The organism is Nitrospirillum guanabarense (assembly GCF_034653355.1).
Lineage (GTDB): Bacteria > Pseudomonadota > Alphaproteobacteria > Azospirillales > Azospirillaceae > Nitrospirillum.
Genome location: NZ_JAYEER010000001.1, coordinates 1,001,052 through 1,058,722 on the forward strand (window position 1 = coordinate 1,001,052; position 57,671 = coordinate 1,058,722).

The window sequence follows — 57,671 nt, forward strand, 5'->3', positions numbered from 1 at the left end:
ATGGAACTGCCACTTCGTGGGATAAAGTTATCCAATCGCGCCCGAATGATGGGACAGTTTGGGATTTTTCTCAAGGCCGCCCGGGTTATGCTGGTGGCACCGGCACGGGATGACAGGAGAGGCCAGGGATCATGTTGGGCAAGCTGTTTATCGACCACCCGCGGGCGGTCCAGGAAAGCTACGGCGAGCATGCCGTGGTGGCGGCGTCCTTCGGCGGCCGCATGGTGCTGGCGGGCCTGGCCTGCCTGGTGCACGCCGTCGTGCCCGGCCTGTTCGTGCGCACCGGCAGCCGCACCATCGCCGTGCTGTATGACGAGATGGTGGTGAACCGCAACCGCAAGGCGGCGGCCCAGCCGGAAAGCCCTGTCGGCGCCCCGGTGGGCGGCCCGGTGGGCGCTCCCGTGGGTGCCGGCTACCGCTCGATATCCGGATAACGCGTCCGGCTTTCCATAAGCGCCGGTGCCAGGGCGATGATGGCGTCCACCACGGACGGGTCGAAATGGCGGCCCCGCTCCCTGGCCATGTACTCCAGGATGCTTTCCAGGGGCCAGGGCTCCTTGTAGGGCCGGTGGCTGCCCAAGGCGTCGAACACGTCGGCGGCGGCGACGATGCGGGCCAGGGGATCGATCTCGTCCCCGCGCAGCCCCCTGGGGTACCCCGTCCCATCCCATTTCTCGTGATGCTGAAGAGAGATGATGGCGCCAGCGCGGAGGATGTCCTGGCGCGCGTCCTTCAGCATGCGCCAGCCGATGTCGGCATGCGTCTGCATGACCTTCCATTCCTCCGGATCCAACTGGCCGCGCTTGTTCAGGATGTGGTCGGGAATGCCGATCTTGCCGATGTCGTGCAGGGGGGCGGCGTAGCGCACCCGCGCCACCATGGTTTCGTCATAGCCCAGATAGGCCGCGATCATGCCCGCCGCCTCCGACACCCGCTTCAGGTGGTTGCCGGTTTCCTGGTTGCGGGTTTCCACCGCCTCGCCCAGGCGGAAAACGATTTCGCGCTGGGTCTCCTCGATCTCTTCCTTCAGGCGCAGGTTGTCGAAGGCGACGGCCAGGTTGCGCACGAACAGGGCCAGCAGGTCGCGGCCCAGAGGCGTGGTCGCGGCGACGCCGTCCAGGTACAGCATGCGCCGCCCGCCGCCACCGGTGGGCAACCATTCGCTCCAGCGATCGTGTTCCCGCATGTTGCCGTCCAGCCCGAGGGCGGCCTGCACCTCCGTGGGCAGCGGCCCGTCCCCGTCGAGGATTTCGAACCGGCCGCAGGCGGCCAGGGCGTGGGCTGGGCCGTCGGGCTGCTCCTGCTCCAGCACCAGGCCGTTCAGCCCCACCCCGCCCGTGAGGCCCGCCAGTTGGTCCAGGGATGTGCGGGCCAGGCGATCGGCGGCGGTCAGGTGGAAAATGCGGGGCAGGGCGTCGATCAGCCGGCGCAGGCCCTGGCGGCTCTGCTCCACCGCCGCGATGTCGCGGTATCCGCGCAGGCAGGAATACATCAGGGTGAACAGCTGCCGCTCCGTCAGCTCCCCCTTTTCGCGGTAATTGTCGATGTCGTAGCGGGCGATGATATCGGCTTCGGGCGCGGATCCCGGCTGGCTGGTGTTCAGCACGATGCGCACCTGGCGGTTGCCCAGCCGCTCCCGCACCGCCTTGGCCGCGTCCAGGCCGGCGCTGTCGCTTTCCATCACCACGTCCAGCAGCAGCACGGCCACGTCCGGATGTTCCGCCATGCGCTGCAGGGTCTCCGCCCCGGAATGGGCGTGCAGGAAGGCCAGCGGCCGGCCGTCCATGCGAAAGCCCTCCAGCGCCAGTTCGGTCACGGCGTGGATGGCCGCGTCATCGTCGGCGATCAGCACCTTCCATGGCGCGACCGGGGACGCCGACGCCGGTGGAACCGGGTCGGCGGGCGGCCGGGCGAACAGGTCGTCGAAGGTCGTCATGGCGATGTCCGGGTGAGGGCTTCAGGCCCCGTCCCCGTCGCGGTGACGGAAGGCAGGACCAGGGGCATCTCGATGCGGAAGGTGGTGCCGGCGCCAAGGGCGCTGTCCACGGTGATGCGGCCGTTCAGGCCATTGGTGACCAGGGTATGGGTGATGGACAGCCCCAGGCCGCTGCCGCCCCGTCCCCGCTTGGTGGTGTAGAAGGGCTCGAAACAGCGGTGGCGCACCTCTTCAGTCATGCCGATGCCGTCGTCGCGCACCTCCAGGATGGCGCGGGGGCCCGACCGGGTCAGGGTGATGCGCACTGTGCCGCCCTCCTGGTCGGGGAACGCGTGGATGATGGCGTTCAGCACCAGGTTGCTGGCCACCTGCCACAGCTGGGCCGGCACGGCGCGCACGATGATCTCGCCGTCCCCCTCGATGGCCAGGGTGTGCCGGCCGCGCTTCAGCTCGGGCCGCAGGTTGACCAGCGCGTCCTCCAGGTACTGCTTCAGCCGCACGTCGTGTTCGGCGTCGCCGTTCTGGTCGATGGCCACCTGCTTGAAGCTGCGCACCAGCCGGGTGGCGCGGTCCAGGTTTTCCTGGATCAGGGACGTCAGGGTCGCCGCCCGGTCCAGATAGTCATCCAGCATCTCCTTGGTCATGGTGCGTTCCGCGAAGGCACCGGCCAGCAGGCGGGTGCGCTCCGCCAGGGTGCTGGCAGCCGTCACCCCCACCCCAATAGGCGTGTTCACCTCATGCGCGACGCCGGCCACCAGGCCGCCCAACGCGGCCATCTTTTCGCTTTCCACCAGTTGGCCCTGCGCCTCCTCCAGCTGGGTCAGGGCCTTCACCGCGCGCTCCTTGGCGGCGACGAGCGCCAACTCGTCGCGTTTGCGGGCGGTGATGTCGGTGGCCAGGCCCACGATCATGTCGCCGCCCGGGACCAGGCGGAAACGGGCCTCATACCAGCGCCGAGCGCCGGGCAAGGGCGCGTCGAAGCTGTACTGCCCGCCGCCATCCGCCAGGCGGGCCAGCAGGGTGGGCATGGTCAGCAGGCGCATGCCGGGGGGATAGAGGCCGGCCAAGTGGGTATTGACTTCGGCCAGGGTGGCACCGGGCCGGGTCAGGTGCTCCGGCAAATCCAGCACGACGGCCAAGTGGGCGTTGGCCGCCTTCACCCGGCCCTCGCGGTCCAGCAGGCACAAGCCTTCCGTCATGTTGTCGAAGGTCAGGCGCAACTCGCCCACCGCCTGGTGCAGGCGCTGTTCCAGCAGGATGGCCGGGGCCAGCAACCGGCGCGACGCCGCGCCATAGGCCAGCCAGATGCCGGCCAGCAGCAGCGTGGCGCCGGCCAGCGGCCAGACGGCGCCCCAAAGCAGCCAGGACAGGAATTCCGGCCAGGGTACGCGCACCACAAGCGACCAGCCCAGGTTGGTCAAGGGCAGGGCGGCCGTCAGCCAGCCGCCGTCGCGCACCGGCTGGCCGGCGCCGGCCAGTGCCCGCCGCACGTCGGCGGGGGGCAGGCTGGGGCGGTCGCCGGTGCGGGCGTCTGGCAGCGCGGCGTCCGATGGGGCGCCGCCGCGCAACACCACGGTGCCCTTGGCATCCACGATCAGCAATTCATTGTCGGGCAAACCCGGCAGGGCGTCCATCTCCCGCCACAGTCCATCCAGCGACAGGCTGACGGTCACGGCCAGGAAGTCGGGGCGGTCACTGGACCGGGTGAGATAGGCGGCGGTGATGCCCCGGCCCGCCACCATGCTGCGGTAGGGCGCGCTCATCATGCCCTGGCCGGTCTTCAGGGCGCGTTCGGACAGGCCACGGATACTGGCGATCAGCCGTTCGCCGGTCATGTTGTCGCGCAAGCCCCGGGGCATGTCGGGGTAGGTCAGCGCCCAGTCCGCCCCGATCACGGTGACCGAACTGATGGGTGTGCCGCTGGCCAGCAGGCTGACACTCTCCAGCAAGGACAGAAGGCAGGCTGTGGGCCCGGAGGGCGGGCGATGGTCGGGTGTGGCCAGGATCAGGTGGGCCGCCAGCGCCACGGGGTCGGCGGTCAAGCGCTCGTCACAGCGCACGGCGTCGTTGGCGGGAAGACCCTGGATGCCGCCCGGCACCGTTCGCGTGCCCGACAGGCGCATGGCGACGCCGTCGCCGATGGTGCGCGCCTGCTCCATCACCGGGGTGATGCTCAGGGCCCGCGCCAGCAGCTGGCGTTGCAGGTCCGCATTCAGCGCGTCGGCGTCGTGACGTAATTGCGCGCCCGCCACCGCCAGCACGACCAGCGTCAGCAGCACGGCCGTGGCCAGCAGGCCCCGGCGACCGAATTGGCCCAGGCGCGGGGGGTGCGCCGGCCATCCCGGGGATGATTCGCCTGATGTGGCGCCCTCAGGCTCCAACGCCCCGTCGCGCCGCGCCGTCGTCGGCGCCGGGGTGGAGGAAGAGGTGGGGAAGAAGGTCATCAGGGTCCGTGTGCCGCCTGCCCCGGTCCAGGAGGGGAAGGGGACCGGTACCCGCCGGTCATATGTGCCAGTGCGCGGCCCCGCTCATCATATGCTAAGGCATAGCTTGGCCAGTTCAGAGGCCGCCGTCCGACCCAGTCGCCGCCGGCGGGTCGCCGTTGAAGCGGTCGATGCCGGTCATGACCCGGGTGATCATTTCGCGCTCGGCGGCGCTCAGGTGCGGGTGCCAGATGTCGAACAGCAGGATGACGCGGGTCTGGTCACTGTCGTTCCAGGCCTCATGCTCGATGGTGTCGTCGAACACCCAGGCCTCGCCCACCTTCCACTCCCGCGTCTCGTTGCCGACACGGAAACCGCAGCCCGGCGGCACCACCAGGGGCAGGTGCACCACCAGCCGGGTGTTGGACACACCGGTGTGGGCGGGGATGCGGGTGCGGGGCTTCAGGACCGAATACATGGCGGCGGGCGACTTGCCCGGGACCTGTGGCTGCGGCATGGCGTCCAGCAGGGCGGCGGTGTTCGGGCAGCGGGCGCGGTTCTCCAGGTGCGGCCGGCCGTAATGCATGAAGTGGAAGGCGCTCCACCGCGGGGAATGGTTCAGTTCCGCCCACTGGTCCAGGGGCAAGCCCTCCGGATAGGCGATATAGGGCACGAACCGCTGCGGATCGTCCTCGTCCCGCAACACGGCCGCCAGTTCCGCCCGCACGGCGTCGGTGCCGGCCTCCAGCTCCGCCAGCCAGGGGAATTCCTCGCGCTCGAAGAACTCGATGGCCGGCAGGCCCGGATAGAAGAACTGCGCCGGCTGTTGGTGGTAGGGCTTGGTCCGGCCCAGCGCCATGTCGACGAAGCGGGCCATGCGCCGCGCTTCCCCACTGGCGCAGCGACGCAGGTCGCCGTCGATTTCTTCCTTCAGGAAGCGGTCCAGGTCGGCCAGGTAGCCGGCGTACCGTTCCCGCGCGCGGGCCACCGCCCGGGCGGTGGCGGCGTCCAGCACCGTGTCGGGTGGGGCCAACTGCAGGGCGACGCCGTAGGCGGCACCGGCTTGGCGCGCCTGTCCCATGCCGTCCAGCAGCGAGGCGCGCATCAGCAGGGCCATGAAATTGCGGGCGTCCAGCGCCAGCGCCCGGTCCAGGGCCGACAGGGCGGTGCCGGGCTGACCCAGCGCGCGATGCGCGCCGGCCAGGTTCAGCCACAGGGGCACCTGGCTCGGGGTGAAGGACAGCGCTTCCTCCAGCAGGGCCACCGCCCGCGCCGGCTGGCCGGCCACCATGGCGCGGACCGCCGCCGCGTTCAGGCCACGCGCCTGCTCCTCCGCCTCCGGCCGGGTACCCCCGGCCTCCGACCAATCACTCATAACGCCCCCGCGTTTCCCGGATGGCGCCGACATGATGGGAATGCTCCGGAACCTTGCGCCCCGCGTTTCCCGCCAGCACCCTCCCGGTTCCGTTATAGACGCCGCCGTACGCGTTCCGCCTTTATGCCTAATACTATAGGCGGGGCGAAAGAGGACCCACAAGGGGGCGCAACAGGATTTGTTACGTCGCTTAAAATTTAGGCATCTTGCAAAAAATTAAGTCCCGGCGAGGGCGCCCCGCCGGGACTTCACTCACCGCGACCTGGATCGGACGGTACTATTTCTCACCCACCACGCCACAGGCGATGCGTCCGCCGCCACCGCCCAGCGGTTCCGGCGTATCGGAGAAGTTGTCGCCGCCGGCATGGATGACGAAGGCGTGGCCGGCCAGGTCGGCCAGCTTCAGATGCGGCGCCGTCAGCGGCTCGGATGAACTGCTGCCATCAGCCGTGACCGTCAGCGGCGGCAGGTCGCCCTTATGGCCGTCGGCCGTGGGGCCCAGGTGCTTGCCCGTGCTGGCGGGGTCGAAATGCCCGCCGGCGCCCAGGCCCGCGCCGGGCTTGCCGTCCTTCTCCCCCGGCTGGCACGAGGCGTTGGCGTGCAGGTGGAAGCCGTGCACCCCGGGTGGCAGGCCGGTCAGCTTGGGTGTCAGCACCAAGCCGTCGCCGCCCTCGGTGGCGGTGATGGTGCCGATGGCGGCACCCACGCCGGTGGCGGTGATCAGGTGCACGGTGGTGACGACCGGGGTGGCGGCCAGGGCCAGGCCCGGCGCGGCGATCACCATCGCGCCCCACAGCAACGCGGCGCGCGGAATGGACTTCGTCATGGTTTCCCTCCAGATGGGCCGGCATTCCCTTGGTCTGGGCGCGGGCTTATGGGCAGGTTGGTTAACGCGGCGAATGATAGGGGAGAAGACGGGGGGCTGCCAGCAGGCAGGCTGTGTAGGCCGGAAGTCGCGACTATGTCGCGGCCCCGGTGTTTCACGCTATCGTCGCGCGTGCACACCCCTGCCCCAAGGTTTCCCTTCGCATGACCCCGCCCCCGCCCGATGGTGCCCGCATCCTGCTGGTGGAAGACGACGACCGGCTGGCGCCCCTGGTGGTGCGCCATCTGGCCGAAAGCGGCTTCCAGGTCGACTGGGCGGCGGACGCGGCGGCGGCGGACGCGCACTTGCGGACGCACGCCGTCGACCTGGCGGTGCTGGACATCATGCTGCCGGGGGAGGATGGGCTGTCCCTCTGCCGCCGCATCCGCCGCGACCACGACATCGGCATCATCATGGTCACCGCCCGGGGGCAGGAGGCTGACCGCATCCGGGGCCTGGACCTGGGTGCCGACGACTACCTGCCCAAGCCCTACAGCCTGTGGGAGCTGGAGGCGCGGGCCAAGGCGGTGCTGCGCCGCTGCATCCGCGCCACCCCGGCGGCGGCGCCGGCCGTGCAGCGGGCCGGCCCGTTCCGCATCGACGCCGGCAGCCGCGCCGCCAGCCTGCATGGGCAGCCCTTGGACCTTACGCGCACGGAATTCGACCTGCTGGCCCGGCTGGCGGGCGACCCCGGCCGGGTGTTCAGCCGCGACATGCTGCTGGAATGCGTGCGGGGCGGGGAGACGGACGCTTTCGACCGCGCCGTCGACACCCATATCAGCAACCTGCGTCGCAAGATCGGCGACGACCCTAAGACCCCCACCTTCATCCGCACGGTGTGGGGCGTGGGTTACCGGTTCCACCTGTCATGAAGACGCCGGGCCTGTTCCGCCTGATGTTCTGGCGGGCGCTGCTGCTGGTGGCCGTCTGCCTGGGCATCCTGGTGACGCTGTCCTTCCATTTCCAGGCGCGCTTCCTCTATGGCGACTGGCAGCATGACCTGCGGGATGAGGCGCGCTGGCAGGCCAGCCGCTGGCCGGCGGACCAGGACCCGGCGGCGCTCGCCCAGGCCTGGCGGGCGGCGCATGACCGGGTGCGCCTGACCGTGCTGGCGGCGGACGGCCGGGTGATGGCGGACAGCCGGCCGGACAAGCCGCCCCTGGACCCCCGTCTGATCGGCCCAGCGCATCAGGATCTGGAGGTGCTGGTGGGTGCCGCCCCGCTGCCTGACGGCGGCACTCTGGTGCTCAGCCGCGGGGGGCAGCCGGCGGTGCCCCTGCATGTGGAATTCGTGCCGGTGGTGCTGGTCTTCGTCGGCTTGGCCGCGCTCTTGATCTGGCCGCCGGTGCGCGACCTGACGGCGGCCTTCCGCCGCCTGTCCACCCTGGCCGCCCGCGTGGCCGGCGGCCATTTCGGAGAGACGCTGGACCCGCCGCGCCAGCGCGAATTGGCGGGCCTGGTACGGTCCTTTAACGACATGTCGCGGGCGCTGCGCGATGCCGAGGCCCGGCAGCGCCGGCTGCTGGCCGACGTGTCACACGACCTGCGTTCCCCTCTTGGTCGCCTGCGGGCGCTGGGGGAGACCATCGCCCGCAGGCCGGAACAGGCGGCTCCCCACTTGGCGCAGATGGATGCGGAGATCGCGCTGATGGACCGCCTGATCGGCGACATCCTGGAAGCGGCGAGGGTGGAGGAGGGGGCCGTCCCCCTGGTGCGGCAACCGGTGGCGCTGGCCGAATGGGCGCGCGACGCCTTCGCCCGGCTTTCGCCCCGCATCGGGCAGGTGGGCATCGCCGTGGATATGAGCGTGGCGGGGGACCGGACGGTCCGCATCGATGCCGGGCGGCTGTTCCAGGCCCTGGGCAATCTGGTGGACAACGCCGTGACCGCGACGCTGGGCCGGGCGGAGGCACGCATCACCCTCGGCCTGCGGGTTGACGACGCCGGCTGGCGGGTGACGGTGGCGGACAACGGCCGGGGCATCCCGGCGGCCGACCTGCCCCACGTCTTCGACCGCTTTTACCGTGTCGACCGGCACCGGGGGGCGGGGGCGCCGGCCTGGGCCTCAGTATCGCCCGGGCGCTGGTGGCGGCGCAGGGCGGTCGGCTGACGCTGGACAGCGCGGTGGACGCCGGCACCACGGCCATGATGGACTTCCCCACACTTTCCTGACACGCGCGCCAACAGCGCCCGACACAGCCCCTCCATCCTGGCCGCTCTTTAACCGGGGAAGGGGGTGCTGGTGTCGCCTGTCATTCAATTGCTGGCCGCCGGGCGGACGTTCCGCCAGGGCGGGCCAAGGGGCGCGGGGGCGGAACATGCCGCCCTGCGGCCCGTCACCGTGACAATAGGCCGGGGGCAGTACGTGGCGGTGACGGGGGCGTCCGGTTCCGGCAAGTCCACGCTGCTGAACCTCGTCACCGGTGTGGACCGGGCCAGCCAGGGCTCCGTCCGCGTCAACGGCACGGCGCTGGAAACATTGGGGGAGGGGGCGCTGGCCCGCTTCCGGGGAACCCACATCGGCATCGTCTTCCAGTTCTTCGAGCTGATCCCCACCCTGACCGCGCTGGACAACGTCGTGCTGGCGATGGACCTGGTGGGCGTCGTGCCGGCCAAGGCGCGACGCGCCCGGGCCCTGTCCCTGCTGGGGGATGTGGGCCTCGCCGACCAGGCCTTCCGCCCACCGGGGCGCCTGTCGGGCGGCGAGCAGCAGCGTGTCGCCATCGCCCGCGCCCTGGCCAACGATCCGCCCATCCTGGTGGCGGATGAGCCCACCGGCAACCTGGACCGCGCCAACGGGGAACGTGTGGCCGCGTTGTTCGACCGTTGCGTGGCCGACGGGCTGGACCGTCATCGTCGCCACCCACGAGCGGGGTGGCCTGGACCGCTATCACCGCGTGCTGCGGGTCGAGGACGGCCAAGTGACAGAGGGCGGGATGGCGGAGGGGGCGCCATGATCCCCGTTCGCCTGAAGAAGGTGGCACGCGATTTCGGCGTGCGCTGGGGCCGCACGTTGATGGCCTTCGCGGGCCTGACCATCGGCTTGTTCGTCGCCGGCGCGGTGGTGGCCGCCTATTCCCTGCTGCGCATCGACCTGGACGCCGGCTACCGCCGCACCAATCCGCCCAACCTGGTGCTGCGCACGGACGCCGTGGCGCCGGGCGTGTTGCGCCGGCTGGCGGCGTTGCCGGGCGTGGCGGCGATGGAGGAACGGCCCCTGGTGCCGGCGCGGATCGAAACCCAACCCGGCCGCTGGTGGCCCCTGGAACTGGCGGTGGTGGATGACTTCCGCGATGTGCGCGTGGCCACCTTCACGCCTGACGCCGGCCTGCCCCGAGACGCCTGGCCGCCCGCCACCGGCGGGCTGCTGCTGGAACGTGACGGGCGATATTTCATGGAAGGCGCGCCGGGCGGCGCCCTACCGCTACGCTTCGCCGACGGCGGGACGGCCAGCGCCGCCTTCACCGGCTATGTGTTCGACCCCGGCCAGCATCCGTCCCGCATGGAAAGGGTCCTCTACGGCTACATCACCCGCGCCACCCTGGCCGCCTGGGGGCAGTCCCTGGACGGCACCCGCCTGCTGCTGACCGCGCGCGCGTCCAGCGGCCCCGACAGCGCCGGCGCCCTGGCCCCGGTGGTGGAGGCGACGTTGGCGGCGGCCGGGGTGGCCGTGCGGCGCATGGACATCCAGGACGTGCCGGTCTACGGCCACCAGAACCAGCTGGACGCGCTGCTGGTGCTGATGGCCGGTCTGGCGGTCACCACCCTGGTCATGGGCATGGTGCTGGTGGTCAACCTGGTCGACGGGATGATGACGCGGGAGCGGCGGGTGGTGGGGGTGATGCGGGCCCTGGGCGCCCGGCCGGGACAGGTGCTGCGCGACTATCTGCTGGCCACCGGTCTCCTGGGCCTGGGGGCCGCCCTGGCCAGCCTGTGGCCGGCGCTGTCGCTGGGCACGGTCATGGCCCGCTTCCTGGCCGCCGGCAACAATTTCGACCTGGTGACTCCCCGCCCCCCCTATGGGTGGCTGCCCTCATCCTGGTCTTCGGCGTGGCCATCCCCTTGGCCGTCGCCGGCTGGCGGGTGGGGCGGACGGTGGGTGTGCCGGTGCGCCTGGCCCTGATGAGGGCCAGCGGGCAAGGTGGCGGTGCCATGGCGGGACCGCTGGGCCGTACGGCCTTCCTGCCCCTGCTGCCCCGCCTGGCGCTGGGGGCGGTGATGCGCCGGCCCCGTCCCGCCGTGCTCAGCGCCCTGGTCCTGGCCATCGGCCTGGCCTTTTTCCTGACGGCCTTGAACGTCCGCGCCTCCATGCGGGGCACGGCGGCGGCGGTGGCGCGGACAAAGCCGTACGACGTGCAGTTGGCCCTGCGCCAGGCTTATCCGGTGGACCGCCTGCGCGGCCCACTGGCCGGCCGGGCCGAGGTCCGCGTCGCGGAATACTGGCGGACGGCGACGGCCGTGCCGATGGGGATGGATGGAAGGCGCCTGGGCAACGCCGTGCCCGTGGTGGCGCCGCCAGCGGACACCCGCCTGCTGCGTCCCGACCTGTTGGCCGGACGGTGGCTGGATGGGTCCCAGCCCCACGGTGTCGTCGTGACGCAGAAGCTGCTGGCCGACGTGCCCATGATCCGGTTGGGTGGCACCTATCAGTTGCGGTCGGGCGACCGCGTCGCGCGGGTCACCATCATCGGCGTGGCGCGGGAGTTCGGGCCCGGCCGCGTCTATGCCGCCACGGCGGTGATGGACGCCCTGCGCCCCGCCGTGGAGGACGCCGACCTGGTCTATCTGGCCCTGGCCCCGGGCGCGGACCAGCGCCGGGCCGCCCAGGCCCTCCAGGACGATCTCGCGTCCGCCGGCATCCAGGTGGGGAGCGCGGAAACGGCGGGGATGCTGACGGCCGTCATCGACGGCCATCTTGACTTCATCACCCTCATCCTGATGGCGATATCCGTCCTGGCCTTGGCGACCGGCACGCTGGGCCTGGCGGCCTGCATCGGCGTCAGCGTGGCGGAACGGACGCGCGAGGTCGGGGTGATGAAGGCCATGGGCGGCGGCGGGGCCGCGCTGGTGCGTCTGTTCATCTATGAGGCGGTGGTGATCGCCCTGGTGGGCTGGGCCGTCGCCTCGGCGTTGGCGCCCGTCATCAGCCGTCCGGTGGTGGCCCGCTTCGGCCAGAGCATCATCCGCTATCCCTTCGACTATCAGGCCAGCTCCTGGGGGACCGTGGCCGGCCTTGGGGTCGCCGCCGTGGTGGCGGCACTGTCGGCCCTGGCCCCCGCCCTGGCGGCCGCGCGCACGCCGGTCGCATCGGCCTTGCGCACGGAATAACGGCACAGCGTGTTTCGTTGCGGCTTTGTAACTCGATGGCCGGATCCGCAAGGGTCCGGCCATTTCATTGTGCACTTGCAACATTGAATACTGTGGCAACCAAGCAGAATTGGTTAACGGATGCCGCTCTGTCTGAATACGTATGTGATTGTTACTGGACCGTTGCACATACGTATGCGGACTATGTTACAAAAATCCGCCCCACACTATGATCGTCACAAATTCGGGAGGATACGGGGCCGGGGTGCCCAAGCACCCAGATCCAGGTTGATGCGCGATCAGGTTGAAATGCCAGTGCCGGGCACCGCGAAGCGCCTGGTACAATCGTACCTGCGCCTTCTCTGATCCATACCGTGACATTCATGACGTCGTGCAGAGGTGCCCCATCGACCGGGGCGGCCACGGCCTTCGCTCACGCCGGGGAAGCCCGGGGGGTATCCGCGCGTTCGGGCGGACGCTTTGAAGAACAGCAGCAACTGGGCCGGGTAACGGCCCGCGTAAGGCGAGACTTAAGGGGAGGGTGCCATGAGGAACATGAAGATCAGTTTGGCCGCCAGGTTGGCCCTGGGTGTCAGCGCCACCGTGCTGATGATGCACGGCTCCGCCCTGGCGCAGAGCGCGCCGGCCGATGCCGCCGCCGCCAATGATGACATGCAGGAAATCGTCGTCAGCGGCTTCCGCCACTCGCTGGAGACGGCGATCGAGGCGAAGCGCGACGCCAGCCAGATCGTGGAAGCGATCTCGGCCGAAGACATCGGCAAGCTGCCGGACAACTCCATCGCTGAATCGCTGGCCCGCCTGCCCGGCCTGGCCGCCCAGCGTGTCGACGGCCGCGCCCAGGTCATCAGCCTGCGCGGTCTGGGCCCGGACTTCACCCTGACCACCCTGAACGGGCGTGAGCAGGTGTCGACCGGCAACAACCGCAGCGTCGAATACGACCTCTACCCCTCGGAAATCATCAGCAGCGCCGTGGTCTACAAGACCCCGCAGGCCGGCTTCACCGCGCAGGGCCTGGCCGGCACCGTGGACCTGCAAACCGTGCGCCCGCTGGATTACGGCAAGCAGGTGCTGTCGGCCTCCGCGCGGTATGAGCAGACCTCCATCGGTAAGCTGAACTCAGACAGCGAAGACAAGGGCTACCGCGCCAGCGCCACCTACATCGACCAGTTCGCCCACAACACCCTGGGCGTGTCGCTGTCCATCGCGCACCTGAATTCCCCCACGCAGCAGGAAACCTCGCGTGTCTGGGGTTATCCGCAGCTGTCCAACGGTAGCTACGTCATCGGCGGTGACGAGGTGCGCGCCAACTCCGAGGAGTTCAACCGCACCGGCATCATGAGCACGGTGCAGTACAAGCCCACCGACAACTTCACCACCTCTCTGGATTTCTTCTACACCCACTATCAGGACTACCAGTGGCAGCGCGGCATCGAGATGCCGCTGCAGTGGGGCAATGGCTCGGCCATCGGCGCCCAGCCGGCCGTGGCGCTGCTGCCCGGCTACACCACCGTCGGCAACATGATCACCAGCGGCGCGTTCAGCGGCGTGAAGGGCGTGGGCCGCAGCGACGTGGGCAGCACCCAGTCCGACCTGTACTCCATCGGCTGGAACGGCCAGTATACCAAGGGCGACTGGACCGGCACCCTGGACGCCGGCTACAGCCTGGCCGATCGGACCACCACCCGCTTCGAATCCTACTTCGGCACCGGCTCCAGCGGGTCGTCGGGCGCCACCGACACCATCGGCTTCACCAATGTCGGCACCAATGAGGCGGGGTACCAGTACACCCACAACCTGAATTATGCCGACCCCAACCTGATCAAGCTGACCGATCCCAATAACTGGAACGGCGGTACCACCCCCTACGCCCAGAACGGCTACCTGAACAAGCCGCGGGTGCACGACGACCTGCTCTCGCTGAGGGGGGACCTGAAGAAGGACTTCCACGAAGTCGCCTTCCTCAAGGACATCGACATCGGCGTGAACTACACCGAGCGCAACAAGGAATACTACCAGCCGGAATGGTACGTCACCCTGACGTCCAACCTGACCGCGGCGGTCGATCCGCTGACCGGTGTCAAGGGCGCCAGCGCCGCCATTCCGTCCTGGGCCATGGTGGGCACCGCCGACCTCAGCTGGATCGGCCTGGGTAACACCGTCGCCTACAACCCGGTGGAACTGCTGTCCCGCGGCGTCTACAGCCTGGTGCCCTGCGCCCAGTACCGCGCCAACTGCACCAGCGACAGCCATTACACGGTGACTGAGAAGGTCACGACCGGCTTCGTCAAGGCGGACGTGGACGGGAACCTGGGCGCGGTGAGGGTCACCGGCAATGTCGGCCTGCAACTGGTCCATACCGACCAGTCGTCCACCGGCGTCGCCATCGTCGCCGCCAACAAGTACCAGGACCGGACCCAGGGTGTCGGCTACACCGACCTGCTGCCCAGTCTGAACCTGGCCTTCGTCCTGCCCAACCCGGACCATCAGATCCGCCTGGGCGCCGCCCGTGAGATGATGCGCGCCCGCATGGACCAGATGCAGGCCAACCTGTCCTACGGCTTCGACGCTTCCAAGGCCGGGATTTCCAATCCCAACAATGGCCCGTGGAGCGGCACCGGCGGCAACCCCTACCTGAAGCCCTGGTACGCCGACGCGGTCGACCTGTCCTACGAATATTATTTCAACAAGGCCGGCTACCTGTCTGTGGCGGCGTTCTACAAGAACCTGGAAAACAACATCTACAACAAGAGCACGCTGACCGACTTCACCGGCATCAACACCAACTCCGCCGCCACGCCGGCCACCAACCTGGGCTATGTCACCGTACCCGTGAACGGCACCGGCGGCATGATCGAGGGCGTGGAAGCCGCGTTCGCCGTGCCGCTGGACATGGTGTGGTCCAAGCTGGAAGGCTTCGGCATCAACGGCGCCGCCGGCTGGACGGAGACCGACCTGCAGGCGGGTTCCCAGGGTGTGGGCAGCGGCAACAGCACGCTGCCGGTGGCCGGCTACTCCAAGTGGACGGAGCAGGGCACGCTCTACTACGAGAACGGCGGCTTCGGCGCCCGCGTCTCGGTCACCCACCGCTCCGGCTACCTGTCGGAACAGACGGGCTTCGGCCAGGGCCGCGAGTTCGACATGGCGGTGCCGGAGACCCTGGTCGACGCCCAGGTCAGCTACGACTTCGGTGAAGGCGCCCTGAAGGGCCTGTCCATCGTCCTGCAGGCCCAGAACCTGACCGACGAGCCGGTCATCACCTACTACAACGGCGATACCACGCAGAATTGGCGGTACGAAAAGTACGGCGTCCGTTATCTGCTCGGCGCTTCCTACAAGTACTGAGCCGATAGGGTGGGGTCTCCCGCCGGCATCCCGGCCGGCGGGCGCCTCTCGCCTTTCTCCCCGAGCCCTCGTGAGGCGGGCCCAGACCCAAGTGAACCCGGGCCCGCCTCACCCTTTTCCCCGCTCCGGTGGGGACGTACCGGCAACAGCGACCTGGAAGACAGGCCATGACGTTCGCCCCCCTCCGCGACATCGTCATCGTTGGCGGCGGCACCGCCGGATGGATGACGGCCGCCCTCTTCAGCCACATCCTCGGTCCCGGCGGCCACCGCATCCATCTGGTGGAATCCGAAGAGATCGGCACCGTGGGCGTGGGCGAGGCGACCATTCCCCCCATCGCCATCTTCAACCGCGCCTTGGGCCTGGACGAAAACGATTTCCTGCGTCAGACCCAGGGCACCATCAAGCTGGCCATCGAATTCGTGGACTGGCTGCGGCCGGGACACCGTTACCTGCACAGCTTCGGCGCTTTCAGCCGGTCGCTGGGGCTGGGCCATTTCCAGGATTTCTGGCTGCGAGCCTACCGCCTGGGCCTGACGGATGATTGGGAACCTTACATCCTGAACAGTGTGGCAGCCCGGCGCGGACGCTTCATCCGGCCCGACCCGCGCCGGCAAAGCCCGCTTGAGCCGCTGGCCCACGCCTTCCACATCGATGCCGGGCTTTACGCCCGCTATCTGCGGCGGTTCGCGGAACAGCGGGGCGTGCGCCGGACGGAGGGCAAGATCGTCCGCACCGTGCTGCGCGCCCACGACGGCTTCGTCGATGCGGTGGAGATGGCGGACGGCACGCGCGTCGCCGGGGACCTGTTCATCGACTGCTCCGGCTTTCGCGGCCTGTTGATCGAGCAGGCGCTGAACACCGGGTTCGAGGACTGGACGCACTGGCTGCCCTGCGACCGGGCCTGGGCCGTGCCCAGCGCGCATGACGGGTCGGCCGCCGCCCTGACGCCCTACACCCGCTCCACCGCGCGGCCCGCCGGCTGGCAGTGGCGCATCCCGCTGCAGCACCGTACGGGCAACGGCTACGTCTATTCCAGCCGCCATGTCAGCGATGACGAGGCGGCCGCCACGCTCATGGCCAATCTGGACGGCGAAGCCTTGGCCGAGCCGCGGCAGCTGCGTTTCACCGCCGGCCGGCGCCGCCGTTTCTGGAACCGCAACGTCGTGGCCGTGGGCCTGGCCGGCGGGTTCATGGAGCCCTTGGAATCCACCAGCATCCACCTGGTCCAGTCCGCGATTTCCCGTCTGATCACGCTGCTGCCCAACCATTCGTTGGCCAACGGGGGGGTCGATCCCGCCGTGGCGGACGAGTTCAACCGCGCGTCGGCCATCGAGTATGAGCGCATCCGCGACTTCATCATCCTGCACTACGCCGCGACGGAACGCGCCGACAGCCCTTTTTGGCGGGAATGCCGGGAGCGGCCCGTGCCTGAGGAATTGGCCCGCCGCATGCGCGTCTTCCGGGCGCTGGGCCGTGTGGCCCGCGACCATGACGAACTGTTCAGCGAGGTCAGCTGGCTGCATGTCTTCCTGGGGCAGGGCGTCTGGCCACGCGATTATCATCCCTTGGCCGATCAGCTCTCGGTTGAGGACCTGCGCCGTTTCCTTGATGACATCAAGGCGGCCGTGGCGCGCGAGGTGGACGCCATGCCCACCCATGCCGACTTCATCGCCCGCCACTGCGAGGCCGACAGCCACACGAGGACCGCATGACGCCCTTCAGCCGCCGCCTGGCGCTGCTTGCCACCACCATGATGATCGCCGCCGGGACCCTGTCGCTGGTTGGCTTCCCGCCGGCGCGGGCGGCGGACTATCGCGACCGGCTGGCGGAGGATGAGGTCGTCTATTTCCTGCTGCCCGACCGCTTCGACAACGCCGACACCGCCAACGACACGGGCGGGCTGGGTGGCGACCGCTCGGTCACGGGGTACGACCCGACGGACAGCGGCTATTATCACGGCGGCGACCTCAAGGGCCTGATCCGGCGGCTGGATTACATCCAGGGCCTGGGCGCGACCGCCCTGTGGGTGGGCCCGGTGTTCAAGAACAAGGCGGTGCAGGGCGCGCCCGGCCACCAGTCCGCCGGTTATCATGGCTATTGGATCACCGACTTCACCCACGTCGATCCGCATCTGGGCACCGACGACGACTTCAAGGCCCTGGTGGACGCGGCGCACGCGCGCGGCATGAAGGTCTACCTGGACATCGTCATCAATCACACCGCGGACGTCATCCAATACAAGGAATGTGTGGGCAAGCCGTGTCCCTACCGCTCCAAGGCCGACTATCCCTACACCCGCAAGGGCGGCCCGGCCGGTCCGGCCATCAACGCCGGCTTCCAGGGCGATGATGTCCGGACGGAAGAGAACTTCGCGCGGCTGACGGACCCCGCCTACGCCTACACGCCTTTCGTGCCCGAGGCGGAACGGCATGTTAAGGCGCCGGAGTGGCTGAACGACCCCCGCTACTACCACAACCGCGGTAAATCCACCTTCAAGGGCGAAAGCTCCCTCTACGGCGACTTCGGCGGCCTGGACGACGTGATGACCGAGCATCCGGCCGTGGTGCGGGGTTTCATCGACATCTACGGCGCCTGGATCGACCGCTATGGCATCGACGGCTACCGCATCGATACCACCCGCCACGTGAACCCGGAGTTCTGGCAGGCCTTCGTGCCCGCCATGCTGGAGCGCGCCAAGGCCAAGGGTATCGCCCACTTCCATGTCTTCGGCGAGGTGGCGGACACTGACGGCCGGGTGGCCATCCTGGCCCGACACACGCGGGTGGACAAGCTGCCGGCCGTGCTGGATTTCGCCTTCCGCCGCGCCGTGGTCGACACGGTGGCCGGCACCAAGGGCACCGACAGGCTGGCCTTGATGCTGGACGGCGACGCCCTGTACGAGGGCGGTGAGGACGCGGCGCGGCAGCTGCCCACCTTCGTCAGCAACCACGACCACGGCCGCTTCGCCTACTTCGCCCGCAAGGCCTTCCCTCATGCCGGCGAGGACGAGATCCTGAAGCGCGTCATCCTGGCCAACGCCCTGATGTTCACCCAGCGTGGCGTTCCCGTCGTCTATTCGGGGGATGAGCAGGGCTTCAGCGGCGGGGAGGACCGGGCGGGCCGCGAGGACATGTTCGGCAGCCGCGTCGCGGCCTACAACGCCGAACGCCTGGTGGGCACGACCGCCACCACGGCCGCGCCCAGCTTCAACCCCGACCATCCGCTGTACAAGGCCCTGGCCGAAATGGCGCGCCTGCGGGAGGCGGAGCCGGCGTTGCGCCATGGTCGCAGCGTCCTGCGCTATGCCGGTGAGAAGCCGGGTTTGTTCGCGGTGTCCCGTATCGATCCGGCCAGCGGGCGAGAGGTGCTGGTGGCCGTCAACACCGGGACCCAACCGGTGAACGCCCAAGTTGAGGTGGGCAGCCAGTGGACCACTTTCACCGCCTTGCACGGCTCATGCGGCCCTGCCCCTACCGCCCCCGGCAGCTATGCTGTCCGGGTGGCCCCCCTTGATTACGTTGTCTGCGCATCTGGAGAGGCTTCATGACCATGGAACACCCCACCCATACCGGACCGGGCGGCGCCCGACCCTGGTGGCGCGGGGCGGCGATCTACCAGATCTATCCGCGCAGTTTCGCCGACGCCAACAACGACGGGGTGGGCGACCTGCCCGGCATCACCCGGCATCTGGACCATGTCGCCAGCCTGGGCGTGGACGCCATCTGGCTGTCGCCCTTCTTCACCTCCCCCATGCGCGACTTCGGCTATGACGTGTCCGATTTCCGTGATGTCGACCCGCTGTTCGGCACCCTGGCCGACTTCGACGCCCTGGTGGCCCGGGCGCATGCGCTGAACCTCAAGGTCATCATTGACCAGGTCTATTCCCACACCTCGGACCAGCACGCGTGGTTCCAGGAAAGCCGCCAGGACCGCACCAACCCCAAGGCCGACTGGTACGTCTGGGCCGATGCCAAGCCCGACGGCAGCCCGCCCTGCAACTGGCAGTCCGTTTTCGGCGGCCCGGCCTGGACCTGGGATGCGCGGCGGCGCCAGTACTACCTGCACAACTTCCTGACCGAACAGCCGGACCTGAACGTGCACAATCCGGTGGTGCAGGACGCCCTGCTGGACGTGGCGCGCTTCTGGCTGGACCGGGGGGTGGACGGCTTCCGCCTGGACGCCATCAACTTCTCCATGCACGACCCGGCCTTCACCGACAATCCGGTGAATCCGGACACCCGCGCCGTGCGCACGCGGCCCTTCGATTTCCAGCTGCATTCCAAGAACATGTCCCACCCGGACATCCCGAAGTTCCTGGAGCGCATCCGCGGCGTGCTGGACAGCTACGGCGGCGACCGCTTCACGGTGGCCGAGGTGGGCGGCCCCGATGCCGATCGCGAGATGAAGGCCTTCACCGCCGGCAACACGCGGCTGAACAGCGCCTACGACTTCAGCTTCCTCTACGCCGACACCCTGACCCCGGCCCTGGTGCGCAAGGCGCTGGAGCTATGGCCGGATGAGCCTGGCCTGGGCTGGCCCAGCTGGGCCTTCTCCAACCACGACGCGCCGCGCTGCGTCTCGCGCTGGGCCAAGCCGCAGGATCGGGCGGCCTTCGCCCGCATGGCGGCGCTGCTGCTGGTCACCCTGCGCGGCAACATCTTCCTCTACCAGGGGGAGGAACTGGCGCTGACCCAGGTGTCCATCCCGTTCGAGCAGCTGCAAGACCCCGAGGCCATCGCCAACTGGCCCCTGACCCTGGGCCGCGACGGCGCCCGCACGCCCATGCCGTGGACGTCCGGCGCCCCCAACGCCGGCTTCAGCACGGTCCAGCCCTGGCTGCCCGTGGGCGCCGACCATGACGCGATGGCGGTGGACCGGCAGCAGGCCGACCCCCACTCGCACTTGGCGCTGACCCGCCGGGTGCTGGGCCTGCGCAAGGCCCATGAGGCGCTGGCCGTGGGCGGGATGCGCTTTGTCGAGGCCGGCGAGCACGTGCTGGCCTTCGAACGCAGCCATGGCGACGAGACGCTGCTGTGCCTGTTCAACTTCGGGCCCGGGGCCTGGACGACGCCCGAGGGGGCGAACTGGCCGGTGGTGGACAGCGTGGGTGAACCCCAGTCCGGTACCCAGGGCTGGACCTTGCCGCCCTTCGGCGGGCTGGTGCTGTCGCGGCCGTAAGGCTGTGGTCCAAAAAGAATAAAATGGGAGGGCGGTGGTGATGGTTTCCCTGACAAGGCGCCTGGGGGCGCTGGTGGTTTTGGCGGTGGTCCTTGTGGCGTTGCCGGCCCTGGCGGAAACACCGGCCAAGGTCGTGGCCACCGTCGCTTCCCCCGCCGGTACCCTCGCCGTGCGGGTGGAGCTGGATGGGGAGGGGCGTCCCGCCTATGCGGTCACCCGCAAGGGAGCGGAAGTTATCGCCTCGTCCCGCCTGGGCTTCCTGTTCACCGACGCGCCCAAGATGGAGCGCGGCTTCACTCTGGCCGGCCAGTCCACCCGCACGGTGGATGAAACCTGGGAACAGCCCTGGGGCGAATGGCGCACCATTGCCAATCATTTCAACGAACTGCGGGTGCGGCTGAAGGAAAAGGCGGGCGCCGCGCGCGAGCTGGACGTGGTGTTCCGCGCCTACGACGATGGCGTCGGCTTCCGCTACGAATTCCCCGACCAGCCGCAGCTGAAGACCGTGCGCATCGCCGACGAGCTGACCGAGTTCGCCGTCGTACGCAAGGGGGAGGCGTGGTGGACCCCGGCCGGGGAGTGGGACAGCTACGAATACATCTACAACCACACGGCCTTGGCGGAGTTGGGCCAGGCCCACACGCCCCTGACCATCCGCACCGACGACGGCACCCACATCGCCCTGCATGAGGCGGCGCTGGTGGACTATGCCGGCATGTGGGTGCGGCGGGTGGATGGTCAGCGGCTGAAGGCCACGCTGTCGCCCAGCCCCTTGGGTGCCCGCGTGGTGCGCCAGGCGCCCTTCACCACGCCGTGGCGCACCCTGATCTTCGCCGACAGCGCCGGCGGCCTTTACCAGTCGCACCTGGAGCTGAACCTGAACGAGCCCAACGCCCTGGGCGACGTCAGCTGGGTGAAGCCGGAGAAGTTCGTGGGCGTGTGGTGGGAAATGCACCTGGGGTCCGCCAGCTGGGCCACCGGCCGCAAGCACGGCGCCACCACCGCCAACGTGCGCAGGCATATCGACTTCGCGGCCGCCAACGGCATCGGCGGCGTGCTGGTGGAGGGCTGGAACGTGGGCTGGGACGGCCAGTGGTTCGGCAACGGCAACGACTTCGACTTCAAAAAGCCGACGCCGGACCTGGACTGGGCCGGCATGGCCGCCTATGCCAAGTCCAAGGGCGTGAACCTGATCGGCCATCATGAGACCGGCGGTTCCGTCAGCCATTATGAAAGCCAGCTGGACGCCGCCCTGGATTACGCCCAGGGCCTGGGTATCCCCGCCATCAAGACCGGCTACGTCACCGATGACGGTGATATCGAGCGGGTGGAACCCGACGGCACGACCCTGCGCGAATGGCACGACGGCCAGTGGATGTCCCGCCATTACCTGCGCGTGGTGACGGAGGCGGCCAAGCGCCACATCGCCATCGACAGCCATGAGCCCATCAAGGACACGGGCCTGCGCCGCACCTATCCCAGCTGGGTGGCGCGGGAAGGGGCGCGGGGCATGGAATACAACGCCTGGGGCGACCCGAAGAACCCGCCCAACCATGAGGCGACGCTGGCCTTCACCCGCATGCTGTCCGGCCCCTTCGACTTCACCCCCGGTGTGGTCAGCCTGACGGGCAAGGACAACACCCGCATCCCCTCCACACTCGCCAAGCAGCTGGCGCTGTACGTGGTGCTGTACAGCCCGGTGCAGATGCTGGCCGACCTGCCGGAGAACTACGCCAAGTACCCGGACGCCCTGGCCTTCATCAAGGCGGTGCCGGTCGACTGGTCCGACACCCGCGTGCTGAATGGCGAGGTCGGGCAGTACGCCACCTTCGCCCGCAAGGACCGGAAGGGGGACGACTGGTATGTGGGCAGCGTGGGCGACGACCAGCCCCGCACCCTGACCGTGACCCTGGACTTCCTGGACGCCGGCCGCGACTACACCGCCCACATCTACCGCGACGGCCCCAACGCCGACTGGCACACCGACGGCCATCCCATGATTGTGGAAACCCGCGCCGTGCACCAGGGCGACACGCTGAGCCTGCCGCTGGCGCGCGGCGGCGGGGCGGCCGTGCAGCTGGTGGCGGGCAAGGGAAGGTGAGAAGGGTACCGGTGTTTCGCCGCATACGTATTTCCCCCTTCCACCGCGGTCAACCCATACGTATTCAAACCCCTGGGGATTCCCGGTCGGCGGACAGTAGGCGGCAATGGTTTCAAAGCCTGGTGATGGAATGACGAACAATAAGACGATGGGACGGAAACGGGCGGCCGCGCTGATGGCGATGCTGCTGGCCTCAAGCATGACGGGGGCCGCTTTCGCCGCCGTGGCACCGGGGGCGCCGGGACAGGCGGCGACGGGCGCCTACGCGGGCAAGACCGGCATCGGCACGGCCTACCACGCGTACGATGCGCAGGCGGGCAAGGCGGTGCCGTCGCGCGTCTGGTTCTCGCTGGCCAAGGGTGTGGTCACCGAGACCATGTACGGCCTGATCCATGAGGTGCAACTGCGCGAGCTGAAGCTGGCGATCCAGGGCGAGGGCTTCCTGGATGTGGAGGACAAGAATACCGACAGCACCACCAGCTACCTGGATGTCGATGCCGCCGGCCGTCCCCGCTCGCTGGCCTACAAGGTCGTGAACAAGGCCAGGAACGGCAAGTACGAGATCGAGAAGCAGGTCTTCACCGACCCCGCCGCTGACACGCTGGTGGTGCGCGTGACGGTGCGGGCCAGGGGCGGGACGGTCACCCCGTACCTGCTGGTGGACCCGCAGATGGCCGGTACCGGCGGCGGTGACAAGGCCGATGTGATCGACGGCGCCCTGCATGCCTATGAGGGCGACCGCCATCTGGTGGTGAAGACCGCCCCGGGCTTCAAGGCCGCCAGCGTGGGCTTCGTCGGCGCCTCCGACGGGCTGACGCAGCTGCAAAAGGCGGGCAAGCTGGACGACAGCTACACCACCACCGGCGACAAGGCCGGCAACGTCGCCCTGGCCGGCGCCCTGGCGCCCGTGACGGGGGAAGCCACCTTCGACATCGTCGTCGGCTTCGGCGACAGCGCCAAGGCGGCGGACGCCGCCGCGACGGCCACGCTGAAGCGCGGGCACGACGCGGTGCTGGCGGACTACGATGCCGGCTGGGAAGGCTACCAGGCCAAGCTGGCGCCCCTGCCGGATCTGGCCAAGATGTCCATGGATGGCGGCAAGCTGCTGTACGCCAGCGCCCTGGTGCTGAAGGCGCAGGAGGACAAGACCCATCCCGGCGCGCTGATCGCCTCGCTGTCCGCCCCCTGGGGCGACACGCAGAAGGCCGACAAGCCGGAGACGGGCTACAAGGCCGTGTGGCCGCGCGACTTCTACCAATGCGCCATGGCCCTGTTGGCCCTGGGTGACAGCGAGACGCCCAAGGCGGCGCTGGCCTACCTGAAGACCATTCAGGTGGGGCCGAAGACGCCGGGCAACCATGGCGACGGTGGCTGGTTCCTGCAGAAGACCCATGTGGACGGCACACCGGAATGGGTGGGCGTGCAGCTGGACCAGACCGCCATGCCGCTGATGCTGGCCTGGCGCCTGTGGCGCAACGGCGTCATCAGCGACGCCGAGGCCACCGCGCTCTACACCAGCATGGTGAAGCCGGCCGCCGACTTCCTGGTCAAGGGCGGCACCGCCGGCATCGGCTGGAACAAGGAAACCATCCACCCGCCCGTGACCCAGCAGGAACGCTGGGAGGAGCAGGCGGGCAACTCCCCCTCCACCACGGCGGCGGTCATCGCCGGCTTGGCGGCGGCGGCCGAACTGGCGGGCCAGGCGGGGGATGAGGCGTCGGTGAAGCGCTACTACGCCGCCGCCGACACCTATTCCGCCGGGCTGGAGGCCGCGACGGTCACCACCAACGGACAGCTGGCGCCGAAAGGTTCGAAAGCGGGGTATTACCTGCGCATCGCGCCCACGGGCCAGCCCAACGCCCACACGCCCCTGGCGGTGCGCAACGGGCAGCATGCGTTGACCGAGGACGCCTATGTCGACGGCGGCTTCCTGGAGCTGGTGCGTTATGGCGTGCGGGCGCCCAGCGACCCCGTCATCAAGGCCAGCCTGGCCGTGCTGGATGACGAGACGCTGCCGGAGAACCTGCGCGTCAAATACACCTTCCACTTCGATGGCGACGCCACGGCCTACCCCGGCTGGCGCCGCTACGGCAACGACGGTTATGGCGAGGACCGGGCGACCGGCGCCAACTATGCCGTCAGCGGCAGCATGACCCCGACCCAGCGCGGCCGCGTCTGGCCCCTGCTGACGGGCGAGCGCGGGCATTACGAGCTGGCGCTGGCGGCGGCCAAGGCCGGCGGGGCCAAGCCGGCGGAGGTGGATGCCATCCGCACGACCTACGTTCGCGCCCTGGAGCGCTTCGCCAACCAGGGCCTGATGATCCCGGAACAGGTGTGGGATGGCGTGGGCAGCGACGGCGGCCGCGGGTACAAGGCTGGCGCCGGCACCGACAGCGCGACGCCGCTGGCCTGGGCGCACGCGGAGTATGTGAAGCTGTTGCGATCGCTGCACGACGGCGGGGTCTGGGACCTCTACGCCCCCGTGGCGGTGCGCTACGCGACCAAGCCGTGAGTGACTGCGATGCCCGGCCGGCCCCGGGCATCAGCGCTGCGGGCCGCCGCGGGGCCAGGCGCGCCTGCGGATGGGCGGAGTCTTCAGGCCTTGGTCAGCACGTAGCTGTTGACCGCCGCCGCCAGGTCCGCCGGGGAGTAGTGGGCGAAGCGGGGGTGCAGGCGGGTGTGGTCGATGTAGCCCTCGGGCGCCGCCATCAGCCGCACGACGCTGCCGTGGAAGCCGCTTAGCACGAACAAGGATTCCAGGTCCCCGGCGCGCAGGCCGTTCACCTCATCCAGGATGCCGTCGTAGTACATGTGGAAGGAATGCTCGATGTCCTCCCGGTCGGCCGAGATGGCGCGGTGGTCGGTGAAGTCCACCGTGTGCACGCAGGCGCCGTCGTCCTTCAGGATCTCCCGCTGTCGGGCCAGGGCGCCGCGCATGTCCTCCACATGCTCCAGCACCGAATTGCTGCACACCAGGTCATAATACCCGTTGTCCATCATGTCGATGTTGTTGAACAGCCGGACGGGACCGAAGTCGACCCCGCGCGGGCCGCCGGCGTTCAGCTCGGCCAGCCTTTCCTCCAGGCCCGAGAAATCCAGCGCGGCCACGCGCCGCTTCATTTCCTGCGGCGTGGCGCCGAACAGGGCGAACATGCCCGGCGTGTCGTACAGCCAGCGTATGGTCTGGAAGACGCTTTCCGCCACCATGTCCGGGCCGATGGGGAAGGGTTCGAATGCGTCGGCCTGCTCAAACCCGATGGCGTAAAGTATGAGGGAGGCCGACAGCGACGACCACACGCCGGCACCGAAGTCCAGGATGCGGGAACGCCGGATGCGGTCGGGGTCCAGGCGGTGATCCTGCCCGCAGACCTTCAAGGCCTGGCTGAAATTGGCGATGACGGCGTGGGTCTTGACCGCTGTCAGTTCCCCGCCCACCTGGCGCAGCAGCTTCTCGACCCGCACCTTTTCCTGCGAGACGATGCCACTGAGATAGCGGATGGCGTATTTGGGTCGGGCCAGCTCGGCCGCCCAGGCTTCCCGCAACGCGGGTGTGAGATAGCCGGACGTCTCCAGCGTCGCCAGGCCTTCGGCCCGGGTGTCCGGCCCCGACAGGTCCGACAGCATGGAAATCAGGGATCGCCCGTAGCTGGGTCGTTGCAGCACGTCCAACTCCAATCGGGGTGTATGCCCGGTCGCCCCAACGACGCCCCCCTTGCCGTCCCCACCACCGGGATACCGTACGCCTGGGGTGTTGGCAACAACCGGGGGTGTAGCGGCCCGTCCCGAAGGGGATCAGACGCCGCCGCAGCTGTCCCGTATCACCAGGCTGGTGGCGATCTGCGCCGTTTCGATGGGGCGGCCGTCGATCAGGCGCAGCAGGTTTTCCACCAGCAATTCCCCCGCCGCCGCCGTGTCCTGGCGGATGGTCGTGAGGGGTGGGGAGGTGAAGGGCGCGGCGACGATGTCGTCGAAGCCCACCACCGCCACGTCCTGCGGGACGCGCAGGCCCCGTTCGCGCAGGCCGTTCATGGCGCCGATGGCCAGCAGGTCGCAGGCGCCGAACACGGCGTCGATGGGCCCCTGGCGGTCGATCAGGTTCAGGATGGCCTGATGTCCGGCCTCCTCCGACGCGGCGGCGTCGGCGTACAGCGCCTCGATCACCGGAAGGCCGGCCTCGCCCAGCGCCTCGACATAGCCGGTGTAGCGGTCGCGGAACTCGGGGCAATGCTCCGAAATGTCACCCAGGAAGGCGATGCGCTTGCGGCCGCGCGCGATCAGGTGCCGCACGCCCTCGCGGGCGCCCTGGATGTTGTCCGATCCGATGAAATGCCCCGGCTGGCCCGGGACCACGGGGCCCCAGGTGACGAAGGCGGTGCTGACCTCGTCCAGGCGGCTGATCTTGTCGACGTAGCGCAGATAGTCGCCATAGCCCAGGAAGATCAGGCCGTCGGCCCGCTTGGAGGCGGCGTAGTCGGCACTCCAGTCGTCGCTGGACTGCTGGAAGCTGATCAGCAGGTCATAGCCGCGCCGGGCGGACGCCTTGGTGATGCTGCTCAGCATGGACAGGAAGAAGGGATTGATCAGCGACTGGCTGGTCACCGGGTCTTCGTACAGCAGCAGGGCCAGGGTGTTGGTCTTCTGCGAGCGCAGGTTGCGGGCGTTGACATCGACCTTATAGTTCAGCAGGCGGGCCGCCTGGGCCACGCGCTGGCGGGTGTCCTCGCTGACCATCGCGTCGTTGCGCAGGGCGCGGGACACGGTGGACTGCGACACGCCGGCCAGTTCGGCGATGTCGAACGATGTCGGACGCTTGACCCGCATCCCCTTGCTTCCGGCCTCTTGGTGCTCCCCTGGGCGCGGATGATAGCAATCGGCCCCGCGTCCCCGCAATGCGCGTCGCGGCTCGGGATCCTTCAGGTCAGGCCGGATGGTGCCGGGCGGCAACACCCGCAGCGGATCACCCATGGATGGGCCCCCTAGCGGAAGGTGTAGACGATGATGGCGGTGGCGGCCAGCAGCAGGCCGGCCAGGACGCGGTAGTTGCGCCAGAAGGGTTCATGCGCCAGGCGCACGCTTTCCTCCCGGAAGAAGGCGGGTGTCCAGACCAGGCCGGCGGACTTCTCCGCCGCGTCCGGCGCCGTGGCCAGGCTGACCAGCACCAGCACGATGGCGCACAACACGAACAGCAGGGGTGCCACGTACAGGAAGTGGATGCTGACCACGTCCAGCACCGTGTTCGCCACGAACAGGGCCGCCCCGCCCAGGACGCCGGCGGCGATGCAGGCGGCGGCCCCGGCGGCGTTGGCCCGGCGCCAGAAGATGCCCACCAGGTACAGCGCCATCACCGGCGGCACGGCATAGGCGATGATGACCTGCAGGTACTGCCACAGCGACCCGAAATGCTCGATCTGCGGTGCCCAGGCCATGGCGGCCACGGCCATGACCAGGGTGGCCATGCGGCCCACGCGGACCAGGGCGGCGCCCTGCATCTCCGGCCTCCAGCGGCGCACGAAGTCCATGGTGAACAGGGTGGAGGCGGAATTGAAGGTGGAGGCGATGGACGACATCAGCGCCGACATGAAGCCGGCCACCGCCAGGCCCACCAGGCCGGCGGGCAACAGGCCGAACAGCAGGGTGGGGAACACCAGGTCCGGCGATTTCAGGTTGGGGTACAGCAGGATGGCGGCGGTGCCGGGCAGCACCATCAGGAACAGCACCGGCAGCTTCAGGGCGCCGGCGAACAGGCTGCCCCAGCGGCCGTGGTTCTCATCCTTGGCCGACAGCACGCGCTGCACCATGAACTGGTTGGTGCACCAGAAGTAAAAGCCCAGCAGGGGCACGCCGGTCAGCAGGCCGGGCCAGGGCACGGCCGCGTCGCTCAAGGGGCGGATCAGCGACAGCTTGGCGGGATCGACGGCCCCCATGACCGCGTCCCAGCCGCCGGCCTTGAGGAAGGTGCGCACGGCGATGACGCATGAGGCCGTCAGCAGCAGCACGGCCTGGATGGTCTCGGTATAGATCACGGCGCGCAGGCCGCCGGCGATGGTGTAGATGCCGGCCGAGACGGCCAGCACGATGACGATCTCCCACAGGGGCACATCGGGCAGCAGCAGCTTGAACAGCAGGGCGCCGCCGTAGAGGGCGCTGGCCGTGTCCACCACCAGGTTCAGGAACAGGGTCAGGCCTGAGAAATAGCTGCGCGCCAGGCCGCTGTACCGCCGCTCCAGGAACTCCGGCAGGGTGTAGACCTTGGACCGCAGCAGGAAGGGCAGGAAGAAGACGCAGAAGAACACCAGGACGGCCGCGGCCATCCATTCGTAATTGTAGACCGAGATGCCGGTGCCGTAGGCGGCACCCGCCAGGCCGATCAGCGTGGTGGACGAGATGTTGGAGGCCAGCAGCGCCAGGCCGATGACGGGCCAGGTGGTGCCGCGCGACGCCAGGAAGAAATCCTCGGTCGAGGAATGACGGCGGGCCAGGTACAGCCCCAATGAGATGATGCCGATGAGATACAGCGCCACGATGGCGTAGTCGATCCAGGCCATGCCTGCTACCGGCACCATGCGATCCCCTCCCTGATCCTTGATTTTCCCCTGCGCTTGTAAGGCGTTGCGCAGGCTTCTCGCGGCCGGCCGGAAATCCAGCCAGCCCACCTTTCATGGCATGGAAGGGGGGGCGGAGCACAACAAGAATTCGTATGCGGATCGCCCTTCGATCGGGGCGTCGGCGCGTTCCAGGCCGACGCCCCCGGTGTGTGTGAAACTGGTTTCATTTTTGGCATTGAAACTGATTTCACATATGCTACGATTAATGAAAATAAATTTATTAAACACAAAAACGCAACGAAGCAGAACGGGAGCACACGATGGTTTCACGAAGGATCACATCCCTGACGCTGGGCACGGTCCTGGGCGTCATAGCCCTGCCGATGATGGCAGGGGCCCAGTCCGCGCCGGTGGCCGGGCAGGTGGCGCAGAATGCGGACGGGGGGACCGATGGCTCCGAACTGACTGAGGTGGTGGTCGTGGGCTCGCATATCGCGGCTCGGCCCAACATCACGTCGGCGGCGCCCATCACGTCGGTGACGTCGCTGGAAATCCAGCAGTCGGGCGCCTTGAACGTCGAGGACATCCTGAACCGCCTGCCCCAGGTGTCACCCGACAACCAGCAGACCTATCAGGACAGCGACGGCGCGCAGAAGATCAATTTGCGGCGCATCGGTTTCGGTCGCACCCTGACGCTGATCGATGGCCAGCGGGTGGCGACCAACATCGGCCTGGACATCAACGTCATCCCCGTCGCCTTCCTGGAGCGCATCGACGTGCTCAGTGGCGGCGCTTCCGCCGCCTATGGCTCGGACGCCGTGGCGGGCGTGGTGAACTTCATGTTGAAGAAGGAGTTCACCGGTTTCCAGGTCAGCGGCAACTACAGCCTTTTCGACCACTACAACCAGCGCACCATCGTGCAGCCGGTGGCCGACAAATACGGCATCGGTTCGCCCAATGGCCAGGCGTGGGACGGGGGGCGCGGGGACTTCAATGCCGCCTGGGGTGGCAAGTTCGCCGACGGGCGCCTGAACGTGCGCGCCTTCGCCGACTATCGCCGGACGGAACCGGTGCTTTACAAGGACCGCGACTTCTCCGCCTGCGGCCTGATCCAGTCCACCACCGACGGCCCGCTGTCCTGCCAGACCTCCACCTATTCCAAGTACGGCTATTTCAGCCCCCAGTCGGGGGATAACGCGGGCCGGGTCTTCTCAAACGCCAAGAACGGCTCCCAGACCTTCGTCACCCGCGACCAGACCTATGCCTATAATTCGTACCAGGATTATTACCTGCAGCGGCAGGATGAACGCATCAACGGCGGTCTGTTCCTGAACTATGACCTGACGGATTCCGTGGAGCTTTATGGCTCTTACCTGATTTCCAGCGACACCTCCTACAACCAGTTCCGCACCTCGCGGCTTTATTCGCCGTCGACGTTTGGCGAGTCCGCCTACAACATCAACTGCAACAACCCGCTGATGTCGGCGCAGCAGCAGCAGGCGCTGTGCGGTTCCCTGGCGGGCACCAGCACCCTGATGCCGACCGAGGTGCGCTATCAGTTCGACGGCACGGCGCAGCTGAAGGACTACTATCTGAACGAAAACCAGCGCGTCACGGCCGGTTTCCGCGGCAAGGTCTGGGACGCCTGGCACTATGATGTCGGCGGCGTGTACGCCCGGTTCGACAAGACCTACAAGCCGGCTTTCGAGAATCCGGTCTACCAGACGCAGGCCGACTCCCTGAACGTCGTCAACGTCAATGGCACGCCCACCTGCGCCGCCAAGGTGGCCGGCACCAGCCCCAACTGCGTCCCCGCCAACATCTTCGTCGCCAACGGTGGCAGCCAGGCCCTGGTCAACTTCTATGAGGGCGGCTATGGCGGCACGCAGGAACAGGTCGGCGTCCTGTGGGACGCCACGGTCAACGTCAATGGCGATCTGGGGCGCTATGGCGTCACCAGCCCCCTGGCGAAGGATGGCCTGGCGGTGGCCTTCGGCGCCGAATACCGCAAGGACATGGAGAACAACACCGTCGACGACGCCTTCGTCAGCAACGCGGGGTATGGCAGCAACTTCAAGGCCAGCCAGAGCGTGAAGGAAGGCTATATCGAGGTGCAGGCGCCGCTGGTGCAGGACAAGCCTTTCGTGCACCTCTTGTCCGCCCAGGGCGGGTATCGCTGGTCGAAGTACGACACCAATCCCGATACCTTCACCACCTGGAAGATCGAGGGCACCTATGCCCCGGTGCCGGACGTGACCCTGCGCACCAGCTACAACAAGGCGGCCCGCGCCCCCAACATTTATGAGAACAACCAGGCCATCGACTTCACCTCGGGCGGCCCCGACATCTGCGCCGGCAGCAACCCCACGGCCAGTCTCGCCGCCTGCCAGCTGACCGGTGTGACCGCCGCCCAGTACGGGCATATCAAGCAGTGCGACGACAACGCCTGCCTGGCGCGCCAGGGCGGTTTCGTGCTGGACCCCGAAACGGCGCACACCCTGACCTACGGCGCGGTGCTGAAGCCCACCTTCCTGCCCGGCCTGACCCTGTCGGCCGACCGTTACCTGATCATGATCGACAGCTCGATCGGCTTTAACTACGACGACTTTTACAGCAGCAGCTGCGCGCTGTTCGCCACCGCCTATTATTGCAGCCACTTCAACCGCAACCCGGACGGGTCGCTCACCAGCTACGACACGGTGCGCGGCGGCACGCCCAGCACCGGCTTCGTCACCTATGGCAACACCAACAATTACAAGACCTTCGCCGAGGGTTACGACTTCCAGGCCCAGTATCTGCTTCCGGTGCCGGAGCTGGGCGGCCATCTGGACTTCGACTTCAATGGGTCGTTGAGCACCCGCACGGGTGGGCAGGATACGCCCAACTCGCTGGCCGCCAGCTGCGTCGGTTACTTCGGCCCGCGCTGCAACCAGCCGTTCCCGGCCTGGACGCATAACCTGCGCGGCACCTACATCCGTGACGGCGGCGCCTACAGCGTCTCCCTCAACTGGCGTCATATCTCCGGCGTGACCAACGCCGCCAACAGCGATGATCCGGCCCTGGGTTCCAGCGCCGCCACGCATGTCAGCACGTTCACCTACATCCCGTCCTACGATTACTTCGACGTGGCCGTCGGCTATATGGTCAACGACCAGATCAGCCTGCGGCTGACCGTCAACAACCTGACGGACAAGATGCCGCCCATCGTGGCCAACTCCTACAACATCTCGCTGGCCCGTTCGAACACCATCCCCCAGGTCTATGATGCCCTGGGCCGCATGGTGCAGATGGGCTTCACCGTCTCGTTCTGATGCCGGTACGGCCCCGCGCGGCTGCCGCGCGGGGCCTTTTCTCTGAGGAGCCCAGCATGGCGGATATCTTGGCGGCGGCCATTCCCGAGGCATCGGGGCTGACGCGCCGCGGTTTCACGTCCCTGGCTCTGGCGGCGCTCGCCGCGGGGGCCACGCCGATTCCGCTTTCGACGGCCCGCGCGGCGGGCGAAGGTCCAGGTGGCGACCGCCTGCTTCCGCGCTATCCCTTGGCTCCCGGCGGGGCCGGGGCGGATGCCTTCCAGGCCTTGATGGACTATGACCCCCGGCGCGACGCGGACGCGCCTTATTTCCGATCGCAAATACGGCGGGCGCGGCGCATCGCGCCATTCCCCGCCACCCAGGCCCACCCAGCACTGGATCCGCTGCCGGGTGTCGCCAGCCTGTCCGATTGCTACGGCCCCTTGGCGGCCGGCATCCCCGAGGAAGCGCTGATGCGCCGCCGCTATGGGGTCCCCCTGCCGGGCGGTGTGCAGGTGCCCCGCATCTTCACCTATCACGACATCGTCGTGGGCTGGCGCGGCACCGGCGTCATTCCCAATCCCGCCCTGGTCGACGTGGCGCATCGCAACGGCGCCCTGGCCCTGGGCACGATCTTCCAGCCCGACCACCGCCTTTATGACGGCAGCGCCGCACCGATGCCGGAGGTCGCGCGCCGCCTGGTGGACTTGGCCGATTATTTCGGCTTCGACGGCTATTTCGTGAACTTCGAGAACGGGACGGAAGAGGCGGAGGCCCAAGTCCTGGATTGGATCGCCGCGATGCGCGACGAGGCGAAGCGGCGCGGCCTCGTCGATTTCCACATCCAGTTCTACGATGGCGGCACCGATATGAATTGGCTCATGCGCCGCCGTGAGGGGCGGCCGGGCGAGGCTTTCCCCGACAGCGCCATGCTGGACCAGGGATGGAGCCGGTACGGCGGGCCCGGCAATTGCTGCTCCGGCGCGCCGGTGCAGCCGCTGGAGGTGCGGGGCTACTGCCTGGCGAACGGCTTCGACCCCCGCGCCGTGGCGTACTTCGGTTTCCAGCTATACCCGGGCCCCGGCTATCTGGGTGCCGCCGCGCCCCAGGTCATCCATCCCAACGATGGCGCCTACGCATACGGCGCCCTGCAGGTCTACAGCGTGGAGGATGGGCTGCGCACCCTGCTGCGCGCCGTGCGGACCTCCTCCCCGGCGCCGGGTGAGGCGGCCGGCGCGCTGGCCGACCGGCGCATCCTGGGAACGCTGGAGCGGATGTTCTTCAGTGGGCAGTCACAGAACCCGGCCCACGATAACGCGCCGGACCCCGCGCAGGCCCAGGCTTATCTTCCCGGTCCCCGTGGACGCCACCGGTACACCGACCACGATCCGGCGGCACCCAAGGCCACGGACCAGTTGAACCTGCCCATGACCTACGGCGTCGCCAACTTCATCGCCGAGCGCTCGGTCATCGGGTCCTTCCCGTTCGTCACCCGCTTCAACACGGGCGAAGGGGACCGCTTCCATGTCGGCGGCGCCGTCGTGGCGGAGCGGCCCTGGTACAACCTGGGCATCCAGGACATCCTGCCCACGTGGCAGTGGCGGGTTGAGCCTATGGCTGGTCCCGTTCCCGGGGCGGCGGAGCTGCTGTCGGTGGATTACGCCCACGACACCGCGTTCGACGGCGGTTCCTCCCTTGGTATCAAAGGCTTGCTGAGGCCGTCCAACGCGACGCGGGTGTGGCTGTATAAAACCGCGCTGGCGGTGGACGGCGCGCCCGATGGTGTGGCCCAACTGGTGCTGAAGGGGCAGGGGGCTGGCGCGATGCGCCTGGGACTGGTGTTCGCCGACGCGCCGGCCAGGCCCGAATGGCTGAGGTTGGACGGCGCACGACGCCAGGCGCTGCCGGATGGATGGTCCCGGCTGACGCTGCCGCTGGCGCCCTATCGCGGCCGGACCATCGCGGCCGTGCTCCTGGGGGCCGCCTCGACGGATGACGCGCCGTTGCCGATCGACGTCCGCGTCGGTGAGCTTTATTTCGGCGCGTGGCCTGGCGATTTCCCGATGCCGGCGCCCCGTGGATTCACGGTGGAGGCATGCGCCGCCGCGTCGGATGGACATGGGGCCGAGGTGCGCCTGCGGTGGGCGCCCGATCCCACGGCGGCCTATCACGACGTCTACGCCGCGGGGGAGGGGCCGGCCGGGAGTGGGTGGATCTGGCAGGGGCGCGTCACTGGCACGGCTTATCATGTCATGGCCGCGCCCATCGGGGCCGACGGTCTTGTCCGCCTGCGCCTGCAGGCGGCGCCGCATGGCCCGCAGGCGCTGCCTGGGACCCCTGCCGAGGTCACGGCCGTGGCCGGCTGACGCCGGCCCCGCGCTCAGCGATGGGGGCCGTGGTCCCCATCGCCACGGTGGTCGCCGTCGTGATGGTCGCCCCCCGGGCCGCCATGATGGTCACCGCCAGGGCCTGGCCCCGGCCGGCCGGGGCCAGGGCCGTCGTGATGGTCGCCGGGGCCTGGACCGGGCCGGCCTGGCCCCGGGCCGGGACGGTAGTCGTGACGGTCCCAATGGTCCCAGCCGGGCCGGCCGGGGCCGGGGCCGGGCCGGAAGTCGTGGCCGGGATGATAGATGGGCCGGGGCGGGGGCAGCCGCTCCCACCGGTGGCGGTCGGCGAACCACGGCCGGTCGCGGTAGTAACGCCCCCAGTAATCGTTGAACGAGAAGGTGATGATGGGCAGGCCGATCACGCCGCCGTACTGCGGCAGGTACACCCGCTGGCCCTGGTAGGGGTACATCAGGCTGCCGCCGTAGAGCCAGCCGCGATATCCCTGGAAATCCACGTCGCACCACGACCACCCGGCCAAGCAGCCATAGACGTTCAGCGAGACGCCGGGCGGCAGGCTGGCGATGGCGGGATAGCCGCCGCCAGGCCCGGCGCGCAGGATGGTGCCGCTGGCGGTGTAGGCGTATTCCGCCTTGGCCGCGACGGGCAAAGCCACCAATGCGGTGAACATCGCGGCGGCCACATGGGCGCGGCCCAAACGGGCGCGGGGAAGACGGGGCAGGCGCAGACGGAACATGGCTTGAGCCCTTTCTCTGAAGGCCGGTGCTTATCAGGGTTACCCCTTCCGCGCCCGGCGGGGCGGCGGGTCCCTTAAGGGACTGATAATACGGTACCGATATTCTCCCCCCAATGTGCCCAAAGGATGGCGGCCTAAAGGCGGACATTTGCAACCGTTTAGGCAAATTGACGCCCGCCGCTCCGGCTTCCCGGCTTGGGCGCGCGCATGGCTGCGCCATCACCGCAAGCCAGGATTGTGTTTCCAAAGTAGGGAATCGCGTGGGAATGACCAGGGCCGTGAACGCAGCGGGTGTCGCCTTGACCGAACAGTCCGAAGGGCTGGAGCTGACCGCCTATCTTTGCCCTGCGGGGCGCCTGACCATCGGGTATGGTCACACCGGCCCGGATGTCATGCCCGGCATGACCATCACCCTGGCCCAAGCCCAGGATCTGCTGGCCCAGGATCTGGCCACCGCCGGCGATGGGGTGAGCGAGGTGGTGACGGTGGCACTGACGGATAACCAGTACGCGGCCCTGACCGACTTCGTCTTCAACCTGGGTATCGGCTCCCTGACGGCATCGACGTTGCTCAGCCTGTTGAACACGGGTGACTACACCGCCGCCGCCGACCAGTTCCTGGTCTGGGACAAGGCCCATGTGAATGGCCAGTTGGTGACGTTGCCGGGGTTGGCCGCCCGCCGGCAGAAGGAACGGGCCCTGTTCCTGACGGCCTGAGCCATAGGCGTTGGAGCTATCCCCAGCCGGCGCGTGACAGGCGCCGGGACTCCCGGTATGACGGTGCGGGCGGCTGTATTGACGCCGTCCGCGCCACCCTCATGGGATTCATTAGGTTCGGCAGTCAGGGGCCCTCGATGAACCGCCGGTTCGTTATTGTTTTCAGTACGTTCTTTTGTTTGTCCGCCGCTGCCGTCCGCGCCGAACCGGTGGCTCCGCCCGCCGTGGTCCCCCAACCGGCCGCCGCTCCGGCCGATGTCACCATTTCCGTCTACGGCGACTCCCTGGCCGACGGGGTGTGGAGCGGGCTGTATGAACGGTTGAAGACCCAGCCGCAGATGCGGCTGGTGCGTCACTCCCAGCTGGGCGCCGGCCTGACCCGGCCCGACTACGCCAACTGGCAGGCGGAAACCGCCCGCCAGATCGATGAGGCGGGGGAGGGCGGCTATGCCGTCATCATGTTCGGCGCCAACGACATGCAGGGCGTGCGGGACGAGAACCGCAAGGGCTACCTGTTCAAGTCGCCCGGCTGGACCAACGTCTACACCCAGCGTATCGACTGGCTGCTGCAGACGCTGAAGGACCACCACGTCACCACCGTATGGGTGGGCCTGCCCGTCATGCGCAAGCCGGAAACGAACGACGACGCCAAGTTCATGACCACCCTTTACGAGACGGAGGCCGGCAAGTACGGCGCCGTGTTCCTGTCGCTGTACCAGGATTACCTGGACGCCGACGGCAACTTCACGGCGCGCATCGACGACAGCCGCCAGAAAAGCCAGCAGCTGCGTTCCGACGACGGCATCCACTTCACCGGCTACGGCTACCAGCTGGTGGCGACCAAGGTGCTGACCCGGCTGCAGCTGGCCGGGGCGCCGGCCCCCAAGCCGGCGGTCAAGGCCGCTTCCGCCGCCCCGGTGGCGCCGGCGCAATCTCCCGCGAACGCCCCGGTGGTGCCTGCGGCGACGCCGACGGTCACGCCGGCGGCCGCCACCACGTCCAATGCTTCCGTCCCCACGGCCAAGCCCGTGCCCGCCGACCTGCCGGCCAGCCAGCCCCCCAGCCAGCAGCCCTCCCTCCAGCGGCCCGGCGCCGCCACCGGCGCCGCCGCTGGCTCGTCCATCGGGTCCCATGGCCGCGCGCTCATGGCCACCCCGGCGCGGCAGCTCTGACGTCCATGCGCCGCCGTCTCGCGTCCCTCACCCTGATGCTGGCCGCCCTGGCGGCCTGCAGCGGCACCCCCGCCGGCCGCACGGCTTCCACCACGCCCAAGGGGGCCATGCAGGTGGCGGCCACCGGGACCTTGCCGGTGGCGCCGCCGGCCCGCATGCCCTCCCCCTATGATGGCAATCCGGGCTTTGAACGCCTGTTCCAGCGGCTGGCCGCCATCGAGGCCGGGCACGGCGGCACGGTCGACATCCTGCAGCTGGGCGACAGCCACACCGCCGGCGGCGTCTTCACCACCCGCCTGCGCGACGCCCTGCAGGAACGTTTCGGCTCCGCCGGCCCGGGTTACATGCCGGCGGGCAAGCCCTATATCGGGTCGCGCCGCGCCGACGTGGCGGTGACCCAGGAAGGCAAGTGGCAGTACTTCAACAGCCTCAGCGACACCCCGCCGCCGGGCTGGGGCATGACCGGATTCGTCGCCCGCAGCCGGGCGCGGGGGGCGGCGATCGCGGTCACGCCCAAGGACGGGCTGGGCTTCGACATCGCCAGCGTCACCGTGGTGCGCCAGCCGGGCGGCGGCGATCTGCTGGTGCTGATCGACGACCGGGTGGTCAAGCAGATTTCCACGCAAGGTCCCGCCGGCCAGGCTGATTGGGTCACCCTGCCCACCGCCGGTCAGGCGCAGCAGCTGAAACTGGTGGCGGCCGACGGCCGGCCGGTGGACATCGCCGGCTGGTCGCTGGACCGGGCCAAGCCGGGTGTGGTGTTCGACAGCGCTGGCGTGGTAGGCGCGCGGCTGACCACCATGGACCGCTGGAATCCCGAGACGGTCGCGCTGGAACTGGCCAGGCGCAAGCCGGATCTGGTCATCCTCGCCTATGGCACCAATGAGGGCTTCGACCGCGATCTGGATTTGGCGGTCTATCAGGAACGGTTCAAGGCGGCTTTGCGCCGGCTGAACGCCGGGCCGGTGGCGGTGGTCGTCCTGGGCCCCCTGGACGGCCAGGCGGAAGCCGCCGCCTGCAAGAAGGTGGCGGACAAGGAAGCCGCCTTCCCCTGCCAGGACACCCCCCCGCCCCTGGGAAAGTGCGCCTGGTACACGCCCGCCATGCTGGGTCGGGTGCGGGCCCTGCAGGCCCAGGGCGCCAAGTCGGGCGACTATGTGTTCTGGGACTGGTCGCAGCTGATGCCGGGTGCCTGCGGCATGGACCGCTGGGTGCGCCAGGCCGTGCCCCTGGCCCGCGCCGACCATGTGCACCTGACGCCGGAAGGCTACACCCTGACGGCCAACGCCTTCTTCGCTTGGCTGATGGACCAGTACCAGGGCTATGTCCAGCCCGGGGCCGCGCCGCCCCGGCCGGTGGTGGCCGGCGGCCCCGACACCGCGGCCAATACCGTGGCCGGCCGGTGAGGGAACCCCCATGCTGTTCCCCACGCTGAACTTCGGCCTGTTCTTCCTCATCGTCTTCGCCGCCGCCTGGGCGCTGGCGCGTTTCCCGCAGGGGCGCGTCGCCTTCTTGTCGGCCGCCAGCTACGTTTTCTACGGCTGGTGGGACTGGCGCTACCTGTTCCTGCTGGGCGGCAGCACGCTGTTCAACTACCTGGCCGGCCACGCCATCGTGCGCCAGGAAACGCCGGCCCGGCGTAAACTGGCGGTCTCGCTGGCCGTGGCCGTCAATCTCGGCGTGCTGGCCTTTTTCAAATACGCCGACTTCACCAGCCACGCGGTGAACGACACGGCCACATTCCTGGGCCTGCCGGTGCGGCTGGGCTTCCTGGACATGGTGGTGCCGGTGGGCATCTCCTTCTTCACCTTCCACGGCATCTCCTATCTGGTGGACCTCTACCGCGGCACCCTGCGGCGGCCGGCCAGCCTGATGCACCTGGTGCTCTACATCTCCTTCTTCCCGCAGCTGGTGGCGGGGCCCATCGTCCGCGCCAGCCACTTCCTGCCGCAGATCGGGGAACGGCCGGATCCGGACGACATCCGCGCCACCCGCGCCTACCTGCTGATCATGGGCGGGCTGTTCAAGAAGGTGGTGGTGGCCAATTACCTGGCGACCGACCTGGTCGACGCGGTGTTCATGGACCCGGACCGCTATGGCGCCCTGGATCTGCTGCTGGCCACCTACGGCTACGCCATGCAGATCTATTGCGACTTCAGCGCCTACACCGACATCGCCATCGGCCTGGCGGCGCTGCTGGGTTTCCGCTTCCCGCAGAACTTCGACCAGCCCTACCGTTCGGGTTCCTTGCGGGAGTTCTGGCGACGCTGGCACATCTCGCTCTCGTCCTGGCTGCGCGACTATCTCTACATCCCCCTGGGCGGCAACCGGGGCGGCACGTGGAAGCACTGCCGCAACCTGATGATCACCATGCTGCTGGGCGGACTGTGGCACGGCGCCAACTGGACCTTCGTCATCTGGGGCGCGCTACACGGCGGCATGCTGGTGGTGGAGCATCTGGTGAACCGCCTGCGCGCCATCACCATCGGGGAGTGGGAGGCACCGCCCCTGCTCGGCTGGCGGCGGGGGCTGGCCATCGTCGCCACCTTCCACTTCGTCTGCTTCACCTGGATCTTCTTCCGCTCCCCCACGCTGGAGGTGGCCGGCCGCTTCCTGGCTGGTTTCGGGCGCTGGCAGGTCCTGCCCACCGCCGCCACCCCCCTGACCCTGCTGCTGATCGCCGGCACCCTCGCCAGCCAATTCCTGCCCACCGACCGCCTGGCGCGCATTGAGGACGGGGTGCGCCGCTTGCCTGCCGCGCTCCTGGGGCCCGCCATGGGCGCCGTCGTGGGCCTGGCCGTGGTGCTGATCCAGGCGTGCGCGCCCGAGGGCGTCGCCCCCTTCATCTACTTTCAGTTCTGACGGGGGCCGAGACATGAACGCCATCCCGACCCGCCGCCTGTCGGTCCCCCCGGACGCGGCCCCCACGCCCCCGCCGGTGCGCCCCCGCTACAATCCGGTCGAGGTCATCGAGGGCGCCGCCCCCTCCCGCCTGCGGCACGTCGCCCTGTCGCTGGGAACGGCGACCCTGGTGGCCCTGGTGCTGGGCGCCCATCCACTGGGCGACTGGGTCAACGGCCTGCCCATCAACCCGGTGACCGACCGGCTGTCCGGCTGGGTGCAGACCTGGCAGGACTGGACCGACGCCATCGGTGCCGGGCGCCTCTACACCGGCCTCCAAGGGTTGTTCCGCTGGTTCCAGGGCTTGCGCTTATAGCGCGCCCAGGCCGCGAACCCCTTGCGCGGTCCACTGCGGCGGCCTTACACTTGCACCATGAAAGTCGCGGACATGTGATCCGCCAAAGGCTTGCCATGCAGCGTAAAAGTTTCGAAGACCTGACCTGCCCCATCGCCCGCAGCCTGGAACGGGTGGGGGAATGGTGGAGCATCCTGATCCTGCGCGACGCCTTCCATGGCATGACGCGCTTCGACCAGTTCCAGAAAAGCCTGGATATCGCCCCCAACATGCTGACCCGCCGCCTGACCGCCCTGGTCGAGGCCGGGCTGATGGAAAAGCGTCAATACAGCGAACGGCCGCCCCGCTATGAGTATGTGCTGACCGAACGGGGTCGCGATTTCCGCGAGGTCATGCTGGCCCTGCTGGCCTGGGGCAACCGCCACTTCGCGCCCGAAGGCCCGGCCGTGCAACTGGTCGACGCCCAGACCGGCCAGCCCGCCGACATGGTGCTGGTGGACCGGGTGAGCGGCAAGCCCGCCACCAGCCGCGACTTCCGCCTGGCCGCGGGCCCCGGTGCCGACGACGCCCAGCGCCAGCGCTATGCGCCCAAGGCCAAGCCCGCCGCCTAACGTCCGACATCAGGTCCTAGGCCGAAAGGCCCGGGTTGCGGCGGCGCGTCAAATTTGGGCGCGGGCCTCGCCCCCATGCCCTATTCATTAAGAATTATGGTTGCTACCACCAACCGATGATACCGTTGCGCCGGTCCCTTTGGTGGCGCATCCACAATACTCGTGCATGCGCTTTCCAAATTCTGTCATCGATTTAGGGAATTACCGTCGATGAAGATTGCGCAAATCGCCCCGCTGTATGAGACGGTTCCGCCCACATACTATGGTGGTACTGAAAGGGTTATATCTTATCTCACCGATGAGTTGGTTGGCTTGGGCCATGAGGTGACCTTGTTCGCCAGCGGCGATTCCGGGACCAAGGCCAGGCTGGCGCCCATGCGGCCCAAGGCCCTGTGGCTGGACGACGCGCCGTTGAAGTCGCCGGTGGCGGCCCACTTGGCCATGCTGGAACAGGTGCGGGCCCGCGCGGGCGAGTTCGATGTGCTGCACTTCCACCTCAGCCATTTCATGCACTTCCCCTTCTTCAAGGAATGCGCGCAACGCACGGTGACCACGCCGCACGGCCGCCTGGACTATGTCGACCTGGCGCCCTCATACGGGCTGTGGCCGCGCTATCCCATGATCTCCATCTCAGACCGGCAGCGCCGGCCCCTGGCGGACGCCAACTGGCTGGCCACCGTCTATCACGGCCTGCCGCTGGACCTGTACCGCCCGCCGGCGAACCGGCCGGGCGGCACCGGCAACTACCTGGCCTTCCTGGGCCGCTTCTCCCGCGACAAGCGGCCGGACCTGCGCCATCGAGATCGCGGAGAAATCCGGCCTGCCCTTGAAGATGGCGGCCAAGGTGGGCGACGATGACGGCCCCTATTTCAAAGAGCACGTCGAACCGCACATCGACGGTCGCGCCATCCAGCATGTGGGCGAGATCGACGACGCCGGGAAGCCGGGCTTCCTGGGCGATGCGGCCGCCCTGCTGATGCCCATCGACTGGCCGGAACCCTTCGGCCTGGTGGTGATCGAGGCCTTTGCCTGCGGCACGCCCGTCATCGCCTGGAACAACGGCGCCATGCCCGAGATCATCGACCAGGGTGTCACCGGCTTCGTCGTCGATACCATCGCCGATGCCGTGGATGCCGTGCAGAAGGTGCGCGCCCTGGACCGCGCCCGCATCCGCGAGGTGTTCGAGCGGCGCTTTTCCGTGGCCGCCATGGCGTGCAACTACGTCGCGGCCTACGAGGCTTTGCTGAAGGGCGGCGGGGCCGCCTCCTTGCCCGGCGACCGCGCCGTGGCCGCCCCGCCGTCCTGACCCCCGCGAGGCCAGACACCCATGGCAGCCCTCGACGAACGACAGCTGGACCCGGCCATCGGCCTGGCCGGTCCCGACGGCAGCGGCCCGCGTGAGACCTTCCGCCTGTTCGCGCTGAAGCATGGCGATTGCTTCGTGGTGGCCGATGCCCACGGCGATATCCAGGGCCAAGGTGACGGCCTGTTCGTGGACGACACCCGCATCCTGTCTCGCTATCAGCTGCGCATCGGCGACAAGGAGCCGTCGCTGCTGGGCGCCTCGCTCAGCGAGGACAACATCCTGTTCACCGCCAACAGCACCAACGTGCCCATGCCCGCCCCCGGCGGCGGCATGACCCTGTGGGGTGTCATCCACATCGAGCGCACGCGCATCCTGTGGCAGAACCGGCTGTATGAGCGGGTGACCCTGTCCAATTTCGGCGGCAGCGACATCGTCGTGCCGCTGACCTTCAACTTCGCCGCCGATTTCCGCGACATGTTCGAGGTGCGGGGGTCCACCCGCCAGCTGCGCGGCCGCACGCATGAGGCCCAGCTGTCGGGCGACGGCGTGACGCTGAGCTATGAAGGCCTGGACCAGGTGACCCGCCAGTCCACCCTGTCCTTCAGCCAGGCGCCCGACCGTCTGCAGGGCGACCGCGCCGTCTTCAACATCAACCTGCCCAAGCGCGGCTGCCACGTCCTGTATATCGAGGTGGGGACGGAGCGCACGGACACGCCCAGCCGCGTGCGCTTCCGTGCCGCCGCGGTGCGGGCGCGGCTGGAGATGCGCACCAAGCGCCGCCGGGGCGCCAGCGTCTACAGCTCCGGCCGCGTGTTCAACGATTGGCTGGCCCGGGCGCAGGCGGACACCGCCCTGCTGACGACGGAACTGTCCACCGGCCCCTACCCCTATGCCGGCATCCCCTGGTTCTCCACCGCCTTCGGCCGCGACGGCATCATCTCCGCCTTGCAGATGATGTGGCTGAACCCCCGCCTGGCGCGGGGGGTGCTGGCCTTCCTGGCCACCCACCAGGCCACAGAAACGGCACCCTTCAGCGACGCGCAGCCAGGCAAGATCCTGCACGAGACGCGCAAGGGCGAGATGGCGGTGCTGCGCGAGCTGCCCTTCGGCCGCTATTACGGCAGCGTCGACACCACGCCGCTCTATATCTACTTGGCTTCGGTCTACGCCGATCGCACCGGGGACATGGCCTTCATCGACCAGCTGTGGCCCTCGCTCTGCGCCGCCGCCTCGTGGATGGAGGGGGCGGGCGACCAGAACGGCGACGGCTTCGTCGACTATCAGCGCGCCGAGGAGTCCGGCCTCGCCAACCAGGGCTGGAAGGACAGCTTCGACAGTATCCAGCACGCCGACGGCAGCCTGCCGGAGGGGCCGGTCGCCCTGGTCGAGGTGCAGGGCTATGTCTATGCCGCCTATTGCGGCTTGGCCCGCCTGGCCAAGCGGCGGGGGGAGGATGCGCAGGCGGCCTATTGGCAGCATCGGGCCGAAGCCCTGCGGCAGGCGGTGGAAACCCATTTCTGGATGGAGGACATGGGCTTCTACGCCCTGGCACTGGACGGCAAGGGCAAGCCTTGCCGCGTACGCGCCTCCAACGTCGGGCATCTGCTGTTCGTGGGCCTGCCCTCGCCGGAGCGGGCGCACCGCGTGGCGGACCAGCTGCTGGCCGGCGCCTTCCACACCGGCTGGGGCATCCGCACGCTGGCGGACACCGAGGTCTGCTTCAACCCCATGTCCTATCACAACGGTTCCGTGTGGCCGCACGACACCGCCATCTGCGCCGCCGGCCTGGCGCGCTACGGCGTGCGCGGCGGGGTGGTGAAGCTGATGAGCGACACGTTCGAGGCGGCGGTGCGCTTCGGCATGCGCCTGCCGGAGCTGTTCTGCGGCTTCCCGCGTGAACAGGGGGAGACGCCCATCGCCTATCCGGTGGCCTGTGTGCCCCAGGCCTGGGCCGCCGGCTCCGTCTTCATGCTGTTGCAGGCCTGCCTGGGCATCGAGATCGACGGCTGGCGGGGTGAGATCCACGTCAACCGGCCCAAGCTGCCCATCGGTATCGATCAGTTGACCGTGCGCCGCGTGACGGTGGGGGAACACACCGTCGACCTCTTCTTCCAGCGCATGGGGGGGCAGGTCATCGCCTCCATCTCCGACCACGAGGAAGGCCTGGTGCCCCTCATCGTCCGCTCGTAAGGGCCGATGGGACTACGGCGATGGGACCAAGGAACCGGGGGCGTTCCCCCTCGGTCCTACGCCGCCTATGCGGATTTTCGGTCCCGCTTCCGCCCCGGTTGCCTTTTTTGGAACACAATCTCGTCTCTAGAATTCCTACACAAATACTGGGGCGATGACTAATAGAAAGAGCCATTACGGCTATATCTGTTCGACACGCACGATATATGACCTGATTACTGCAACCATAACGCCGGGTCATAGTCTTCTTAACCGATAGGGTATGGGTGTATCACCATGATGGACATCGATTTGGGCGCGCTGCTGACGCAGGACTCCGCCGCCGTCTACCTGGTGGGGGCCAGCCTACTCTTATCCGTTGCGGCCCTGATCCTTTCCAGCGTGCTGTTGCTGCGGTGGGGCCGCGACCGCCATCCGCCGGAGGCGGAGCCTGCCATTCCGACCTATGAGGAGACGCGGCGCCAGGTACTGGCGGGCGACGCCCCCGTGGCGTCTTCCCCGGTGATTGGCGCGCGCGACGCCCACGCCGTGGCCCAGCGCGCCTTGCGGTCCACCAAGAATGAGGGCATCGCCACCGACCGGCTGGGCACCTGGACGCCGGACACGCTACGTCATCTGTTGAAGACGGAACTGACGGGGGCGCAGGTCATCGTCGTCTCCAACCGCGAACCCTTCATCCACGACCTGGAGGAGGACGGGGCCGTGAAGCTGCGGGCGCCCGCCGGCGGCCTGGTCGCGGCGTTGGATCCGGTCATGCGCACCTGCGCCGGCACCTGGATCGCGCACGGCAGCGGTTCGGCCGACCATCTGACGGTGGACGCGGATGACCGCATCGCCGTGCCGCCCGACAATCCCAGCTACACCCTGCGCCGCGTCTGGCTGAGCGAACGTGAGGAGAAGCACTATTACTACGGTTTCTCCAACGATGGCCTCTGGCCCCTATGCCATGTCGCCTTCACCCGGCCCAGCTTCAACGCCGAGGACTGGGAGGTGTACGAGGCGGTGAACCGCCGCTTCGCCGACGTGGTGGTGGAGGAGGCGCGGGACGAGCGGCCGGTGGTCCTGATCCAGGACTATCACTTCGCCCTGCTGCCCCGCATGATCCGCGAGCGGCTGCCCGACGCCGTCATCATCACCTTCTGGCACATCCCCTGGCCGAACGCCGAGATCTTCGGCATCTGCCCGTGGCGGGAACGCATCCTGGACGGCATGCTGGGCAGCTCGGTCATGGGTTTCCACACCCAGTACTACTGCAATAACTTCATCGAGACGGTGGACCGCTTCCTGGAAAGCCGGATCGAGCGGGACTCGTCGTCCGTCACCTTCGGCGGCCACACCACTCATGTGCACGCCCACCCCATCTCCATCGAATGGCCGCCGGCCTCGCTGTCGCGCCAGCCGCCGGTCGAGGCTTGCCGCCGGGCCATCTTCGACCGCTTCAACCTGGCGCCGGAGATGAAGCTGTGCGTGGGGGTGGAGCGCTTCGACTATACCAAGGGCATCGTCGACCGCTTCCGCGCGGTGGAGGAGTTGTTCAAGCGCCACCCGGAATGGATCGGCCGCATGGTGGTGCTGCAGGTGGCCGCGCCCAGCCGCACCGCCCTGCCGGCCTATCAGCAGTGCCAGCGCGAATGCCTGGACTATGTGGACGAATTGAACGCCCGCTACGGCCATGACGGCTACCGGCCCATCCACCTGCTGAACGAATCCTACGGCAAGGATGAGGTTTACGGCCTGTTGCGCGCCGCCGACCTGTGCATGGTCACCAGCCTGCACGACGGCATGAACCTGGTGGCCAAGGAATTCGTGGCGGCGCGGGAGGATGAGCAGGGCGTGCTGGTCCTCAGCAGCTTCGCCGGCGCCGCCAAGGAGCTGCCGGAAAGCATCATCATCAACCCGTACGACACCTGTGGCACGGCCGACGCCCTGCTGCGCGGCCTGACCATGTCGCCGGAGGAGCAGCGCGAGCGGATGCGCCGCATGCGCGAGACGGTGCGGGAAAACAACATCTACCGCTGGGCGGGCAACATGCTGCTGGACGGCGCCCGCCTGCGCAAACGCAACCACACCGCCCACGTCACGGCCCGCCTGGCCAAGCAGCAGTCCGCCCGCGGCGCCCTGGGCCGCAACGTGGTGCGCCTGGTCAGCATGGGGAAAGGAAAGAGCGTTGAGCCGAGCCATTTCTGAAGCGATGCCGTCCCCGGGCCTGGCGCCCGCCGCCGGTGACCGCTGGGCCCTGTTCCTGGACATCGACGGCACGCTGCTGGAACACCACAAGGATCCCACCGGGGTGGTGGTCGATGACGAGCTGCGCGCGTTGCTGGCCAACCTGGACCGCCAGCTGGGCGGGGCGGTGGCGGTGATCAGCGGCCGCTCGCTGGCGTCCATCGACGCGTTGTTCCAACCCATGGTGCTGCGTGCCGGCGGGCTGTTCGGAATTGAGATGCGGCTGTCCCCGGACGAGCCGGCGGTGGCGGCGGAAGAGCCACCCGCCCTGGCCGCCCTGGCGGAGCGGGCGCAGGCCGAGCTGGGCCGCGCGCCCAACATCGTGATCGAGCGCAAGGGCCCGGTGCTGGCCATCCACACCGGGCCGCACCCGCGATCCCTGGACCACATCACCCGTCTGGCCAAGGCGGCGTTGCCGACCTTGCCCGAGGGTTATCGGGTGGTGGAGGGCAACGTGGGCGTGGAACTGCTGCCTGCGGCGGCGCTGAAGGGTGACGCCGTCCATCGTTTCATGACCGTGGAACCGTTCAAGGGCCGCCGTCCCATCTTCATCGGCGACGACGTGCCGGACGAACACGCCTTCGAGAGCGTGCACGCCCTGGGCGGCATCGCCGTCAAGGTCGGGCAGCCGGAACAGGCCACGGCCGCCCTGCACGCGCTGACCGACGTGGCCGCGGTGCGTGCCTGGCTGGGCGACCCTCAGTTCCCCCTACTGGACAAGCTGGTGCGGCGTGAGGTGACGGAAGCGGCGAGGCAGGCCACCAGCTGACGCCGGCGTCCAAGTCTCATCCTATGCGTGCAGGACCGCGCCCCTGTAATCGAACGCGCGACTTGACGGGCACATTGCCCCGCGCCACCGTTTGGCACCCGCAAAGGTTTAGGGGCTGGAACCCTGTGGCCTTAAGCGGTGTGCTTACGGCGGAGGGCGCTTATGAGTTTGACGGACTGGTTGCTGGATCCATCCGGGCTCACGCCACATGGCTTCTGCCTCAGTTGGCTGCCGGGCCTCATCTGGTTGCACGCCGGTTCCGACGCCGTCATCGGCCTGTCCTATTTCTCCATCCCCCTGGCGTTGGCTTGGTTCGTACGCCGGCGTAACGATCTCGCCTATCGCTGGGTGGGGCATCTGTTCGTGGCCTTCATCCTGGCCTGCGGCCTGACCCACGTGTTTTCCATCCTGACCCTGTGGATGCCGGCCTATGGGATCGAGGGGATGGTGAAGCTGGTGACGGCGCTGCTGTCGGTCGCCACCGCCGCCATGCTGTGGCCCCTGGTGCCGCGCGTGCTGGCCTTGCCCACACCGGCGCAACTGGGCCGGCTGAACGCCGAGCTGACGCGCACCATCGAGGAGCAGGAGCACACCACCGCCCTGCTGCGTGAAAGCGAGGCCAAGGTGTTGGCCGCCAATTCCGAGCTGGAGCGGAGGGTGGCGGATCGCACGGCCGAACTGCGCGCCGCCAACGCCCAGTTGACGGAAGCCCTGGCCGAACGGGCGGCGGCGCTGGAGGCCCTGGCCAGCAGCGAGGCGGAATATCGCGCCAGTTTCGAGGCGGTGGCCGTGGGCAAGGTGCAGGTCGATCCCGAGACGGGGCTGATGCTGCGGGTCAACAACGCCTTCGCCCGCATACTGGGCCATGACCGGGCGGACTTGGCCGGGCGGGTGCGCTGGCCCGAGGTGCTGTGGGGAGAGGACAGGGCGGCGGAGGGGGTGGAGTTCGCACGCCTGCTGTCGGGCGAGGCCAGCGTCTATGTCCGCGAATTGCGCTTCCGGCGCCAGGACGGCACGCCCGTCTGGGGCCGCGTGTCCGCCACCCTGGTACGAAGGGCCGGCGCCCGGCTGCCCCCTTTGCTGCTGGCGGTGGTGGAGGACATCGACACCATGCACAAGACGGCCCTTGCCCTGAAGGAAAGCGAGACACGCCTGCGCCTGGCGGCGGAGGGCGCCAAGCTGGGCATCTGGGAATTGGACCTGTCGCGTGGCTTGTGCTGGGTGGACCGCCGTACGGCCGAGGTGACGGGTGGCACCCTGCCGGCCGAGACCTGGTTCCCCATGGCCGGCCCCGAATACGCCGCCTGGGCCGACTGGATCCATCCCGATGACCGGGAGGAGCGCGCGGCCGGCCTGAAGCTGTTGCAGACCGGGGCGGCGGAACTGGTGCAGATGCAATACCGCGTGCGCCGGGCCGAGAGCGACCCGGACACCGCGGAAGATGGCGGGGATTGGATTTGGCTGTCCCACCGCAGCGCCATCGTGGCGCGCGACCCCGTCACCTGGACGCCCACGCGCGCCACCGGCGTGCTGATCGACGTCACGGAACGGGCTGCGGCGGAGGCGGCGCTGCGCGAGGCCAAGTCGGACCTGGAACTGGTGGTGGCCGAGCGCACCGCCGCCCTGAGGCAGCGCGACCTGCTGCTGCGCGAGGTCTACCACCGGGTGAAGAACAACCTGCAAGTGATCGACGGGCTGGTGATGATGCAGGCCCTGCAGCTGAGGGATCCAGACGGGCGCCAGGCGTTGATGGGACTACGCAGCCGGGTCTATGCCCTGGGCCTGGTGCACCAGCAGCTGATGACCTCATCCGATCTGGTGACCTTCGACATCGCCCCCTTCCTGGATGAGCTGGCCCGCAACATCCTGCAAGCGGGGGCGGATGAGGACGTGACGCTGGACATCGCCGTCTGCCCCCTGATGGTCAACCTGGATTTCGCCATCCCCCTGGGCTTGCTGGTGACCGAATTGATCACCAATTCGTTGAAACACGCCTTCCCGGATGGGCGCGGCACCATCACAATAGCGATGCGCCGCCGGGAGGAGGGTGGCGTGCTGCTGGTGGTGGCGGATGACGGCGACGGCATGTCCGCCACGCCACCCGCAGGGGAGGACGAGGTGGGCGGCTACAGGCGCGGCCTGGGAAGCGCCATCGTGAAGGGCCTGGTGGCGCAGCTGGACGGAACGATCGCGATGCGGTTCGACAAGGGCACACGGGCGGAAATCATCCTGCCGACACCGGCGGTGGATGTGGCGGGAATCCCCGGTGGGAATGAGACGTCATGAGCGATGGTCTGCAAGACTGCGTCCTGGTGGTGGATGACGAATTCCTGATCGCGGAGACGCTCGGCATCCAGATCCGCGACATGGGGCTGACGGTGTGCGGCACCGCTTCCACCGCCGCCGACGCCATCGCCATGGCCAAGGCGCAGCGGCCCCGCCTGGTGCTGATGGACGTGCGGCTCAAGGGGGTGGGCGACGGCGTGGACGCGGCCCTCGCCATCCATGAATTCGTGGGATCCAAGGTCATCTTCATCACCGGCTCGCGCGAGCCGGCGATGGTGGAGCGCATCAACCAGGACCACCCCGCGGCCATCCTGTACAAGCCGCTGTTCGGCCGGCAGCTGCAGACGGTGGTACGTGAAGTGCTGGCGAGGGTGGATCGGGCCTGACGGCCGCCGGCTGTCATTGGCCTAATCGTCGTTGCCGGTGGGCGGAGGTGGGCGGCACGGTCATGGCTCTACGAAAGCGGCGCGGGCGTCGCTGAAATCCATGCCATTGAAACCCACCGCTTCTTCGCCCCAAGGCCATTGGTTGTGCCGGCGACCCATTTGCCGGACAGGTGCCAAGATATCTTCCAAATCAATTTCAACAATAGCTGAGCGGCTCTTAGGATCGCCCGTGACGCGCCCCTTTGAATAGGGCGCGCTAGGGAAGAAACGGGAGAAGTTGGCGATGCCTCAGTCCTCATCGCGCGCGCGGCGCCCCCATCCTTGTCCTGGGCGGCGGTATCGGCGGCATGTCCTTCGCCATCCTGGCCAGCCGCGCCGGGTGGCCGGTGCATGTGGTCGAGGCCGACCCCAACTGGCGCGTCTATGGCGCCGGCATCACCGTGACGGGCCCGACCTACCGGGCCTTCCGTACCCTGGGCATCCTGGATGACCTGAAGGCCCAGGGCTTCCACGTGACGAAAGGCGGGCGGCTGTGCGCCCCCAATGGCATGCCCGTGGCCGACCTGCAGGACCGGCCCATCCAGCCCGACCTGCCGGTGTCCGGCGGCATCATGCGGCCCGACCTGCATGCCCTGTTGTCGCGGCTGACGCGTGAGGCGGGGGTACGGGTCAGCCTGGGCCTTACCGCCACCGAATGGACCGACACCGGCAACGGCGTGGACGTGCGGTTCAGCGACGGCGGCACCGGCACCTACGACTTCGTGGTGGCGGCCGACGGCGCCTTTTCCAAGGCACGCGCCTTCCTGTTCCCCGACGCGCCCAAGCCCGCCTACACCGGCCAGTATTGCTGGCGCGTGGTGGCGAAGCGCCCGCCGGAGATCGACCGGTCGCACTTCTTCGTCGGCGCGCCGGTGACCTGCGGCCTGGTGCCGGTCAGCCAGGATCTGATGTATCTGTGGCTGCTGGAAAACGTGCCCGAGATGCATAGGGTGGATGAGGCGACGGCCTACCAGCGCCTGGGCCGGCTGCTGGCCCCTTTCGGCGGTCCCGTGGCGACGGTGCGCGAGAATTTGAGCGCGGACTCCTGGGTGAATGTCCGCCCGCTTGAGGCGGTGCTGCTGCCCCGCCACCAGTGGTTCAAGGGCCGCAGCATCCTGATCGGCGACGCGGCGCACGCCACCACCCCCCATCTGGCGTCCGGCGCGGGCATCGCGGTGGAGGACGCCTTGGTCCTGGCGGAGGAGCTGGAACGGCACCCCCACGTCACCGCCGCCTTCCAAGCCTTCACGGACCGCCGTTTCGAACGCTGCCGGCTGGTGGTGGAAAGCAGCGTGGCCATCGGCAAGGCGCAGCAGGACCACGTCTCACCCGAAACCATGGGCGCCATGATGGCCAAGGCGCAGGCCGCCTTGCTTGCCGAAATCTGATCCCCCAGAGAAAGCTTGACACCATGACCAGTGATTCAGGGCTGCCCGCCGTTCGCCGCGTGGTGACGGGGCACGACGCCGACGCTCGGGCCATTTTCAAGTCGGACGACGCGTTCCCGACCAAGCGCATCCCTTCGGGTGACGCCGCCTTCACCCTGATCTGGACCACGCCCACGGTTCCGGCCGACAACAACGACGAAACGGACGGCCGCCTGCGCGACGCGGGCCTGACGCTGGACCACGGTTCCGTCATCCGGGTGGTGGACATGCTGCCGGGCGGCACCTCCCCCATGCATCGGACCAACAGCATCGACTACGGCATCGTCCTGTCGGGCGAGGTGGAGCTGGAGCTGGACGACGGGGTGAAGAAAACCGTGGGCGCCGGCGGCATCATCATCCAGCGTGGCACCATGCACCTGTGGCGCAATCCCAGCGCCACCACGGTCTGCCGCATCGTCTTCGTCCTGATCGAGGCGCCACCCTACCTGCACGACGGCCAGCCCCTGGCCGAGGACAAGCCGGACCACAAGTGAGGTCCGCAGCTGAACTCCACTCCGGCATAGCCCGCGACCGCGGGCGCCGGAAATTTCCGAGGGACGCGGTGGACTGGAAACTGAGGAAGCCAAGCCGCCGGATGGCGGCGCCCGGCGCATGAGGGTAAGCAAAATGTACGAGCCATTTCCCGGGAACTACGTCTGGAACCTGTCCACCAACTTGGCGCTGATGTGCGGCGGCAATATCGGTGAGATCGACGCCGCCTGCCGTCCCATCCGCGAGGCGGCGGCGCGGGGGGAGGACGCGGGCACCGCACGTTTCTTCGATAGCTGGCTGGCCGTGGCCGACCAGGTGGAAAGGAACGCCGAAGCGGACGAGGCCGCCGGGCGCCTGCTGTCGGCGGCGGAGAAGTATGGCCGCGCCTCGACATACTACCTGACGGCGGAGCGCATGCAGGCCCGCGACTACGCCCCGCGCAAGATCGCCTATGCCAAGGGCCTGGCGCTGTTCGCCAAGCGTGTCCGGCTGGCGCGCGAGAACTGCGAGTTCGTCGAAATCGCGTATGAGGGCGCCAGCTTCACAGGCCTGTTCATCAAGGCGCCGCCTGATGCCAACGGCCGGCCGGCGCCCTGCCTGGTCAGTTGCAACGGCCTGGACAGCATGAAGGAGCAGATCTACCACGCCGGCAACCCGGCGGCCTTCTTGAAGCGCGGCGTGTCCACCCTGCTGATCGACCAGCCGGGCACGGGCGAGGCCTTGCGCCTGCGTGGCCTGCACGGCGTGCACGACAGTGAGCGCTGGGCGTCCGCCGCGCTGGATTACCTGCTGACCCGGGATGACGTGGACCCGGCGCGCATCGGCATCTTCGGCCTGTCGCTGGGCGGCTATTACGCTCCGCGCGCGGCGGCGATGGAGCCGCGCTTCGCCCTGTGCGCCGTCATGGGCGCCAACCATGACTGGGGCGAAATGCAGAAGCGCCGCCGACAGCGGGAGGGGGAGAACCCAGTGCCCCATTACTGGGACCATGTCATGTGGGTGTTCGGCAAGCCGGACATCGACAGCTTCATGGCCTGGGCACCGTCCATGTGCCTGGATGGCGTGGTGGAGAGAATCCGCGTGCCTTTCCTGGTCACCCATGGCGAGGGCGACCGGCAGATCCCGCTGGAATACGCCCACCTGTCCTTTGACCAGGCAGTGAACAGCCCCAAGCGGCACCTGCATGTCTTCCGCGCCACGGATTATGAGGTGGAACACTGTGGTGCCGACAACGGCACCATCTCCCGCGACTACATCGCCGACTGGGTGGCTGAGACCTTTGGCTGCGCTGTCAGATAAGCGTTCCCTCAGCCGCCGGGCGGTCGCGGTCGCGTCTTGCAACGGCATGAGGCATGACCTCATGCCGTTGGTCACTTCCCCATGCGGGGATGGAACAGCTGGAAGCGTTCCGTCACCAGGACGATGACCAGGGCGCCCACGCCGCAGCACAGGAACCCGCCGACCAGGGGCAGGGTGGTGCCGTCGAAGTGCTGGCTGATGACGAAGCCCACCAGCGCGCCCACCACCGTGCTGATGAACCCCTGGACCGAGGCGGCGGTGCCGGCGATGGCGCCCACCGGTTCCATGGCCATGGCGCCGAAGTTGCTGGCCGCCAGACCGAAGCAGAACATGGTCAACGCCTGCAGCACGGTGAAGACCGGCAGGCTTTCCCCATGCCGGGCGATGATGGTGTGGATACCCGTGAACAGGATGAAACCCAGCAGCGCGCTATGCGACAGGCGTCGCGTGCCCACCCGCACGACGATGCGGGCGTTCAGCAGGGCGGACACGGCCAGCGACATGCCGGTCAGGGCGAAGATCAGGGGGAACAGCTGCGGCGCCTTGAACACGTCGTCAAAGATGGGCGGCAGGCTGTTGATGTAGGCGAAGACGGCGCTGATCATCAGGGTCTGCGCCAGCGTGTAGCCGATGGCCTGGCGGTCCGTCACCGTCTGCCGGGCGGCGGCCAGGATGGTGGGCACGTCGATGGGGCGGCGGTATTCCGGGTGCAGCGTCTCCGGCAGCCGGCGCCACAGCCAGAGGACCACCGCCAGGGCGTAGGCCGCCAGGCAGGCGAAGATGGCCCGCCACGGCGCCACCAGCATGATGAGCTGCCCCAGGCTGGGCGCCAGGATGGGCACGGCCAGCAGGATCATGAAGGCCAGCGACATGACCCGCGCCATCTGGCGCCCGGCATAGCAGTCACGCACCACCGAGACGACGACGATGCGGGTGGAGGCGACGGCGACACCCTGCACCACGCGCACGGCCAGCAGCAGCTCGAACGTGGGGGCCAGGGCCGCGGCCAAGTTGCCCAGGGCGTAGAAGACGATGCCCCACAGCAGGATGGGCCGGCGACCGTAGCGGTCGGAAATGGGGCCGTACAAGATCTGCGCGCCGCCAAAACCCAGCAGGAAGGCGGTGACGATCCACTGCCAGCGAGGCTCCTCCAACACACCCAGCGAGCGCCCGATCTGGCCCAGGGCGGGCAGCATGCTGTCGGTACCCAGCGCGTTCATGGCCATCATGGCCGAGACCATCAGGACGAATTCGGTGAAGCCGATGCCGGCGTGGGGATCGTCCTTGCGGACGTCCGGCGGTGGGGCGTCGGGGGCCAACTGCATGGATGCGCGTTCCGTGGGCGGTGCCGGTCCCAGGGCCTCCGCGTGCGGGGCGGGTGCCTGGGCCGATCTTCGTTTTGGGGCGTGCCCTGGTGATAAGGGCGAACGCCCCCAGGGAGTTCCCTTTATACTCAAAGGTCGCGGCCCGCAGCCTACTGTTTTCGGCCTAGGCGGGTTGACCGGGGACGGGCCGGCCTTTTTCTCCTGGCGCGATTGACGCCACCGCGCCGCGCGGTTAAAGCCCAGGGCATGACCGACGACATCCCCGCCTCCACGCCCGCCGCCCAGTCCGACGCGTCCATCGACACCCTGTTCGTCACCCGCGTGTACCGGGTCGAACTGGCGGAGATGCTTCCCTTGAATGAAGAGGTGGCGGCCTGCTGCCTGACGGCGGCGGAGGATGACGGGGCGGGGCAACGCTGGTCGGACAAGCATGGCTACACCGGCTATACCAGCTACGCCTCGCTGGATGATCTCATCTGGCGCTTCCCCATCCTGAAAAAGCTGAAGGCCCAGCTGGACCGCCACGCCAAGGCCTTCGCCAAGGTGCAGGACTGGGATTTGGGCGGGCGCAAGCTGGAATTGGATAGCCTGTGGATCAACGTGCTGGACCCTGGCGGCTTCCACGGGTCGCACATCCATCCCAACAGCGTCATCAGCGGCACCTATTACGTGCGGGTGCCGGCCGGCGCCTCCGTCCTGAAGTTCGAGGACCCGCGCCTGCCCTTCATGATGGCGGCCCCGCCGCGCAAGGCCAAGGCCGACCGTACCCTGCAGCCCACCATCACCGTGGCGCCGCGGGAAGGCACCCTGTTGATGTGGGAAAGCTGGCTGCGGCATGAGGTGGCGCTGAACCGCGCCGATGAGGAACGCATTTCCCTCAGCTTCAATTACGCCTGGCGCTGATTTTCCTGCCCGGCCCGTGGCCCCTTTTCAGGCCACGATGGGCAGGCTGGTGGTCAGCTTGACGCAGCTGAGGGCGAAGCGGGAATTGACGGCCGCCACCCCCGGCAGGTGCAGCAGCACCTTTTTCAGGAAATGCTCATAGCTTTCCACGCTGCTGACGATGATGCGCATGAGGTAGTCGCCCTCGCCGCCGGCCATGCAAAAGCATTCCACGATCTCGGTCCGGGTGCGCACCACCTGTTCCAGCGCCTCCAGCGTGTCCTCGTCATGCTGCTTCAGCCGCACCTCGGCGAAGACGGTGATGGGAAGGTCCAGGGCCTTGGCGTCCAGCAGCAGGGCCCGGCCCCGGATGATGCCGTCCTCCTCCAGCCGCTTCAGGCGGCGCCAGCAGGGGGTGTGGGACAGGCCGACCTTGGCCGCAAGGTCGGCGGTGGAGATGTCGGGGTTTTCCTGCAAGGCCAGCAGGATACGCCGGTCGATCCGGTCCAACGCAATAGCCATCCTAAAATCCCCCCGTTTCGCGCGTTGTCCATTTCTATTACGGGCCGACCTAAGACGTATCAGATATTTTTTTTCCAGGTCCCACCCCACATCCTTGGGGGCAACAGGAAGGCACGGGAGGGACCAGGAAATATGTCGCCCCAAGACCCAATCGGCGCACCGAAGAGGCCGCCGTTGCAGCTGCACATACCGGAGCCGCCGGCCCGGCCGGGCCAGGCGCCCCGCTTCGACCATCTGCCCTTTTCCCCCGCCGGCGCCATCCGGCGACCGGATCCCGGCGTGGCGGAACCGGAAATCCGCGACCTGCCCTACGGTCTCATCCGCGTGCTGGATGACGAAGGCAAGGCGGTCGGCCCCTGGGACCCGGGCCTGGATGCCGAGACGCTGCGCCGCGGCCTCAAGGTCATGGCCCAGACCCGCGCCTTCGACGACCGCATGTTCCGTGCCCAGCGCCAGGGCAAGACCAGCTTCTACATGAAGTCGACGGGGGAGGAGGCCATCGGCGCCGCCCAGTCCATGATGCTGGACCGTGACGACATGTGCTTCCCCACGTACCGGGTGCTGAGCTGGCTGTGGGCGCGGGACTATCCCATGCTCGACCTGGTCAACCAGAATCTTCTCCAACGAGGGCGACCCGCTGAAGGGCCGCCAGCTGCCCATCCTGTTTTCCGCCCGCGACTACGGCTTCTATTCGCTGTCGGGCAATCTGGGCACCCGGTTCAGCCAGGCGGTGGGCTGGGCCATGGCCTCGGCCTATCGCGGCGACACCAAGATCGCGCTGGCCTATGTCGGCGACGGCACCACGGCGGAGGGCGACTTCCATGAGGCGCTGACCTTCGCCGCCGTCTACCGCGCCCCGGTCATCCTGTGCGTCACCAACAACCAGTGGGCCATTTCCAGCTACGCCGGCATCGCCGGGGCGGAATCCACCACCTTTGCCGCCAAGGCCATCGCCTACGGCCTGCCCGGCCTGCGGGTGGACGGCAATGACTTCCTGGCGGTGTGGGCCGCCACCGTGTGGGCGGCGGAGCGGGCGCGCACCAACAAGGGCGCCACCCTGATCGAGTTCGTGACCTATCGCGCCGCCGGCCATTCCACCAGCGACGATCCCAGCAAGTATCGCCCGGCGGAGGAGGCGGCGTGCTGGCCTCTGGGCGATCCCATCGAACGGCTGAAGGCCCACCTGATCGCGCGCGGCGAATGGTCGGCCGAGCGCCACACCCAGATGGAGGCTGAACTGGCCGACGGCGTGCGCGCCGCGGTGAAGGAAGGCGAACGCATCGGCACGCTGGGCCAGTCCAAGCCGCCCGTGCGCGAGATGTTCGAAGACGTGTTCAAGGAGCCCGACTGGCGCGTCCT

Annotated in this window: 41 protein-coding genes and 2 pseudogenes (2 of these 43 cut by a window edge); 32 read left to right on the plus strand and 11 right to left on the minus strand. The window is 68.4% G+C overall.

Annotated elements, in window-relative coordinates; genetic code table 11:
* A protein-coding gene (locus UAA55_RS04165) for an Lrp/AsnC family transcriptional regulator (protein WP_322951398.1) crosses the window boundary here: on the minus strand, window positions 1–2 show a 2-nt sliver of it. Its footprint begins 484 nt before the window's first position; just 2 of its 486 coding nucleotides fall inside the window; only part of the start codon is in view: it crosses the left edge, with 2 bases visible at window positions 1–2; its stop codon lies beyond the left edge, outside the window.
* Window positions 3–131: 129 nt separating this feature from the next.
* On the opposite strand from UAA55_RS04165, the gene UAA55_RS04170 reads away from it, so the two are divergent.
* Window positions 132–434 (plus strand): DUF6356 family protein, encoded by a 303-nt coding sequence (locus UAA55_RS04170; protein ID WP_322951399.1) that lies wholly within the window; start codon window positions 132–134, stop codon window positions 432–434.
* On the opposite strand, the gene UAA55_RS04175 is transcribed toward UAA55_RS04170, so the two are convergent.
* The 4 genes from UAA55_RS04175 to sodC all read right to left on the minus strand — a co-directional run bounded on the left by UAA55_RS04175 (window position 413) and on the right by sodC (window position 6,560).
* Window positions 413–1,936, minus strand: a complete 1,524-nt coding sequence (locus tag UAA55_RS04175; RefSeq protein ID WP_322951400.1) for an HD domain-containing phosphohydrolase — start codon at window positions 1,934–1,936, stop codon at window positions 413–415. The genes UAA55_RS04170 and UAA55_RS04175 overlap by 22 nt on opposite strands.
* Window positions 1,933–4,380 (minus strand): sensor histidine kinase, encoded by a 2,448-nt coding sequence (locus tag UAA55_RS04180; protein ID WP_322951401.1) that lies wholly within the window; start codon window positions 4,378–4,380, stop codon window positions 1,933–1,935. Before UAA55_RS04180 ends, UAA55_RS04175 begins: the two co-directional genes overlap by 4 nt.
* 115 nt (window positions 4,381–4,495) lie before the next feature.
* Entirely contained in the window at window positions 4,496–5,734 is a 1,239-nt protein-coding gene (locus UAA55_RS04185; RefSeq protein WP_322951402.1) for an aspartyl/asparaginyl beta-hydroxylase domain-containing protein, read from the minus strand.
* Window positions 5,735–6,011: 277 nt separating this feature from the next.
* Window positions 6,012–6,560, minus strand: coding sequence for a superoxide dismutase [Cu-Zn] SodC (gene sodC, locus UAA55_RS04190; RefSeq protein WP_322951403.1), 549 nt, complete (start codon window positions 6,558–6,560; stop codon window positions 6,012–6,014).
* Between the two features lie 203 nt (window positions 6,561–6,763).
* Here sodC and UAA55_RS04195 point away from each other — a divergent pair, with 203 nt between their 5' ends.
* The 10 genes and pseudogenes from UAA55_RS04195 (at window position 6,764) to UAA55_RS04240 (ending at window position 25,063) form a co-directional block, all read left to right on the plus strand.
* The gene (locus tag UAA55_RS04195) at window positions 6,764–7,471 is read left to right on the plus strand and encodes a response regulator transcription factor (RefSeq protein ID WP_322951404.1); all 708 of its coding nucleotides are present in this window, start codon (window positions 6,764–6,766) and stop codon (window positions 7,469–7,471) included.
* 257 nt (window positions 7,472–7,728) lie between these two features.
* A pseudogene (locus UAA55_RS04200) lies at window positions 7,729–8,771 on the plus strand (HAMP domain-containing sensor histidine kinase).
* Between the two features lie 70 nt (window positions 8,772–8,841).
* Window positions 8,842–10,722, plus strand: coding sequence for an ABC transporter ATP-binding protein/permease (locus tag UAA55_RS04205; RefSeq protein ID WP_322951406.1), 1,881 nt, complete (start codon window positions 8,842–8,844; stop codon window positions 10,720–10,722).
* A complete protein-coding gene (locus UAA55_RS04210; RefSeq protein ID WP_322951407.1) occupies window positions 10,623–11,927 on the plus strand; it encodes an ABC transporter permease in 1,305 nt (434 codons plus the stop codon). Before UAA55_RS04205 ends, UAA55_RS04210 begins: the two co-directional genes overlap by 100 nt.
* 525 nt (window positions 11,928–12,452) lie before the next feature.
* Entirely contained in the window at window positions 12,453–15,269 is a 2,817-nt protein-coding gene (locus UAA55_RS04215) for a TonB-dependent receptor (RefSeq protein WP_322951408.1), read from the plus strand.
* 167 nt (window positions 15,270–15,436) lie between these two features.
* Window positions 15,437–16,984 (plus strand): tryptophan halogenase family protein, encoded by a 1,548-nt coding sequence (locus UAA55_RS04220; RefSeq protein ID WP_322951409.1) that lies wholly within the window; start codon window positions 15,437–15,439, stop codon window positions 16,982–16,984.
* Window positions 16,981–18,819: an alpha-amylase family glycosyl hydrolase gene (locus tag UAA55_RS04225; protein WP_322951410.1), complete on the plus strand. Its 1,839-nt coding sequence runs from the start codon at window positions 16,981–16,983 to the stop codon at window positions 18,817–18,819. The genes UAA55_RS04220 and UAA55_RS04225 overlap by 4 nt, the downstream gene beginning before the upstream one ends.
* The gene (locus UAA55_RS04230) at window positions 18,816–20,450 is read left to right on the plus strand and encodes an alpha-glucosidase family protein (protein ID WP_322951412.1); all 1,635 of its coding nucleotides are present in this window, start codon (window positions 18,816–18,818) and stop codon (window positions 20,448–20,450) included. The genes UAA55_RS04225 and UAA55_RS04230 overlap by 4 nt, the downstream gene beginning before the upstream one ends.
* Before the next feature lie 40 nt (window positions 20,451–20,490).
* Entirely contained in the window at window positions 20,491–22,551 is a 2,061-nt protein-coding gene (locus UAA55_RS04235) for a glycoside hydrolase family 97 protein (protein WP_322951924.1), read from the plus strand.
* A 130-nt stretch (window positions 22,552–22,681) separates the two neighbouring features.
* Window positions 22,682–25,063: a glucan 1,4-alpha-glucosidase gene (locus UAA55_RS04240; protein ID WP_322951413.1), complete on the plus strand. Its 2,382-nt coding sequence runs from the start codon at window positions 22,682–22,684 to the stop codon at window positions 25,061–25,063.
* 83 nt (window positions 25,064–25,146) lie between these two features.
* Here the strand turns inward: UAA55_RS04240 and UAA55_RS04245 are convergent, their stop codons facing one another.
* The 3 genes from UAA55_RS04245 to UAA55_RS04255 all read right to left on the minus strand — a co-directional run bounded on the left by UAA55_RS04245 (window position 25,147) and on the right by UAA55_RS04255 (window position 29,114).
* Window positions 25,147–26,214, minus strand: coding sequence for a class I SAM-dependent methyltransferase (locus UAA55_RS04245; RefSeq protein ID WP_322951414.1), 1,068 nt, complete (start codon window positions 26,212–26,214; stop codon window positions 25,147–25,149).
* A 129-nt stretch (window positions 26,215–26,343) separates the two neighbouring features.
* On the minus strand, window positions 26,344–27,372 hold the full coding sequence (locus UAA55_RS04250; RefSeq protein WP_322951415.1) for a LacI family DNA-binding transcriptional regulator: 1,029 nt from the start codon (window positions 27,370–27,372) through the stop codon (window positions 26,344–26,346).
* A 155-nt stretch (window positions 27,373–27,527) separates the two neighbouring features.
* Complete coding sequence (locus UAA55_RS04255; RefSeq protein ID WP_322951416.1) at window positions 27,528–29,114, minus strand: sodium:solute symporter; 1,587 nt, start codon at window positions 29,112–29,114, stop codon at window positions 27,528–27,530.
* A gap of 302 nt (window positions 29,115–29,416) precedes the next feature.
* Here UAA55_RS04255 and UAA55_RS04260 point away from each other — a divergent pair, with 302 nt between their 5' ends.
* Window positions 29,417–32,407, plus strand: a complete 2,991-nt coding sequence (locus UAA55_RS04260) for a TonB-dependent receptor domain-containing protein (RefSeq protein ID WP_322951417.1) — start codon at window positions 29,417–29,419, stop codon at window positions 32,405–32,407.
* Window positions 32,408–32,463: 56 nt separating this feature from the next.
* Entirely contained in the window at window positions 32,464–34,752 is a 2,289-nt protein-coding gene (locus tag UAA55_RS04265) for an endo-beta-N-acetylglucosaminidase (protein ID WP_322951418.1), read from the plus strand.
* A 14-nt stretch (window positions 34,753–34,766) separates the two neighbouring features.
* Here the strand turns inward: UAA55_RS04265 and UAA55_RS04270 are convergent, their stop codons facing one another.
* Entirely contained in the window at window positions 34,767–35,468 is a 702-nt protein-coding gene (locus tag UAA55_RS04270) for an SH3 domain-containing protein (protein WP_322951419.1), read from the minus strand.
* Between the two features lie 266 nt (window positions 35,469–35,734).
* Between UAA55_RS04270 and UAA55_RS04275 the strand changes: the two genes are divergently transcribed.
* The 16 genes from UAA55_RS04275 to UAA55_RS04350 all read left to right on the plus strand — a co-directional run bounded on the left by UAA55_RS04275 (window position 35,735) and on the right by UAA55_RS04350 (window position 53,583).
* Window positions 35,735–36,184, plus strand: coding sequence for a lysozyme (locus UAA55_RS04275; protein ID WP_322951420.1), 450 nt, complete (start codon window positions 35,735–35,737; stop codon window positions 36,182–36,184).
* A gap of 224 nt (window positions 36,185–36,408) precedes the next feature.
* A complete protein-coding gene (locus UAA55_RS04280; RefSeq protein ID WP_322951421.1) occupies window positions 36,409–37,356 on the plus strand; it encodes an SGNH/GDSL hydrolase family protein in 948 nt (315 codons plus the stop codon).
* A 5-nt stretch (window positions 37,357–37,361) separates the two neighbouring features.
* A complete protein-coding gene (locus tag UAA55_RS04285) occupies window positions 37,362–38,762 on the plus strand; it encodes a GDSL-type esterase/lipase family protein (RefSeq protein WP_322951422.1) in 1,401 nt (466 codons plus the stop codon).
* Window positions 38,763–38,772: 10 nt separating this feature from the next.
* Entirely contained in the window at window positions 38,773–40,218 is a 1,446-nt protein-coding gene (locus tag UAA55_RS04290) for an MBOAT family O-acyltransferase (protein WP_322951423.1), read from the plus strand.
* 13 nt (window positions 40,219–40,231) lie between these two features.
* Window positions 40,232–40,573 (plus strand): hypothetical protein, encoded by a 342-nt coding sequence (locus UAA55_RS04295; RefSeq protein WP_322951424.1) that lies wholly within the window; start codon window positions 40,232–40,234, stop codon window positions 40,571–40,573.
* Between the two features lie 95 nt (window positions 40,574–40,668).
* Complete coding sequence (locus UAA55_RS04300) at window positions 40,669–41,163, plus strand: winged helix-turn-helix transcriptional regulator (protein WP_322951425.1); 495 nt, start codon at window positions 40,669–40,671, stop codon at window positions 41,161–41,163.
* A 210-nt stretch (window positions 41,164–41,373) separates the two neighbouring features.
* Window positions 41,374–42,021 (plus strand): glycosyltransferase, encoded by a 648-nt coding sequence (locus UAA55_RS04305; protein ID WP_322951426.1) that lies wholly within the window; start codon window positions 41,374–41,376, stop codon window positions 42,019–42,021.
* Entirely contained in the window at window positions 41,996–42,469 is a 474-nt protein-coding gene (locus tag UAA55_RS04310) for a glycosyltransferase (RefSeq protein WP_322951925.1), read from the plus strand. The genes UAA55_RS04305 and UAA55_RS04310 overlap by 26 nt, the downstream gene beginning before the upstream one ends.
* A 21-nt stretch (window positions 42,470–42,490) precedes the next feature.
* A complete protein-coding gene (locus tag UAA55_RS04315) occupies window positions 42,491–44,659 on the plus strand; it encodes an amylo-alpha-1,6-glucosidase (protein ID WP_322951427.1) in 2,169 nt (722 codons plus the stop codon).
* Window positions 44,660–44,935: 276 nt separating this feature from the next.
* On the plus strand, window positions 44,936–46,846 hold the full coding sequence (locus UAA55_RS04320) for an alpha,alpha-trehalose-phosphate synthase (UDP-forming) (RefSeq protein WP_322951428.1): 1,911 nt from the start codon (window positions 44,936–44,938) through the stop codon (window positions 46,844–46,846).
* Window positions 46,827–47,654, plus strand: a complete 828-nt coding sequence (otsB, locus tag UAA55_RS04325; RefSeq protein WP_322951429.1) for a trehalose-phosphatase — start codon at window positions 46,827–46,829, stop codon at window positions 47,652–47,654. The genes UAA55_RS04320 and otsB overlap by 20 nt, the downstream gene beginning before the upstream one ends.
* A gap of 162 nt (window positions 47,655–47,816) precedes the next feature.
* Window positions 47,817–49,940 (plus strand): sensor histidine kinase, encoded by a 2,124-nt coding sequence (locus UAA55_RS04330; protein WP_322951430.1) that lies wholly within the window; start codon window positions 47,817–47,819, stop codon window positions 49,938–49,940.
* Window positions 49,937–50,326, plus strand: a complete 390-nt coding sequence (locus UAA55_RS04335) for a response regulator (protein WP_322951431.1) — start codon at window positions 49,937–49,939, stop codon at window positions 50,324–50,326. The genes UAA55_RS04330 and UAA55_RS04335 overlap by 4 nt, the downstream gene beginning before the upstream one ends.
* A gap of 326 nt (window positions 50,327–50,652) precedes the next feature.
* The gene (locus UAA55_RS04340; RefSeq protein ID WP_322951926.1) at window positions 50,653–51,753 is read left to right on the plus strand and encodes an FAD-dependent monooxygenase; all 1,101 of its coding nucleotides are present in this window, start codon (window positions 50,653–50,655) and stop codon (window positions 51,751–51,753) included.
* 23 nt (window positions 51,754–51,776) lie between these two features.
* Complete coding sequence (locus tag UAA55_RS04345; protein ID WP_322951432.1) at window positions 51,777–52,286, plus strand: cupin domain-containing protein; 510 nt, start codon at window positions 51,777–51,779, stop codon at window positions 52,284–52,286.
* Window positions 52,287–52,419: 133 nt separating this feature from the next.
* Window positions 52,420–53,583: an alpha/beta hydrolase family protein gene (locus tag UAA55_RS04350; RefSeq protein WP_322951433.1), complete on the plus strand. Its 1,164-nt coding sequence runs from the start codon at window positions 52,420–52,422 to the stop codon at window positions 53,581–53,583.
* A 71-nt stretch (window positions 53,584–53,654) separates the two neighbouring features.
* Here UAA55_RS04350 and UAA55_RS04355 read toward each other — a convergent pair whose 3' ends face one another.
* Window positions 53,655–54,908 (minus strand): multidrug effflux MFS transporter, encoded by a 1,254-nt coding sequence (locus UAA55_RS04355; protein WP_322951434.1) that lies wholly within the window; start codon window positions 54,906–54,908, stop codon window positions 53,655–53,657.
* A 246-nt stretch (window positions 54,909–55,154) separates the two neighbouring features.
* Here UAA55_RS04355 and UAA55_RS04360 point away from each other — a divergent pair, with 246 nt between their 5' ends.
* Window positions 55,155–55,811 carry a TIGR02466 family protein gene (locus UAA55_RS04360; protein ID WP_322951435.1) on the plus strand — a complete coding sequence of 219 codons (657 nt, stop codon included), beginning with the start codon at window positions 55,155–55,157 and terminating at the stop codon, window positions 55,809–55,811.
* A gap of 27 nt (window positions 55,812–55,838) precedes the next feature.
* Here UAA55_RS04360 and UAA55_RS04365 read toward each other — a convergent pair whose 3' ends face one another.
* Window positions 55,839–56,312 carry an Lrp/AsnC family transcriptional regulator gene (locus tag UAA55_RS04365; protein ID WP_322951436.1) on the minus strand — a complete coding sequence of 158 codons (474 nt, stop codon included), beginning with the start codon at window positions 56,310–56,312 and terminating at the stop codon, window positions 55,839–55,841.
* A gap of 132 nt (window positions 56,313–56,444) precedes the next feature.
* Between UAA55_RS04365 and UAA55_RS04370 the strand changes: the two are divergent.
* Together UAA55_RS04370 and UAA55_RS04375 are read left to right on the plus strand one after the other, a co-directional pair.
* Window positions 56,445–56,855: pseudogene (locus UAA55_RS04370) on the plus strand (thiamine pyrophosphate-dependent enzyme); the annotation flags it as partial.
* 118 nt (window positions 56,856–56,973) lie between these two features.
* A protein-coding gene (locus UAA55_RS04375) for a thiamine pyrophosphate-dependent dehydrogenase E1 component subunit alpha (protein ID WP_322951927.1) crosses the window boundary here: on the plus strand, window positions 56,974–57,671 show its 5' portion. The gene runs 28 nt beyond the window's last position; the window shows 698 of its 726 coding nt (coding positions 1–698); the start codon lies at window positions 56,974–56,976; its stop codon lies off the right edge, out of view.

Excerpts from the sequence above, each read along its gene's own strand:
- UAA55_RS04170 (WP_322951399.1), top strand. The coding sequence starts at position 132 with ATGTTGGGCAAGCTGTTTATCGACCACCCGCGGGCGGTCCAGGAAAGC.
- UAA55_RS04175 (WP_322951400.1), bottom strand. The coding sequence starts at position 1,936 with ATGACGACCTTCGACGACCTGTTCGCCCGGCCGCCCGCCGACCCGGTT.
- UAA55_RS04180 (WP_322951401.1), bottom strand. The coding sequence starts at position 4,380 with ATGACCTTCTTCCCCACCTCTTCCTCCACCCCGGCGCCGACGACGGCG.
- UAA55_RS04185 (WP_322951402.1), bottom strand. The coding sequence starts at position 5,734 with ATGAGTGATTGGTCGGAGGCCGGGGGTACCCGGCCGGAGGCGGAGGAG.
- sodC (WP_322951403.1), bottom strand. The coding sequence starts at position 6,560 with ATGACGAAGTCCATTCCGCGCGCCGCGTTGCTGTGGGGCGCGATGGTG.
- UAA55_RS04195 (WP_322951404.1), top strand. The coding sequence starts at position 6,764 with ATGACCCCGCCCCCGCCCGATGGTGCCCGCATCCTGCTGGTGGAAGAC.
- UAA55_RS04215 (WP_322951408.1), top strand. The coding sequence starts at position 12,453 with ATGAGGAACATGAAGATCAGTTTGGCCGCCAGGTTGGCCCTGGGTGTC.
- UAA55_RS04220 (WP_322951409.1), top strand. The coding sequence starts at position 15,437 with ATGACGTTCGCCCCCCTCCGCGACATCGTCATCGTTGGCGGCGGCACC.
- UAA55_RS04225 (WP_322951410.1), top strand. The coding sequence starts at position 16,981 with ATGACGCCCTTCAGCCGCCGCCTGGCGCTGCTTGCCACCACCATGATG.
- UAA55_RS04230 (WP_322951412.1), top strand. The coding sequence starts at position 18,816 with ATGACCATGGAACACCCCACCCATACCGGACCGGGCGGCGCCCGACCC.
- UAA55_RS04235 (WP_322951924.1), top strand. The coding sequence starts at position 20,491 with ATGGTTTCCCTGACAAGGCGCCTGGGGGCGCTGGTGGTTTTGGCGGTG.
- UAA55_RS04240 (WP_322951413.1), top strand. The coding sequence starts at position 22,682 with ATGACGAACAATAAGACGATGGGACGGAAACGGGCGGCCGCGCTGATG.
- UAA55_RS04250 (WP_322951415.1), bottom strand. The coding sequence starts at position 27,372 with ATGCGGGTCAAGCGTCCGACATCGTTCGACATCGCCGAACTGGCCGGC.
- UAA55_RS04255 (WP_322951416.1), bottom strand. The coding sequence starts at position 29,114 with ATGGTGCCGGTAGCAGGCATGGCCTGGATCGACTACGCCATCGTGGCG.
- UAA55_RS04260 (WP_322951417.1), top strand. The coding sequence starts at position 29,417 with ATGGTTTCACGAAGGATCACATCCCTGACGCTGGGCACGGTCCTGGGC.
- UAA55_RS04265 (WP_322951418.1), top strand. The coding sequence starts at position 32,464 with ATGGCGGATATCTTGGCGGCGGCCATTCCCGAGGCATCGGGGCTGACG.
- UAA55_RS04270 (WP_322951419.1), bottom strand. The coding sequence starts at position 35,468 with ATGTTCCGTCTGCGCCTGCCCCGTCTTCCCCGCGCCCGTTTGGGCCGC.
- UAA55_RS04275 (WP_322951420.1), top strand. The coding sequence starts at position 35,735 with ATGACCAGGGCCGTGAACGCAGCGGGTGTCGCCTTGACCGAACAGTCC.
- UAA55_RS04285 (WP_322951422.1), top strand. The coding sequence starts at position 37,362 with ATGCGCCGCCGTCTCGCGTCCCTCACCCTGATGCTGGCCGCCCTGGCG.
- UAA55_RS04290 (WP_322951423.1), top strand. The coding sequence starts at position 38,773 with ATGCTGTTCCCCACGCTGAACTTCGGCCTGTTCTTCCTCATCGTCTTC.
- UAA55_RS04295 (WP_322951424.1), top strand. The coding sequence starts at position 40,232 with ATGAACGCCATCCCGACCCGCCGCCTGTCGGTCCCCCCGGACGCGGCC.
- UAA55_RS04300 (WP_322951425.1), top strand. The coding sequence starts at position 40,669 with ATGCAGCGTAAAAGTTTCGAAGACCTGACCTGCCCCATCGCCCGCAGC.
- UAA55_RS04305 (WP_322951426.1), top strand. The coding sequence starts at position 41,374 with ATGAAGATTGCGCAAATCGCCCCGCTGTATGAGACGGTTCCGCCCACA.
- UAA55_RS04310 (WP_322951925.1), top strand. The coding sequence starts at position 41,996 with ATGGCGGCCAAGGTGGGCGACGATGACGGCCCCTATTTCAAAGAGCAC.
- UAA55_RS04315 (WP_322951427.1), top strand. The coding sequence starts at position 42,491 with ATGGCAGCCCTCGACGAACGACAGCTGGACCCGGCCATCGGCCTGGCC.
- UAA55_RS04320 (WP_322951428.1), top strand. The coding sequence starts at position 44,936 with ATGATGGACATCGATTTGGGCGCGCTGCTGACGCAGGACTCCGCCGCC.
- UAA55_RS04330 (WP_322951430.1), top strand. The coding sequence starts at position 47,817 with ATGAGTTTGACGGACTGGTTGCTGGATCCATCCGGGCTCACGCCACAT.
- UAA55_RS04335 (WP_322951431.1), top strand. The coding sequence starts at position 49,937 with ATGAGCGATGGTCTGCAAGACTGCGTCCTGGTGGTGGATGACGAATTC.
- UAA55_RS04345 (WP_322951432.1), top strand. The coding sequence starts at position 51,777 with ATGACCAGTGATTCAGGGCTGCCCGCCGTTCGCCGCGTGGTGACGGGG.
- UAA55_RS04350 (WP_322951433.1), top strand. The coding sequence starts at position 52,420 with ATGTACGAGCCATTTCCCGGGAACTACGTCTGGAACCTGTCCACCAAC.
- UAA55_RS04355 (WP_322951434.1), bottom strand. The coding sequence starts at position 54,908 with ATGCAGTTGGCCCCCGACGCCCCACCGCCGGACGTCCGCAAGGACGAT.
- UAA55_RS04360 (WP_322951435.1), top strand. The coding sequence starts at position 55,155 with ATGACCGACGACATCCCCGCCTCCACGCCCGCCGCCCAGTCCGACGCG.
- UAA55_RS04365 (WP_322951436.1), bottom strand. The coding sequence starts at position 56,312 with ATGGCTATTGCGTTGGACCGGATCGACCGGCGTATCCTGCTGGCCTTG.